Origin of the sequence: Mesotoga sp. Brook.08.105.5.1, from assembly GCF_002752635.1 — a bacterium.
GTDB lineage: Bacteria > Thermotogota > Thermotogae > Petrotogales > Kosmotogaceae > Mesotoga.
Genome location: NZ_AYTW01000011.1, coordinates 57,672 through 108,734 on the forward strand (window position 1 = coordinate 57,672; position 51,063 = coordinate 108,734).

Annotated in this window: 41 protein-coding genes and 1 tRNA gene (1 of these 42 cut by a window edge); 31 read left to right on the plus strand and 11 right to left on the minus strand. The window is 48.1% G+C overall.

What is annotated here, in order from left to right:
• Together V512_RS05220 and V512_RS05225 are read left to right on the plus strand one after the other, a co-directional pair.
• Positions 1–1,181, plus strand: partial view of a hypothetical protein gene (locus tag V512_RS05220; protein ID WP_099829405.1) — the 3' portion only. 388 nt of this gene lie to the left of the window's left edge; 1,181 of the gene's 1,569 nt are visible here — the last part of the coding sequence; the start codon falls outside the window, past its left edge; it ends in the stop codon at positions 1,179–1,181.
• A 21-nt stretch (positions 1,182–1,202) separates the two neighbouring features.
• Positions 1,203–1,874, plus strand: coding sequence for a DUF6062 family protein (locus V512_RS05225; RefSeq protein ID WP_099829406.1), 672 nt, complete (start codon positions 1,203–1,205; stop codon positions 1,872–1,874).
• 921 nt (positions 1,875–2,795) lie between these two features.
• Here V512_RS05225 and V512_RS14560 read toward each other — a convergent pair.
• The gene (locus V512_RS14560) at positions 2,796–2,963 is read right to left on the minus strand and encodes a hypothetical protein (protein ID WP_165775345.1); all 168 of its coding nucleotides are present in this window, start codon (positions 2,961–2,963) and stop codon (positions 2,796–2,798) included.
• A 202-nt stretch (positions 2,964–3,165) separates the two neighbouring features.
• On the opposite strand from V512_RS14560, the gene V512_RS05235 reads away from it, so the two are divergent.
• The 6 genes from V512_RS05235 to pth all read left to right on the plus strand — a co-directional run bounded on the left by V512_RS05235 (position 3,166) and on the right by pth (position 9,212).
• On the plus strand, positions 3,166–4,353 hold the full coding sequence (locus tag V512_RS05235) for a DUF438 domain-containing protein (protein WP_099829408.1): 1,188 nt from the start codon (positions 3,166–3,168) through the stop codon (positions 4,351–4,353).
• Positions 4,354–4,440: 87 nt separating this feature from the next.
• Positions 4,441–5,568, plus strand: coding sequence for an aldo/keto reductase (locus V512_RS05240; protein WP_099829409.1), 1,128 nt, complete (start codon positions 4,441–4,443; stop codon positions 5,566–5,568).
• Positions 5,569–5,684: 116 nt separating this feature from the next.
• Positions 5,685–7,034: a bifunctional UDP-N-acetylglucosamine diphosphorylase/glucosamine-1-phosphate N-acetyltransferase GlmU gene (gene glmU, locus V512_RS05245; RefSeq protein ID WP_099829410.1), complete on the plus strand. Its 1,350-nt coding sequence runs from the start codon at positions 5,685–5,687 to the stop codon at positions 7,032–7,034.
• On the plus strand, positions 7,034–7,981 hold the full coding sequence (locus tag V512_RS05250; protein WP_099829411.1) for a ribose-phosphate pyrophosphokinase: 948 nt from the start codon (positions 7,034–7,036) through the stop codon (positions 7,979–7,981). Before glmU ends, V512_RS05250 begins: the two co-directional genes overlap by 1 nt.
• Positions 7,982–7,994: 13 nt before the next feature.
• The gene (locus V512_RS05255) at positions 7,995–8,639 is read left to right on the plus strand and encodes a 50S ribosomal protein L25 (RefSeq protein ID WP_099829412.1); all 645 of its coding nucleotides are present in this window, start codon (positions 7,995–7,997) and stop codon (positions 8,637–8,639) included.
• Between the two features lie 3 nt (positions 8,640–8,642).
• Positions 8,643–9,212: an aminoacyl-tRNA hydrolase gene (gene pth, locus V512_RS05260; RefSeq protein ID WP_099829413.1), complete on the plus strand. Its 570-nt coding sequence runs from the start codon at positions 8,643–8,645 to the stop codon at positions 9,210–9,212.
• Positions 9,213–11,074: 1,862 nt separating this feature from the next.
• On the opposite strand, the gene uvrB is transcribed toward pth, so the two are convergent.
• The 4 genes from uvrB to V512_RS05280 all read right to left on the minus strand — a co-directional run bounded on the left by uvrB (position 11,075) and on the right by V512_RS05280 (position 17,873).
• Entirely contained in the window at positions 11,075–13,081 is a 2,007-nt protein-coding gene (uvrB, locus tag V512_RS05265; RefSeq protein ID WP_099829414.1) for an excinuclease ABC subunit UvrB, read from the minus strand.
• 295 nt (positions 13,082–13,376) lie between these two features.
• Positions 13,377–13,970 carry a Holliday junction branch migration protein RuvA gene (ruvA, locus tag V512_RS05270; protein ID WP_099829415.1) on the minus strand — a complete coding sequence of 198 codons (594 nt, stop codon included), beginning with the start codon at positions 13,968–13,970 and terminating at the stop codon, positions 13,377–13,379.
• A complete protein-coding gene (locus V512_RS05275; protein WP_099829416.1) occupies positions 13,954–15,273 on the minus strand; it encodes a folylpolyglutamate synthase/dihydrofolate synthase family protein in 1,320 nt (439 codons plus the stop codon). Before V512_RS05275 ends, ruvA begins: the two co-directional genes overlap by 17 nt.
• Entirely contained in the window at positions 15,270–17,873 is a 2,604-nt protein-coding gene (locus V512_RS05280) for a valine--tRNA ligase (RefSeq protein ID WP_099829417.1), read from the minus strand. Before V512_RS05280 ends, V512_RS05275 begins: the two co-directional genes overlap by 4 nt.
• Positions 17,874–18,001: 128 nt before the next feature.
• On the opposite strand from V512_RS05280, the gene V512_RS05285 reads away from it, so the two are divergent.
• The 3 genes from V512_RS05285 to V512_RS15355 all read left to right on the plus strand — a co-directional run bounded on the left by V512_RS05285 (position 18,002) and on the right by V512_RS15355 (position 19,263).
• Positions 18,002–18,313, plus strand: coding sequence for an MGMT family protein (locus V512_RS05285; protein ID WP_099829418.1), 312 nt, complete (start codon positions 18,002–18,004; stop codon positions 18,311–18,313).
• 493 nt (positions 18,314–18,806) lie between these two features.
• Positions 18,807–19,004, plus strand: coding sequence for a hypothetical protein (locus V512_RS05295; RefSeq protein WP_099829420.1), 198 nt, complete (start codon positions 18,807–18,809; stop codon positions 19,002–19,004).
• Complete coding sequence (locus tag V512_RS15355; RefSeq protein WP_099829421.1) at positions 18,997–19,263, plus strand: type II toxin-antitoxin system RelE/ParE family toxin; 267 nt, start codon at positions 18,997–18,999, stop codon at positions 19,261–19,263. Before V512_RS05295 ends, V512_RS15355 begins: the two co-directional genes overlap by 8 nt.
• A gap of 2,576 nt (positions 19,264–21,839) precedes the next feature.
• Here the strand turns inward: V512_RS15355 and V512_RS05315 are convergent.
• The gene (locus tag V512_RS05315; RefSeq protein WP_243392262.1) at positions 21,840–23,090 is read right to left on the minus strand and encodes a hypothetical protein; all 1,251 of its coding nucleotides are present in this window, start codon (positions 23,088–23,090) and stop codon (positions 21,840–21,842) included.
• 178 nt (positions 23,091–23,268) lie between these two features.
• Here V512_RS05315 and V512_RS05320 point away from each other — a divergent pair, with 178 nt between their 5' ends.
• The 4 genes from V512_RS05320 (at position 23,269) to V512_RS05335 (ending at position 27,052) form a co-directional block, all read left to right on the plus strand.
• A complete protein-coding gene (locus V512_RS05320) occupies positions 23,269–24,768 on the plus strand; it encodes a lipid II flippase MurJ (RefSeq protein ID WP_243392263.1) in 1,500 nt (499 codons plus the stop codon).
• 68 nt (positions 24,769–24,836) lie between these two features.
• Positions 24,837–26,069, plus strand: a complete 1,233-nt coding sequence (locus V512_RS05325; protein WP_099829425.1) for an NAD(P)/FAD-dependent oxidoreductase — start codon at positions 24,837–24,839, stop codon at positions 26,067–26,069.
• Positions 26,070–26,260: 191 nt separating this feature from the next.
• Positions 26,261–26,449 (plus strand): hypothetical protein, encoded by a 189-nt coding sequence (locus tag V512_RS05330; RefSeq protein ID WP_099829426.1) that lies wholly within the window; start codon positions 26,261–26,263, stop codon positions 26,447–26,449.
• A gap of 72 nt (positions 26,450–26,521) precedes the next feature.
• A complete protein-coding gene (locus V512_RS05335) occupies positions 26,522–27,052 on the plus strand; it encodes a cob(I)yrinic acid a,c-diamide adenosyltransferase (RefSeq protein ID WP_099829427.1) in 531 nt (176 codons plus the stop codon).
• Positions 27,053–27,056: 4 nt separating this feature from the next.
• On the opposite strand, the gene V512_RS05340 is transcribed toward V512_RS05335, so the two are convergent.
• Both V512_RS05340 and V512_RS05345 read right to left on the minus strand, forming a co-directional pair.
• Positions 27,057–27,329 (minus strand): hypothetical protein, encoded by a 273-nt coding sequence (locus tag V512_RS05340; protein WP_099829428.1) that lies wholly within the window; start codon positions 27,327–27,329, stop codon positions 27,057–27,059.
• 573 nt (positions 27,330–27,902) lie between these two features.
• Positions 27,903–29,282 carry a protein O-GlcNAcase gene (locus V512_RS05345; protein ID WP_099829429.1) on the minus strand — a complete coding sequence of 460 codons (1,380 nt, stop codon included), beginning with the start codon at positions 29,280–29,282 and terminating at the stop codon, positions 27,903–27,905.
• 243 nt (positions 29,283–29,525) lie between these two features.
• Here V512_RS05345 and V512_RS05350 point away from each other — a divergent pair, with 243 nt between their 5' ends.
• From V512_RS05350 to V512_RS05385, 9 genes are all read left to right on the plus strand, one after another.
• Complete coding sequence (locus V512_RS05350; RefSeq protein ID WP_099829430.1) at positions 29,526–30,362, plus strand: DegV family protein; 837 nt, start codon at positions 29,526–29,528, stop codon at positions 30,360–30,362.
• 337 nt (positions 30,363–30,699) lie between these two features.
• Positions 30,700–31,278, plus strand: coding sequence for a hypothetical protein (locus V512_RS05355; RefSeq protein ID WP_165775346.1), 579 nt, complete (start codon positions 30,700–30,702; stop codon positions 31,276–31,278).
• Between the two features lie 87 nt (positions 31,279–31,365).
• The gene (locus V512_RS14565; protein WP_165775347.1) at positions 31,366–31,521 is read left to right on the plus strand and encodes a hypothetical protein; all 156 of its coding nucleotides are present in this window, start codon (positions 31,366–31,368) and stop codon (positions 31,519–31,521) included.
• A gap of 291 nt (positions 31,522–31,812) precedes the next feature.
• A complete protein-coding gene (locus V512_RS05360) occupies positions 31,813–32,916 on the plus strand; it encodes an aldo/keto reductase (RefSeq protein ID WP_099829432.1) in 1,104 nt (367 codons plus the stop codon).
• A 21-nt stretch (positions 32,917–32,937) separates the two neighbouring features.
• The gene (locus V512_RS05365; RefSeq protein WP_099829433.1) at positions 32,938–33,471 is read left to right on the plus strand and encodes a DUF6512 family protein; all 534 of its coding nucleotides are present in this window, start codon (positions 32,938–32,940) and stop codon (positions 33,469–33,471) included.
• Between the two features lie 61 nt (positions 33,472–33,532).
• Positions 33,533–35,560, plus strand: coding sequence for a urocanate hydratase (locus V512_RS05370; RefSeq protein WP_099829434.1), 2,028 nt, complete (start codon positions 33,533–33,535; stop codon positions 35,558–35,560).
• Positions 35,561–35,573: 13 nt separating this feature from the next.
• A complete protein-coding gene (locus V512_RS05375) occupies positions 35,574–36,128 on the plus strand; it encodes a pyruvate kinase alpha/beta domain-containing protein (RefSeq protein WP_243392267.1) in 555 nt (184 codons plus the stop codon).
• 262 nt (positions 36,129–36,390) lie between these two features.
• Positions 36,391–36,466 (plus strand) — tRNA-Ala (locus V512_RS05380).
• A 901-nt stretch (positions 36,467–37,367) separates the two neighbouring features.
• On the plus strand, positions 37,368–39,476 hold the full coding sequence (locus V512_RS05385) for a glycosyltransferase (RefSeq protein WP_243392264.1): 2,109 nt from the start codon (positions 37,368–37,370) through the stop codon (positions 39,474–39,476).
• A 469-nt stretch (positions 39,477–39,945) separates the two neighbouring features.
• On the opposite strand, the gene V512_RS05395 is transcribed toward V512_RS05385, so the two are convergent.
• Together V512_RS05395 and V512_RS05400 are read right to left on the minus strand one after the other, a co-directional pair.
• The gene (locus V512_RS05395; RefSeq protein WP_099829437.1) at positions 39,946–40,308 is read right to left on the minus strand and encodes a DUF5615 family PIN-like protein; all 363 of its coding nucleotides are present in this window, start codon (positions 40,306–40,308) and stop codon (positions 39,946–39,948) included.
• On the minus strand, positions 40,305–40,529 hold the full coding sequence (locus tag V512_RS05400; protein ID WP_099829438.1) for a DUF433 domain-containing protein: 225 nt from the start codon (positions 40,527–40,529) through the stop codon (positions 40,305–40,307). The genes V512_RS05395 and V512_RS05400 overlap by 4 nt, the downstream gene beginning before the upstream one ends.
• Before the next feature lie 937 nt (positions 40,530–41,466).
• On the opposite strand from V512_RS05400, the gene V512_RS14570 reads away from it, so the two are divergent.
• The 3 genes from V512_RS14570 (at position 41,467) to V512_RS05410 (ending at position 42,199) form a co-directional block, all read left to right on the plus strand.
• Complete coding sequence (locus tag V512_RS14570) at positions 41,467–41,634, plus strand: hypothetical protein (RefSeq protein WP_165775348.1); 168 nt, start codon at positions 41,467–41,469, stop codon at positions 41,632–41,634.
• A 65-nt stretch (positions 41,635–41,699) separates the two neighbouring features.
• Complete coding sequence (locus V512_RS05405; protein WP_133117322.1) at positions 41,700–41,933, plus strand: hypothetical protein; 234 nt, start codon at positions 41,700–41,702, stop codon at positions 41,931–41,933.
• Between the two features lie 62 nt (positions 41,934–41,995).
• On the plus strand, positions 41,996–42,199 hold the full coding sequence (locus V512_RS05410; RefSeq protein ID WP_133117323.1) for a hypothetical protein: 204 nt from the start codon (positions 41,996–41,998) through the stop codon (positions 42,197–42,199).
• A 1,566-nt stretch (positions 42,200–43,765) separates the two neighbouring features.
• On the opposite strand, the gene V512_RS05420 is transcribed toward V512_RS05410, so the two are convergent.
• A complete protein-coding gene (locus V512_RS05420) occupies positions 43,766–46,039 on the minus strand; it encodes a DEAD/DEAH box helicase (RefSeq protein WP_099829442.1) in 2,274 nt (757 codons plus the stop codon).
• Positions 46,040–47,395: 1,356 nt separating this feature from the next.
• Here V512_RS05420 and V512_RS05430 point away from each other — a divergent pair.
• From V512_RS05430 to V512_RS05445, 4 genes are all read left to right on the plus strand, one after another.
• Positions 47,396–48,175 (plus strand): type IV toxin-antitoxin system AbiEi family antitoxin, encoded by a 780-nt coding sequence (locus V512_RS05430; protein WP_243392265.1) that lies wholly within the window; start codon positions 47,396–47,398, stop codon positions 48,173–48,175.
• Positions 48,162–48,377, plus strand: coding sequence for a nucleotidyl transferase AbiEii/AbiGii toxin family protein (locus V512_RS05435; protein ID WP_099829445.1), 216 nt, complete (start codon positions 48,162–48,164; stop codon positions 48,375–48,377). The genes V512_RS05430 and V512_RS05435 overlap by 14 nt, the downstream gene beginning before the upstream one ends.
• Before the next feature lie 333 nt (positions 48,378–48,710).
• On the plus strand, positions 48,711–49,358 hold the full coding sequence (locus tag V512_RS05440) for a winged helix-turn-helix transcriptional regulator (protein WP_099829446.1): 648 nt from the start codon (positions 48,711–48,713) through the stop codon (positions 49,356–49,358).
• Positions 49,359–49,530: 172 nt separating this feature from the next.
• Positions 49,531–50,811, plus strand: a complete 1,281-nt coding sequence (locus tag V512_RS05445; protein ID WP_099829447.1) for a DegT/DnrJ/EryC1/StrS family aminotransferase — start codon at positions 49,531–49,533, stop codon at positions 50,809–50,811.
• The last annotated feature ends 252 nt before the right edge of the window (positions 50,812–51,063 follow it).

The window sequence follows — 51,063 nt, forward strand, 5'->3', positions numbered from 1 at the left end:
AGATTGTGATTGGCGTTACTTCAAGTTCAACCCAGAGTAATCTGATACTTGGAAACAACGGAAAGAGCGATTTCTGGGTTCCTTCTCTAGAGTATCTGTCTAGCTCTTACGTCATAGAGCCTCAACTCTGTTATGGAGGAAGCGACGAGGAATTCCTTTCAGATGCAGTTAGAATTACGGGCGGTTACGTGGCTGTAGGCTGGACGGAATCAGATGATATTGAATACACTGGAAGCGGCTATCCGTATCATGGCGGTATAGACGGTTACGTAGTAATGATGAAAAACGACGGTTCGTTGAGGTGGCAGACTTACATTGGCGGTAGTGAAGACGATACAATTCATTCCGTGAACACCACTATAGGTGAGAAACTGTTTTTGACGGGTATGACCACTTCCTCTGACTCCAATTTTTCAGGAAGTGGATATCATGGAGGCAAGGATGGCTGGGTCGCGGTTATGAGCTCTTCCGGCGCGCTGATTGCCGATCTGATCAAAGCCTTTGGTGGCACTCAGGATGACGAGCTGCTTTATGGAATGCAGACCAAAGATGGCGGTTACATCGTGTGCGGATACTCGAAATCCTCTGACGGTGATCTTAAGACATTAAGCAGATCTACCGGAGAAGATCTGTGGATCATTAAGCTGGATCCGCAGCTGAATATCATCTGGCAGAAGCTTCTTGGGGGTCAGAACGATGAACGTGCAAACTCAGTGAAAGAGGTAAGCGACGGCTATGTTGTTGCCGGTTTCACCGAATCTTCCGGCGGAGTCATCAGAGACCAAAAAGGCGGCAGAGATCTATGGGTACTGAAGTTCTCGTTCGATGGTGAGCTTGAATGGAGCAGAACTTACGGAGGCAGCGATGATGATGAAGGATTCGACATTATTCAGACTGCCGATGGCGGATACGCTGTCTGCGGCTATACAGATTCTTCCGACGGAGACATAATGCATGAGAATAGAGGAATGCGTGATGTTTGGATCGTGAAGCTCGGAACCGACGGCTACCTAGAGTGGGAAGCCACTTTTGGGGGATCAAAGAACGACACCGCAGCAAAGATAAGAGAAACGGAGAAGCGCGAGCTGATTGTTATTGGAACGACTTCCTCTTCCGATCGAGATATCAAGCGCCAGATCCAGGGTCCTTCAGATGCCTGGCTATTGAGACTCGGTAGATAAGAAGAATCGTCAGGTGATGGCTTGAGGGCTGACAACGTACTTGAAAGCGAGGTAGTCACTCTTCTTGAGCAAGGTGACAACTGTCCTGTATGTCGCTCCATGGAGAAGTCGGTAGACGGGTGGGTGATAGGGGCCTTTTCGAATCTTCTTCATAATGAAAGCGCTCGAAAACAATTAAGAGAGAACGGGTTATGTAGAGAACACCTAAAAAGAATAGTTGAACTGGCAAGAGAGAAATCCGATGTCGGCTCTCTTGCCGTTTCGATTATCTTTCGGGAGCTTCTTGTTGAGCAGCTCCTGTGGCTGGAGGACAGCAAGGGATCGATTTTGAAGAAAAGAAGAAAACCTGTGGATGGAAGCTGCGTACTATGTTCTGTTGCCGCCCAGAGTGAAAAGATATACCTTTCCGCTTTCTGCAAGTTTCTTGACAGAGATGAAGTTCGTAGGTCGTACGAAGAGTCGTCAGCGGTTTTCTGTCTTGGCCACTCTAAGCATCTTGTGGAGAAGGTCTCGCGACAGACGAGAGAATGGCTGATTACTGTTCAGAAAAACAAGTATGGCGAGGTTGCGAAAGAGATAGACGACTTCGTTTCGAAGCACGACTATAGAAATGAATCACCCATTGGACCGGAACGTAATGCATGGGTAAAAGCCTCTAGAATAATAGGAGAGAAGCACTCTACTGAACAATGAATCAAACCACTTTGGCAGTCAACGGTTCACAGGCCTAGGAGAAGGACCGAGAAGACCCTTTGAGTTTGAGATGAAGCTTGGCGCTAAGAGCCGTTATTGGTGATACGTGGTTGGTAGTTGGCCAAGAACAAAGAGCTAAAGTTCCTATCAAGTAAAGAATAGCAAAATCCGGTTTGTCAAAACCAACTCAGTTTGTCGGCCTGACAATTTCCTGGTAACGGTATGCCATGCTCTGGCAATATGACCTTGACCAAGAACGAAGAACAGATCCTCGCTCCCAAGAACAGATCTTTCCTCTTGGACGGTCAACGGATTACGGCTCTACCCTGCGTACAGCCTTCAGCGGTTTTTGTGACCAGCAAAAACTGAGATCGACTCCTGCTCTTTCGCTTCATCCTGGGGCGCAAGCGCCAGCATCGCTTCCGCCGGTGATCTTTCGGCGCATCACTTCCCCGGACGTTCCTACGGGCATCACTTCCTCGCGCCAGCGAGCATCACTTCCTGGCGAAGCCAGCCTTGCGTCCGCCGATGCTCTTCGGCGCCTTGCGTCTAATTTCAGCAGTGACTGACTTTTCACTCGCCTTTTCGTGAGCGAAGCGAACCTCTCGACAAAGCTCCTTCTCGATTGGTCTTATCGGTGAACGGATCCTCTTGGACAGCCAACGGATTACGGCTCTACCCTGCGTACAGCCTTCAGCGGATCTTTGTGACCAGCAAAAACTGAGATCGACTCCTGCTCTTTCGCTTCATGCTGGGGCGCAAGCGCCAGCATCGCTTCCGCCGGTGATCTTTCGGCGCATCACTTCCCCGGACGTTCCTACGGGCATCACTTCCTCGCGCCAGCGAGCGTCACTTCCTGGCGAAGCCAGCCTTGCGTCCGCCGATGTTCTTTCGACGCCTTGCGTCTAATTTCAGCAGTGACTAACTTTTCACTCGCCTTCTCGTGAGCGCAGCGACCGTCTCTATCAGCTCTTTATCGATGCTTCTTATTGGTCTCGCAAGGCAGAAACTGGTCTGTGCGAACAGACAGGCTTCAAAATCGCCTCCTGCCGAAGGCAGCCTTGCGTCCCCGGATGCTCCTCCGGGCATCACTTCCTCGCGCCAGCGAGCATCACTTCCTGGCGAAGCCAGCCTTGCGTCCGCCGATGCTCTTCGGCGCCTTGCGTCTAATTTCAGCAGTGTCTTTTGAGAGGTTCTTCATGGAGCTTTGTAATCGTGGTATGTAACATATGTTACTGATGAAATCCGTTTCAGAGGATACGATGTATTTATAAGACATGGAGGTGAAGAAGTGAGCGAGCTCTTTAACAAAGAAGAATTCCTGAAAGGATTGATAAAGAGACTGCACGAAAATCCGGATAACATCGAGAGCATAAGGGGAGATTTCATGAAAGTTGTGAGGGAATTAACCCCCTTCGAAATCGCACAGGTAGAGCAGAAGCTCGTAGAAGAGGGGATGCCGCCCGAAAGTATACAGCTTATGTGCAACGTTCATCTCGACGTATTTAAGGAGGCGTTGGACGAAGACGATATCAATGTTGAGCCCTGGCATCCTCTCCACATTCTGATAGAAGAGCATAGAGACATCCTTAACAAGTCTAAGGCGCTGCGGGATGTCGCGTCCAAGATCGGCAGAGGGAAGTATGGAGAAGAAGAGGTCAAGCGACTATCTTCGCTGATTGATTATTTTGAACTTGTTGAATCGTATTTCTCTAAAGAAGAGAATGTCCTTTTCCCGTATCTTGAAAGACACGGCCTCGTTCAACCACCTGCGATAATGTGGAAGGAACACGATGAAGTGAGAGAACTGAGGAGGAAATTAGGAAATGCAATCAGGAATCTGAAGGATGTGCAAAGCAATACAAACGAATTGGCAATAGGTATTGCAGAGATCTTTTCAAACCATATCTATAAGGAACACAAGATACTCTTCCCCTCTTCGCTCAAACTGCTTTCCGAGAAAGAGTGGGAGGAAGTCAGAACTCAGTTCGACGAGATTGGATACTTCGCTTTCGAGCCAATGCCTTTTACTCCATCGGCGGTCGAACCTGAAGAGCAGAGTGTCGAAGGCCTTGTGAACCTGGGAAGCGGTTTCTTGAAAGTCGACCAGCTCAGGATACTTCTTAACAACCTTCCATTCGACATTACTTACGTTGACGAAGACGATGTAGTTCGATATTTCAGCGAAGGAAAGGAAAGAATATTCACAAGGACGAGAGCGATAATCGGCAGAAAGGTTCAGAACTGCCATCCTCAGAAGAGTGCCCATATTGTTGAGAAGATTCTTTCTGACTTCAAGAGTGGAACAAGAGACGTTGCTCAATTCTGGCTTAACCTCGAACCTAAAATGGTTCATATAAGATACTTTGCGTTGAGAGACAACGACGGGAAGTACGCGGGTACGCTCGAGGTCACTCAGGAGATATCTGAAATCAGGGCACTTGAAGGCGAGAAGAGGATCTACGATCCTCTGGACTAGCAAAGGCGAAATTCGAAAACCAGGCGCAGATATTGTAGAATAGAGTGTACCTACAGTAATCTTCAATTTTCTTTCGGAGGTAACGCGATGATTCGCAGAGAGATTGGAAATACGGGAGAGAAAGTATCTGCCCTGGGATTCGGTTGTATGAGACTCCCAACGCTCGACGAGCAGTCTATAGATGTTGAGGAAGCTACGAGAATGCTTAGGTTCGCTGTCGACAATGGTGTTGATTATGTCGACACCGCCTGGGGATATCATAATGGCCAGAGCGAACCCTTTGTCGGACAAGCTCTTCAAAATGGCTACAGAGAGAAGGTTAATCTTGCAACCAAACTTCCGAGTTGGTTGATCAAGAGCAGGGAAGACATGGACTACTATCTCAATGAACAGTTGAAGCGTTTGAGAACTGACGTGATCGACTTCTACCTAATACATTCCCTAAACAAGAGATTCTGGAAGAATCTCACCGAACACGATATCTTCGATTTCATGGATTCCTCCCTTTCCAGCGGAAGAATCAAACATATCGGGTTCTCTTTTCACGACACTATAGATGTTTTCAAGGAGATCATCGATTCCTACGATTGGGAGTTTTGTCAGATTCAGTACAACTTCCTGGATACAGAGCATCAGGCGGGCTTTGAAGGCCTGAAATATGCGGCCGGTAAGGGGATAGGAATCGTTGTTATGGAACCTCTTCGTGGAGGGAAGCTCGCATCAAATGTACGGGAGGATATCCTTTCAATTTGGCGGTCTACAGGGATTGAGAGATCGCCTGCCGCCTGGGCGCTTAGATGGGTCTGGAATGATCCTGCCGTTGGTGTTGTGCTCAGCGGGATGTCGAACATGGATCAGGTTAAGGAGAATATCGCAACGGCCAGAGAGGCTCTTCCCGATTCCTTGTCTGCTTCAGAACTTGCTATCGTCGAAAGGGTCAGCGAAGAATACAAAAAGAGTATAAGAGTGAACTGTACCGGCTGCAATTATTGCATGCCATGCCCTAACGGTGTGGCGATTCCAAGTTGTCTGGAGTTCTTCAATGATGCATACATGTTTGACAGCATCGAGGACCACAAGAATGCCTATTTGAGATTAATCAAGGAAGAGAGTAGAGCCTCGAACTGCATCGAGTGTGGACGTTGCGAAGAGCTCTGTCCTCAGGGAATTCCGATAATCGAGAGTCTCAAGGAAGTTGCTGCGCTCTTCGAATAGAGTTTCCGTTAGAAAAGCCATCTGTTTCTTATAGAGCTGCTATTTTCCTTACGGGTGCTATATAATTGTGCCGTATTCATACATCCAATAGAGACCTCTCGGGGAGGTAGTTGTTTATGACTGGAATAATACTTGCTGCTGGTCAGGGAAAGAGAATGAAGTCAAGACTTCCAAAAGTTATTCACAGGATCATCGATAGACCTATGATCAATTGGGTTGCCGCTTCCCTGAGAAGGGCAGGCGTAGACAGGATAGTTGTCGTAACGGGTTTTGAAGCGGATAGAGTAGAAGCTGTCCTCGATGAAGATGTTCTCTCTGTCAGGCAGATCCCTCAGCTCGGCACCGGGCATGCGGTTATGACGGCGGCCGAATACCTCGATGACGAAGAGGTCGTCGTTTTAGCTGGAGACGAACCTTTGGTGAGAGTTTCCACTCTGGAAAAGCTAATTTTGACTAGAAGAAATGGTGATTATGATGTTGTCTTTCTCACTATGAAACCTGCAGATCCCACCGGCTATGGAAGAGTCGTGAAAACCGGAGACAAGATCAGAATAGTTGAACACAGGGACGCCGATCAAGAGACGAGAAAGATAGATGAAGTGAACACGGCAATTTACGCGTTTAAGGGAAGCTTTCTCAGAGATGCAGTTAAAAGATTGTCTAATGACAATGATCAGAAGGAGTACTATCTTACCGATACGGTGGCGATGGCTGAAAGGGCAGATACTATCGTTGTAGAAGATACGGATGAAGTTCTTGGCGTAAACGACAGAATTCAGTTGGCCGAAATAACCAGAATAGCTAAGAAAAGAATAAACGAAGAACACATGAGAAACGGAGTGACGATGGTTGATCCGGAGACGTGTTATATTGGTCCGGACGTTGAAATCGGTATTGACTCGGTAATTGAGCCTATGGTCTTCATAACCGGAAAGACCCGTATCGGCGATAACTGCTTGATAGGTCCGATGACAAGAATTGAGAATGCGATCGTTGAAGACGACGTAGAGATAATTCGCTCCGAAGTAGACTCCGCAGAGATCCGTTCTGGAGCTAGAGTCGGTCCCTTTTCAAGGTTGAGGCCGGGAGCCGTTGTGATGAACAATGCTCATGTAGGTAATTACGTCGAGCTCAAGAAGACGGTTCTCGGGAAAGGGTCGAAGGCCCAGCATTTGACCTATCTAGGCGACACGAATGTAGGAGAGAATGTCAATATTGGCGCAGGTACGATCACCTGTAACTATGACGGAAAGAACAAGTATAAGACGGAGATTTGTAACGGCGCCTTCATAGGCAGCAACACATCTCTGGTCGCCCCGGTGAAGATAGGCGAACGCTCTGTAACCGCTGCCGGCTCAGCTATTACTGAAGATGTTCCACCTGACTCGCTTGCGTTCGGCAGAGCCAGACAAGTCGTGAAAGAAGGAAGATATCCAAAAAATAGAGGGCAGGAGGAGAAAAACTGATGCCGTACCAGACGAACGAGATGAAGGTTTTCGCCGGTTCTGCGAGTCTTCCGCTAGCCGAAAAAATCGCGAAACACCTTGGAGTCAGGCTTGGAGATTGCAGAACAAAGAGGTTCTCCGACGGGGAGATTAATCTGAAGATCGATGAGACGGTTAGAGGTCATGACATCTTCATTATCCAGTCAACCAGTAGTCCGGCCAACGAGAACCTTATGGAACTCCTTATTATGATCGATGCTTTTAGACGTGCTTCGGCCCATTCAATTGCCGCTGTGATTCCTTACTATGGTTACGCACGACAGGACAGAAAGGCGAGGGGCCGAGACCCGATAACAGCAAAACTTGTCGCGAATCTTCTCACAACGTCTGGGGCGGGAAGACTGATAACTATAGACTTGCATGCAGAGCAGATACAGGGTTTTTTCGATATTCCCGTGGACAATCTCTGGTCATTTCCTGCATTTCTGAAGTTCTTCAGTGAAGGTGCGTTTAATAGAGACGAAATGGCAGTGATCTCGCCTGATATCGGCGGAGTCAAACGTGCCAGCAAGTTCGCTGCGAAACTTGGCGTTCCTATGGCGATTCTCGACAAGAGAAGACCGAGGGACAATGAGGCCGAAATGGTTCACATAATCGGCGATGTCGAGGGAAAGACAGCAATAATCTTTGATGATATAATTGACACCGGTCGTTCACTGGTAGAGGCAGCCAAGATGCTAAAATCCAACGGTGCGGGCAAGATATATGCTTGTGCGACTCACGGAGTTTTCTCCGGCGATGCGAAGAACATAATTGCAGACTCGGAGATCGAGAAGGTCTTCATCACAGATACGATATTCCACGACGATCTTCCCGAAAACATATTGATGCTGTCGATTGCACCGCTTCTGGCAGAAGCGTTGACCCGAGTCAGAAAGAATCTGTCGGTGAGTATTTTGTTCAGATAGAGGAGGGAAACAAATGCACGAAATTAATCTCGTTGCTGAACCCCGCAACGGTGAAGTGAAAGCAAAGAACCTGCTTATTGAGGGCAAGATTCCTGGAGTGATTTACGGGGCAGAAATGGAGACTATTTCCATTAGCCTGGATAAGGTTGAGGTTTTGAGAATCATGAAAAGAGTAGCGGAGACATCTTCGATCGTTCTTACTCTGGATGGAAAGGAATACCATGCCTTCCTGAAGGGAGTGCAGAGAGACAAGGTTACTGACTCGGTTATTCATCTCGACTTCTTTGTTCCTTCCAGCGGTCATAAGATGGAGCTCCGTATTCCGATCAGGTTGGTAGGCACACCGATGGGAGTAGAAAAGGGAGGAATAGTTGATCATATCGTCAACGAGCTTCCGGTTTCCGTTCTTCCGAAAGATATCGTGGAAGAGATTGTCGTTGATGTGAGTTCATTAGACGTTGGTCATGTTCTAAGAGTAAAGGATCTGGACATCCCTGAGGGAATAAAGCCCTTGCTTGACGACGAAGATGCAATTATGCTGATAGCGCTTCCAAGAGTTGCAAAGGAAGTTGAAGAAGAGGAAGCAGAAGAGCTTGAGGAAGGCGTTGAGCCCGAAGTAATCAACAAGGGAAAGAAAGAAGAGGGAAAAGAGGAATAAAGAGTGTTTCTCTTTGTTGGACTGGGAAATCCTGGCCCACGTTATGCGCTCACGAGACATAACGTGGGTTTTCTATTCGTTGATCAAATGATCAAACAAGGGCTTAGAAAGACTATTCAGAAGAGACTCTACGATGCTTATCTTCTTGAGGGGCAGACGAAGGTATATGTAGCGAAACCTCTCACCTTCATGAACCTAAGCGGTGTCGCTGTAAGATTACTCATGAAGGATATCAACTTCAGCGAAGGCGACGCGTTGACTCTTGTGTATGACGATGTGTGGATTCCTCTTGGAAGAATAAGAATTAGAGAGAACGGCTCAGATGGCGGCCACAACGGCGTGAAGTCTGTCATTTCGGAAATTGGGACAAAGGAATTCCCGAGAATCAGAATCGGTGTTGGGCCGCTTCCGGAACATGGAGACATGGTCGACTATGTTCTCGGGAAATTCAGCGATGAAGAGTACGCCAAAGCCAGCAAGGCTGTAGATCTTGCGGTTTCTGCTGCGAAAGACTTGATCGCTGGCGACATACGAAAAGCAATGTCGTACTACAATGGCTTGGAAGCTACTTGACATTAGCAGACACATCATAACCCACATCATCTTTTCTTGAGTTCGATCATCTCATTCCTTAGTTCCAGAATCAGTCATCATTACCAAATTGACTCGATTTAATGCACGTCTGCGTACTTGATCTTTAGTCCCCGCTTGGGCATCGAGGAGTATGCTCTTGCGAGAATAGACACTGACCGGTTCCGTATGAACCGCTGAACGCCTTGAGGAAACGTCCTCCGTAAGCCGTCCAAGAGCGAGGATCCGTTCACCGATAAGACCAATGGAGAAAGAGCATTGTCGAGAGGTTCGCTGCGCTCACGAGAAGGCGAGAGAAAAGTTAGTAACTGCTGAAATTAGACGCAAGGCGCCGAGGAACACCGGCGGACGCAAGGCTGGCTTCGCCAGGTCGCAATGCCCGGAGAAGCATCCGGGGACGCAATGCTGCCTTCGGCAGGAGGGGAGGCCGACTTCGTCGGGAAGTGAGGCTCGCTGGCGCGAGGAAGTGATGCTGGAAAAATCATCCCAGGAAGTGATGCCGCTTTCAGCGGGAGGATTCAGAAGCCAGTGTTTGCTTTGCAGAGGTAAGTTCCGCTTCGTGGGCTAAGAGCCGCTGTATGCTGGAGAGAACCGCTGTACGCCAGAAGTTCGCTGTACGCTTAAGAACAAGGACCCGATGAACGCTCTAAAACATGGTTCGCCGTTGACCGTTCATCATGAACCCGTTCACCGATAAGACCAATGGAGAAAGAGCATTGTCGAGAGGTTCGCTGCGCTCACGAGAAGGCGAGAACTCTCTCCTCTGTCCCTTTCTCTCTCTTCAACTCGTACCTTCCCGCTCTTACTAACCAAGAACAAAGCTCCTAGCTCCGGAACGAGGAACTTGGGCGCAACGCGCCGGAACCGATCTTCCGATACTATCGGAGAACGGCGAACCGATAACGGATAACCGTTTCTTATTCAACTCGCAACTTGTCTCTTGCAACTGTTTCAAAGATCGAGATCCTGGCCTGAACATTGCCAGGATGACGTGAAGTAAGAAAAGACTGTCATCCCCTAGATCCCGCCCTGAAGATCCGCTATACGCTTAAGAACAAGGACCCGATGAGCGCTGGAAAGAACCGCTTGTAAAAAAACGCTGATCGCTGTGGAGAACCGTCCTTCGTGACTCGTCCCAGATCATGGACCCGTCCTTCGCTGAGACCCAAGCCCAGATCCTTAACAGGAGCACTTCAGGATGACGTGAAGGACTGTCATCCCGATATGAAACTGATCGGGATCTCGAATGTAAGAACCGCTGCACGCTTAAGAACGAGAACCCGCTGAGCGCTGATGAACACTACGTTTAAGGTCAACGGTCCGCCGTCCACCGAGAAGAGCTTTTCAAGAGACTTATAGAGTTTATGACTTTTGCTCTACAAGTCGCTACTTGTACTTGAATTGTTTCAAAGAACGAATAGCCTTCCCTGGAATCCACTCACTTTCTCATCCCGTAGTGGTTCTGTTCGGGATCTAATCTCGACCGTCTTGAGCTGCGTCGTCGTCTTCTTACCTCTTACCTCTTGCCTCTTACGTCTTTTTTTTGCGATCTCGATCTTGCGAATTAGTGCACACCCTCCGCCACTTCGTGGCCCTCCTCCTTCAAGGAGGAAATTATACCTAGATAATCAGGATTTAGCTACAGCGTATTTGCTCAAGGGAGAAGAAGCGTCATATGATCTCTTATTATCACCCTGATTTATCGGTAAAGATAAATGTAGCAGGGGAGGATTTAAGATCAGATTCATCAAGAGCCAAACACAGCGTATCTTTCTTGGGAGAAGGAATATCATATCACTTCTCATCAACTCGCTAACTTAAGGGCATGATGAGTTAGAACATGGTCAGATCCTCTGCTTGTTTTTCTTCAGGCTGTGCATCTCATCTCTCAATATGGCTGCGTCTTCAAACCTGAGCTCTCCAGCGGCCCTAATCATCTCCTCGTTCAGAAGAGCGACGTAATCATCGTAATCAAGAGACTCCTTTAGAGCCAGAACACCCTCCAGATAAGTTGCCCTTGCCTTTTCTTCTCTCTCTTTATTCAGATCCTCACCGGCGAACTCTTCAAAGATGTTTTTATAGAGGGGTTTCACTATGCTTTCGGGAGTGATGTTATTCTCTTTGTTGTACACAAGCTGCTTGAGTCTTCTTCTGTTTGTTTCATCTATCGCCCTCTTCATTGAACCGGTGATCGTATCGGCATAAAGAATTACCTGACCGTTCACATTCCTCGCCGCTCTTCCGATGGTCTGAATCAGAGTTGTCTCGGAACGGAGGAAGCCTTCCTTATCTGCATCCATTATCGCGACCAGGGAGACTTCGGGAAGATCGAGTCCTTCCCTCAACAGGTTGACACCTACCACGACCTCTACTGTGCCATCTCGAAGCTTTCTTAAGACCTCGACCCGCTCAATCGCGTCAAGCTCGGAGTGAAGATACTCCGCTCTTATACCGACTTCATTGAGATAGTCTGAAAGCATTTCGGCAGCCTTCTTAGTCAGAACCGTGACCAGAGCTCGTTCACTTCTCTTCTTGACGGTTCTCATCCTCTCGATAAAGTCATCTACCTGACTCTCGGTTGGATGCACAATGACTTCGGGATCTATTAGTCCCGTCGGCCTGATAACCTGATCGACGACTCTGGTAGAGTGTTCGGCCTCGAAATTACCCGGCGTCGCAGAGACAAAGATTATCTGTCCTACAGTCTTGAGGAACTCCTCGAACCTTAGAGGTCTGTTGTCGAAGGCCGCAGGTAATCTGAAGCCGTAGTCGACAAGGTTCTTCTTTCTTGAATAGTCTCCCCTGTACATTGCTCCAAGCTGGGGGACCCCGATATGCGACTCGTCTATGAATGTTATGAACTTCTCCTTATCAAAGTAGTCGAGCAGAGTGTACGGTTTCTCTCCCGGATGACGGCCGTCGAAGAAGCGGGAGTAGTTTTCTATTCCAGAGCAGTATCCAACACTTGAAAGCATCTCCATGTCGTAAGTGGTTCGCTGTCGAAGCCTTTGCGACTCTAGATACTTTCCCTCTCTTTCGAGATGTTTCACTCTCTCCTCAAGCTCTTCTTCTATGTTTCGCATCGCGCCGAGAATCTTCTCCTGAGTCGTGACGAATTCCTTGGCAGGGTAGATGGTGACCATATCCAGCTCTTCGATTGTCTTTCTGTTTATAGGATCGAATGACACGATTCTCTCAATTTCATCATCGAAGAAGTACAACCGAATTCCGTGATCCTCATAAGGAGGAAAGACTTCAAATATCTCTCCCTTCACGTGAAATACGCCCCCTGCAGAGATATCCTCCGAACGGTTATACTGAATGCCTGCGAGCTTCAGGGCAAGCTCCCTTCTGTTGACCGTCTCTCCGCGCTCCAGATGAATGTTCATACTGGCGAAATCTCTCGGATCTCCGCTTGCATAGATCGCAGAAACACTTGCGAGTACGACTGTATCGTTCCTCGTCAGGACGGATTTCAGAGCGGAAATCCTCATCCTCTCCAGTGTTTCGTTTATCTGAGCTTCCTTTTCGATATACAGATCCTTCGATGGAATGTACGATTCAGGCATGTAATAATCGTAGTAACTTATGAAGAGCTCTACTTTATTCTTCGGAAAGAAGGTCTTGAACTCTCTGTATAGCTGTGCCACAAGGGTCTTGTTAGGCGAAATCACTATGGCCGGTCTCTGAAGTGCGGTTATTACGTTCGCCATGGTGAAAGTCTTTCCCGAACCCGTTACCCCTAGAAGGGTCTGGAATCTATCTCCACTCTCAAGTCCTTCGATCAACTTCTCTATAGCCTGCGGTTGGTCTCCCTGAGGATTGTAAGAAGAATCAAGTTCGAAGAGCACCAGATCAACTCCTTTCGATGCTAACTGGTAAACAATTCTACACCATGCGAAGAACAGTTTTCAATGGCCCGCTCTTCTTCGCGTGCATCGATAGAAACAGTCTCACTTACTGGAAACTCTTTCGGGAGAGTAGAGAGGTTAGCAGGAGAAGGTTATTCGTCAAAATGAAGGCCGCGGTTCATTTGAATGATAGGTTTCGTTCGGGTTTCTCTCGATCTTGCAGAACCGCCGGAAGGTGAGCACTAACTCTCTACCCTCTTTCACGGAAGAGTGTTCGAATCTTATGCCGTTTGTTCTACTTACGCATCTCCTTTAGAGCGCCTTTGATCAACTCATGCATGTCGACGTCGGGGCTGTTTCTGAGAATCTTGACGACCGTTCTTCTGGCCTGAGACTCATCGAAACCGAGAGAGGCGAGCGCAACTATGGCCTCTTCGCCTACAGATCGCCGTACATCGGGCATCGTTTCTTCGCTTTCAACGAAAGACGAGTCTATCAAAGATGAAAGCTCCACGATCATTCGCTCTGCAGTCTTCTTCCCGATTCCCGGCAGCGAAGAAAGCTCGGCAACGTTCTTTGAAGAGATTATCTGCTTTATTCTTGAAGGAGAGGCAGACGAGAGAATTTTCATAGCCGATTTCGGACCGATCTTGCTCGCTTTGAGCAAGATGTTGAACAATTCCTCCTCTTCCCTGTCCAAGAATCCATAGAGTTCCGGGGGTCTGTCCTGCGAGTAAGAGACATACGTTAGGAAGAAGAATTCTCTGTCGCCGGAGAGTTTGGCGATTGTGTTAGGCGTGCAATTCAGCCTGAAGAAAAGCCCTCCAACCTTTACGACAACTTCAGACTCTCTAATCTCTCTTACTAGCCCTTCAATGCCTTCCAGCATATTCCTTCACTCCAGTCAATATGTTTCTCGTCTCGCTGACCAGATACAGCGACCCGCAGACAAGAATCTTCTCGGAAGTCTGCAGCACTGTCTCCAAAGCGGCTTCATGAGAATCGACAAAACTAACTTGATCACAGTACCTCCTCCAGGTATTGGCGACTTCTTCCGGATGGAGACTCCTGTGATTCGGAACTCTGCAGACCACTACCCTGTCTGTTATCGATGAAAGCGTTCTTATGTTGCTTTCGTAGTCCTTGTCGTCGAGGCTGCCGAAAAGCAGAGTGAGCTTCTCGCCGGCAAAATACCGTTCGACTGTCTTTCTCAGAATCCTCGAGGCATCGGGATTGTGCGCGCCGTCAAGAATCACTGTCTTTGAGAGCACGGAAAAGACCTCAAATCTTCCGGGCCAAATAACGTTCTTCAAAGCCTTTCTCAAGCGGTTTTCATCTACTGATTTGCCAACCCTATCGAAGGCTGTTTCAACTGTTTTTAGCGCCACTGCTGCATTTGCTACTTGATGCTCGCCGTTGAGGTTGGTGATGAGATCGTAATACACATTCGTTCCTTCATAGTCGAAAACATTGCTGTCTAGCTTGTATTCTCTGCCGTATGCGTTGAAGTCCTTCCCTATGAAGAAAGTCGGAGAACCCATGCTCTTAGCAGTTTCAGAGACAACCCTTCTGATGGCAGGTCTTGTGATTCCCGAAACCACCGGGCTGTTCACCTTGATTATTCCGCACTTCTCTACGGCTATCTTCTCTTCGGAATCGCCGAGAATACCTGTATGATCAAGTCCAATACTTGTTATCACCGAGACTAGAGAAGAGCTGATTACGTTGCTCGCATCGAACCTGCCTCCAAGACCAACTTCAAGAACGACAATATCGCAAGCCAGTTCCTTGAAATACAGGAAGCTCATCGCGGTGACCACCTCAAAGAAGCTTGGAGCATACTCTTCGCCCTTCTCATCCATCTTCTTCAGCGCAGTCTCCATCGACTCCAGGATTCTGCAGACAGCGTCCTCCGAAATGTACTCTCCATCAACCTGGATTCGTTCCCTGAACGTCGTTATGTGAGGCGAGATATTCAGCCCGGCCTTCAAACCGTGAGAAGTGAACAGGGTTCTTACTATAGAAGCTACGCTGCCTTTCCCGTTTGTACCCGTTATATGGACAATAGGGTAGGATTCCTGTGGGTTGCCAAGACGCTCCAGAAGCTCTCTAATCCGGAAGAGACCGTACTTTATCTTTCCATATGGTCTTGAGTTGTAAAGATAGTGGATGGCCTCGGAGTAAGTCTTCATTTCAGGTCTTCAATAATCTTCTCGATCCTGCGGATGTTGTCCTGACTAATGATCAGCCTTTCCTTATTCTCGTTTACTACCTCTTCAGGGGCGTTGTCGACGAAGCTCTTATTCTCGAGTTTCGACTTAGTTCTGGCAAGGTCGCTTCTTTCCTTCTCCAGCTTCCCTTCCAATCTTTCAATTTCAGCAATCGTGTCGATCTCGCCCAGCACTACATACAGAGTGTTTCCTGAATCTCCCCAGGCAGATACGCTTCCCGATGCCTTTTCGCTCCTGGCAATCAGTTCACCCGAATTCGAAAGATTTGAGACGAGTTTGAGAATCTCGGTGTCAATTCTCTCTCCGAGATAATAGACGTCTGTACGTGAAGAGGGAGGTATATTCATTTCTGCCTTCACGTTTCTGATTCCCCTTACCATTTCCATGATCTTTGAGAATTCATTTTCGGAAGAAACATCGAAATCGGATTCATCAAATTCCGGCCATTCGGAGGCGATCAAAAGACCTTTCGAATCGGGCAGTCTCTGCCAGAGTTCTTCCGTGATATACGGCATAAAGGGATGAAGCATTCTCAACGATGAGTCAAGGATTCTTACAAGTACATTCTGCGCTATCGTTCTGTCTCTTCCGCCGCCGTTCAGTCTTGGCTTTATACTCTCTATATACCAGTCACAAAACTCGTTCCAGAAGAAGGAGTAGATCGTCTTTGCCGCGCTGGGGAAGTCATAAGAGTCAATGGACTCTTCCACAGTCTTGACGGATCTTGCCAATCGGGAAAGGATCCACCTATCCTCAATTGCCAGCTTTTCTTTGCGCAGATCGATCTCTTCGAAGCCTTCCATGTTCAGCAGTGCAAATCTGGCTGCATTCCAGATCTTGTTTGCGAATTTCTTGTAAGTGTCAAAGAACTTGACGTCAAGTTTTATGTCGTGATTTTGCGCAGCTAGAATGGCCAATGTGAAGCGCATAGCGTCTGTTCCGTGTTCCTTGATGACATCCAGAGGGTCTATGCCGTTTCCGAGAGACTTCGACATCTTCCTGCCGTTCTTGTCTCTTATCAGCCTGGTTATGTAAACGTGATCGAACGGTCTGTCCCCAATGAAATGGTATCCGGCCATTATCATTCGGGCTACCCAGAAAAAGATGATATCGAAGGCCGTGACCAGTACACTTGTAGGATAGAAAGTCTCTAGATCGGGTGTCGTTTCCGGCCATCCAAGGGTAGTGAAGGGCCATAACTGCGAGGAGAACCATGTGTCAAGAACGTCTTCGTCCTGTCTCAGTTTCCTGGAGCCGCACTTCGGACAAACCGAAGGATCGTTTTCTTCGACAATGACTTCGTTACAGTCATCGCAGTACCATACAGGTACCCTGTGACCCCACCATAGCTGGCGAGAAATGCACCAATCGCGAATCTCCCGCATCCAGTTAAGATATACTTTCTTCCAAGTCTCAGGGAAGAAGACGACTTCACCATTCTCTACGGTAGCGATCGCTCTTTCCGCGAGCGGACCAACCTTGACGTACCATTGATCGGAAAGGGACGGCTCAACAACCGTGTCGCAGCGATAACACCTGCCCACCGCATGAACCATAGGCTCTACCTTGATTAGAAACCCCTGTTCCTCGAGGTCCTTGACTACTTGCTTCCTCGCTTCGTATCTATCTAGACCGCGATACTTCCCCCCGTTCTCGTTAATCTTCGCATCTTTGTCTATGACTTCGATTACCTCCAGACCATGTCTCAACCCTATCTGAAAATCGTTGGGATCATGGGCGGGCGTGACCTTCAGAGCACCTGTGCCAAAGGACGGATCGACATACCTATCCTGAATGATCGGTATCTCCCTTTCCATAAGCGGCAGTATTACAGTCTTACCCGTTAGATCGGAATACCTTTCATCGGAGGGATAGACGGCAACCGCGGTATCGGCGAGCATCGTCTCAGGTCTGGTTGTTGCAATTACTACGAACTCTTCTCCACCCTTGATCGGGTATTTTATATGGTAAAAGGCTCCCTTTTCGTCTTCATGCTCTACTTCCTCATCTGAAAGAACCGTGGAACACCTCGGGCACCAGTTAACAATGTACTTGCCTCTATAGATAAGCCCTTCCTTGTAGAGATCGACGAAGGCCTTTCTCACCGCTTCGCTTAGCCCGTCGTCCATAGTGAATCTCTCTCTTGACCAGTCCACCGAACAACCCATAGCTTCAATCTGCTCGCGAATCCGCTGCCTGTATTCCTTTGCCCAGTCCCATGTTGTTTCAAGGAACTTCTCTCGCCCCATCTCTTTGCGGTTCGTGCCCTTCTTGGCGAGATCCTTCTCAACTGCGTTTTGGGTCGCTATGCCGGCGTGGTCCTCGCCAGGGACCCATAACGCTCTGAATCCTTTCATGCGCTTGAAGCGAATTATGAAATCTTGAATTACTAGATTTAGTGCGTGGCCCATATGGAGAGGCGCAGTAATATTAGGAGGCGGGATCATTATTGTGAATGGTTCACCCGTGCCTCTCGGTTCGAAGTAACCGCCTTCTTTCCAGCGAGAATACCACTTCTTCTCAAGCTCGGAAGGACTGTACCTGGTGCTCAGTTCCTCCATTTTGACTACCTCCTCGTGGTGCCGTCGGCATTTAAATCGAATTATAGCACGAAGTAAAAGGCGGTAATGGGAGATGCCGTTAATATGTAGATCAGCTCCTCATATAGTACAATTCACTCGGTGAGAATATGGATGATGAAAACACTTCAACCTATAAGAAAATCTACTCGATGGTTCGACAAATCCCACGTGGGAAAGTCGCAACTTACGGTCAGATAGCATCTCTTGTTGGCGGTTGTTCCGCAAGGATGGTGGGGTACGCCATGGCCGGTATCTCCGATGCGACCATACCCTGGCAGAGAGTAATCAATGCACGAGGAAGAATAAGCATTAGAGACCCAAATGGCTATTCGCTTCAAAAGGCGATTCTCGAAAGAGAGGGAGTTGTCTTCGACGAAAGCGATACAATCGATCTCGAGGTCTTCGGTTGGCAACCCTAGTGGATGTTAAGGAGCTGCAGTACGTTGCAAAGATCCGCTGAGCGCTGGTAAGACCCGCTTGTAAAAAAACGCTGATCGCTGTACTCTGGAGAGAACCGCTGTTCGCATAATAGCAAAAGAACCGTTGATCGCTGTGGAGAACCGTCCTTCGTGACTCGTCCCAGATCATGGACCCGTTCTTCGATGAGACCCAAGCCCAGATCCTGAACAGGAGCACTTCAGGATGACGTCAAGGACTGTCATCCCGTGATGCACCTGCACGGGATCTCGCCCTGAGAGCTGCTGTGCGCTTAAGAACAAGAACCCGCTGAACGCTGACGAAGACAACGTTGTCCGTCAACGGTTCACCAGGTTCTCTTGCTCTTTCCTACCACGAACCCGCTACCCCCAACCCCGGCCTTTTGCTTTCCCTCTGACCCCCAAAGGTTGGACGCGAAGTGTCGCAACAAGGAAGCGCTTCTCAAAATGCTATAATTCCATATGAGGTGATTTAATGAAAGAACCCCGCATGATTGTCAATGAAGATGGGAAACCAGTTAGCGTGATTCTTAGTATTTCTACATATAAGAAGATTCTCGATGAGTTGGAAGAATTGGAAGAGATTCGAGCATACGACAAAGCTAAGAAGTCAACCGACAAGATTCTTCCGTTTGAAGAAGCTCTAGACAAATTCAAGCGTGAAGATGTCTGACTCATACAAACTTCTTATTCTCAGCAAAGCCGCAAGAGAGCTTCAGTCACTTCGAGAGCCGAACTATAGCAGAATCAAGCAAAGGATATTGTTGCTCGCGTCGAATCCGCGTCCAAGAGGTTCTAGTAAGTTGACCGGAAGAGAGGGATGGCGGATAAGAGCTGGTGACTATCGGATTATCTATGAGATTAGTGATCAAGATAAGTCAGTTACTATTCTGCATATCGGCCATCGTAGAAATGTATACAAGAATCTTTGAGACATATTCTTGATGTTGTAATCAGATAGAAGGAACACCATCTTCTCAAAAGTCGACTTCTGATTGCGCTCCTGAGCTTAAGAATAAAGAACCGCTCTTCCAAGAACGGGGCCGTGCTCTTCTCGGAGAACAGTGGACCGATAACGGATAACCGTTTCTTTTTCAACCTGCATCTTGTCACTTGCAACTGTTTGCGTTTTTCGCACCCAAAAAGAACGAGATCCTGGCCTGAACATTGCCAGGATGACCTGAAGCAAGAAAAGACAGTCATCCCGTGATGCCTTTGCACGGGATCTCGCCCTGAAGATCCGTTATACGCCAGAAGTTCCGCTGAACGCTTAAGAGCAAGGACCCGCTGAACGCTGACGAAGACAACGTTGTCCGTCAACGGTCCACCGTCCACCGATAAGAGAGCAGCTCTACGCTGGAAGAGCGGTCCTCCGTCAGCCGTCCAAGAACAAGTACCCGTTCACTGATAAGACCGTCGAGAAAGAGCACTGTCGAGACGTTCGCTGCGCTCACGAGAAGACGAGAAGCGGTGCCCTTCGACCCGTCAACCTGTAATGCTTTTGCACGGGATCTCGCCCTGAAGATCCGTTATACGCTTAAGAACAAGGACCCGCTGAACGCTGACGAAGACAACGTTGTCCGTCAACGGTCCGCCGTCCTCCGACCAAGAAGAGCATTTCAAGAGACTTATAGAGTTTATTGGCTCTTGTTCTTATAACTCACAACTTGCATCTTGGAACTTGCAACTGTTTCAAAGATCGAGATCCTGGCCTGAACATTGCCAGGATGACCTGAAGCAAGAAAAGACAGTCATCCCGTGATGCACCTGCACGGGATCTTGCCCTTAAGATCCGCTGAACGCTTAAAAACGGTGAACCCGCTGATCGCTGGAAGTTCCGCTGTACGCTTAAAAGCGGAGAACCCGCTGTACGCTGGCGAAGACAACGTTGTCCGTCCACGGTCCGCCGTCTACCGAGAAGAGCGTTTCAAGAGACTTAGAGAGTTTCTTAACTCTTGTTCTTATAACTCACAACTTGCATCTTGGAACTTGCAACTCTCGGTCTTGGAGAATGGAGAACCGATAACGGACAACCATTTTCTTATTCAACCTGCATCTTGGAACTTGCAACTGTTTGCGTTTTTCGCACCCAAAAAGAACGAGATCCTGGCCTGAAGCACGCCAGGATGACGCGAAGGAGTGCCATCCCTTGAGGTTGCCCAGCTGAGCGCCTCTTTGGTCATCTCGTGATGCGCCTGCACGGGATCTGCTCTTCCTAACCAAGTCTCGATAACCCGCTTCTATCAACCCGATCTTTCTAACCCGCACTATGTAACCCGCACTATGCAACCCGTTACTAGACTAGGCTCTTCCGCCCGGCGCAAGCCGGACTGGCCTTTGCTCTCAATACACCCGATTTTCATAACCCGCTCTTTCAAACCCGAAGTGCTTAACCCGTACCTAATAACCCACTCTCTATTCTCCTGTCTGAGAACCGACAACGACCACCTGATTTTGGTCTTCCCAGCGTTCAGCGCTCAGCGAAAAGCGGGCTTTGTTGCCTCCTGCCGAAGGCAGCCTTGCGTCTGATCTTAGAGCGGTTTTTCATCCCCGCGAAGCGGGCATTGCGTCCCGGCATGATCTTTGCCAGCCTTGCGTCCCGGCATGATCTTCGCCGGCATTGCGTCTCATTTGACCAATGACTGGTTCTTCTCTCTTCTCTCGTGAGCGTAGCGAACCTCTCGACAACGCTCTTTCTCGATTGATCTTATCGGAGGACGGGTTTACTCGGAGAACGGTGGACCGTTGACGGTTGACCTGAGAGGCTTCCTGCGAAGCAGCATCACTTCCTGGCGAAGCCAGCCTTGCGTCCCGGCATGATCCTTTGCCGGCATTGCGTCTCATTTCACCAATGAGTGGTTCTTCTCTCTTCTCTCGTGAGCGCAGCGAACCTCTCGGCAACGCTCTTTCTCGATTGATCTTATCGGAGGACGGGTTTACTCGGAGAACGGTGGACCGTTGACGGTTGACCTGAGAGGCTTCCTGCGAAGCAGCATCACTTCCGCCGATGTTCTTCGGCGCATCACTTCCTGGCGAAGCCAGCCTTGCGTCCCGGTACGATATTTGCCGGCATAGCGTCCACTGATGCTCCTCAGTGCAATGCGTCCCACCGAAGGTGGCATCACTTCCCCGGATGCTCTTCCGGGCATCACTTCCTCGCGCCAGCGAGCATCACTTCCTGGCGAAGCCAGCCTTGCGTCCCGGCACAATATTTGCCGGCATTGCGTCGACTGATGCTCCTCAGTGCAATGCGTCCCACCGAAGGTGGCATCACTTCCCCGGACGTTCCTCCGGGCATCACTTCCTCGCGCCAGCGAGCATCACTTCCTGGCGAAGCCAGCCTTGCGTCTGATCTTAGAGCGGTTTTTCATCCCCGCGAAGCGGGCATTGCGACCTGGCATGATCTTTGCCAGCCTTGCGTCCCGGCACGATATTTGCCGGCATTGCGTCCCACCGAAGGTGGCATCACTTCCTGGCGAAGCCAGCCTTGCGTCTGCAGAAACGTCTATCACTCGCCAACTACATGAATCGTGAGTGTGTGGACCTTTTCGATCGTCTTTTCTCCAAATTCGCCGAAGAATCTGAAGGGAATCTCATAATCGCCCACTTCTTGTGGAGTCCAGCGGAAGATGCAGTGATCGTGCTTGTCGAGGAGAGTGCCTGCTTCTGACTGAAGCTCGACTCCGTTCGTCGATCTCCAGATCCATGCGTGATCGGAGAAGGACCATTTGTCATATCCCACGAATCGCCACTCTGCGATCAGTGCATTTACCCTAAACTCAATCAATTCACCAACAGGAGATGTGATTTCCGGCACGGGAATGGTTCTCGAGAACTGCTCAAATGAGTTTAAGTAAAACAAGTCTTCCCATAATGGAACGATGTTTCTTCCTGCACTTTCGTAGGCCTTTTCAACTAGGCCGACGCATGAATAGATATCTTGTTTTGTGAAGGGAAGATTCAAGTAGCCAGACCAGGCGAGGCCTACAGACCACATCGCCCCATGGTTGGCCGCCTCAAATATGTATCTGGATATTTGTCTCCGTTCGAGCGGGGTTATATCTTCGGAGTATCTCATCGCCCCTGTAAAACCGGAAGACCAGTATTTAAGCCATCGCGATTCGTACGTGTCGTAGTTGAAGAGATTCACAAAAGAGTGGTTTTCAATATCGTTGGGGAAGACAAAGACACCCTCCTCGACGAGATTGTATCCGTGTGTCAAAAACGGGTAGGATTCTCCAAATGTCTTTCCGTTGTTTAGACCCAGACATTCATCTGTCATTGCCGTGGCATAGTCGACACCGAGATATACTGCCGAGTGTGAAGGGATCCAGTTCGGTCCGATATGATAGAGTAGATCGCCTTCGAGCAGGTACTTTCCGGGCAGATGTTGTGCTGTGTAGAGGGCATCTGCCTTTGATATCAACAGGCAGTACGGCAGTTTTGTGAATCGAACGAACGTGGAGAAGGAATCTATGCTGCACTGTACCTGAAACTCCTCTCCTGCCGGGGCGAAGGAAGTCGCGCTGAGGAGCGGCTGGATCATCAAGATCTGATCATCGTCCAGGTCGAGTTCGTCGTGAGAAAGTTCGAATACCGGCCCGGGAATTGAACCGCTGCTTTCGTGGAAGACAACCTGGATCGTTCGTTCCGATATGCTCTGCACTTCGTAAACGATGGTCTCCTTCTCACTGACTCCATAGAAGAATACTGTCACTCCTCTGGAGACGATGAAGGAGTTGTCGCCAGGATGCAGCAACAAAACCTTATGCCCAGGTTTGGTGGGAATCAGCCTGGTACATCCCACTGTGAACAAGATACACGAAGCGACTAAAAGAACCAATCTCCGAATTTGGATACTCATCATTAAGTTTACCATCGCAGAAGGGAAAGACAGATAACACCTATGGTAAATTATACAGTGTAAGACAGGAGGCATGATGAGAAGAATTTCCAGGTCAACATCGGTTGCCGTAGGCACTATAGCGATCCTTACCTTTTCTATAATCTCGAAGGGCATGGGTTTTTTCAGGGAAATGCTTGTCGCCGGTCTCTTCGGGACGTCCGCAAATCTCGATGCGGTCTTTGTTGCAATGACGCCTGCAACGACCCTTTCAGGGATAATTGCCGGAGCTTTTGCCGCCATTTTCGTGCCTGTATACCACTCTATAAGGAATGAAGACCTTGAGAGATCAAAGAGATACGCCGGAGCGGTTCTTATATCGGGTTCTCTGGTCTTTCTCTCTATGGGGATAGTCTTTCTGGTGATTCCGGACCTTGTTATAAGACTTTTCGCTCCGGGTTTTTCGGGTGAAGTCGTCGCTTATGCCGCAAGAAAGTTGAGATATCTATCAATATACCCGTTGATCGGCGGACTAGAAAGCATACTAGGCGCCGTGCTGAAGTCAAACAGGAGGTTCATCCAGTTCGGCTTCTCGCAGCTCTTTTTCAACATTATCGCGATTCCAGTGATATTCTTGACCGCTCCCTTTCTCTCGGAAGCCTCCTACATACTGGCCTGGATTCTCGGCAACACCTTCACCGTGATAGCGTATCTGGTCCAATCAAGAGACCTGTTCTCTCTGAGAATCGGAAAGGGAACGTCTATAGTAGAGACGCTATACCTGAGTTTGCCTCTGATCTTTTCGGGGAGTCTCGGAGTCATCAACAACATGGTTGACAAAGCCTTTGTTTCGCTCCTTCCGCCCGGACGTGTCGCTTCGCTGCAATATGCTCACACTCTTCTGGGCCTGATTACTTTCATGATCGCCGCCTTCCAGATGACAGCCTATACGGAGCTTTCCGAATTTGTCGTTTCCGGTGACAAGAAGAAGGTGCAGGAACGATTGAGAAAGACAGTCACAACGTCATTGAACATCTCGCTGCCTCTGGCGGCATGGATCATCATGATGGCGGAACCCCTAGTGAGGATAATCTATCAGCGCGGACAGTTCGACGCCGACTCGACAAGTCTTGTAAGCATGGCGCTTATTGGGTATGGGGCTTTGATAATCCTCTCACCGATTTCGCATACGTGCACAAGTTATTTCACTGCAAGAAAGAAACTGAAGGCCATAACGATCGTATCCGTCTTTTCGATCTTTCTGAACGCGTTGTTTGACTGGCTTATGCTCAAGCCGCTTGAACATGCGGGAATAGCAGCGAGTACGTCGCTCGTCGTACTCAACGCTACCATAATATATGTTTGGCTAATAGGAAGAGAGGGCGTCAAATTCATGCCGGTGAAGAGGATACTGAGGCTATTGGGCCTTTCGGTGGCTGTTTTCATTGTCGTCGCCTTTCTCAGGCTGAATACCAGTACCTTGATCTGGCTGGTTTTCGGAAACGCGCTCTTCTCCTGCCTGTTCTTTTTCAGTGCCAGGAGCGAACTTAAGGCGATATTTACGAGAATGAAGATGCTTTTTAAGAGAAGGTGATCTGCAGTATTTCTCGAAATGGGTTTCGATTTTGAGATAGGGCTGCTTGCAAAGCGGGAGGAAATCTCATGAGAGATATTGTGATAGTAGGAGCCGGTCCTGCCGGACTCTTCGCAGCCATAAACTGCACAACAATGGGTAGGAATGTAACGGTGATTGAGAAAACGAATACCCCCGGAAAGAAGCTGTTGATTTCCGGCGGAGGCCAATGCAATCTTACTAACGCCGAGCCGACAAGGGCAATGCTCGACAGATACTTTGGCTCGGGAAGATTTCTTAAACCGGCATTGATGTCCTTTGACTCGAGCAAGCTGATGAACTTCTTTGAAGAGAGAGGACTTAAGCTGTTTGTAAGAGAGGATGGCAAGGTCTTTCCCTCAACTTACTCTGCAAGAGATGTTCTGGAAGTGTTGCTTGCCGAGTGTGAAAAGCAAGGGATACGGATACTTTACAATTGCCGCGTCAAAGGAATAGCTGCGCGAACACCGAGGGGATTTGTTGTCTCTTCTCACAAAGGAGAGATAGGTGCCGACTATCTGGTGCTTGCTACTGGAGGCAGAAGCTACGAGAGCACAGGCTCATCGGGGGATGGATACTCTATCGCCTCGGCGCTCGGTCATAGCATAGTCGAGCCAAGACCTGCATTGACATCAGTTTCTATAAAGGATTTCGAGTTTGGGGACCTTGCCGGCGTCTCTCTGAAAGCGGTCGATGTCTCCCTGTGGAGGGATTCAAAGAAAACGAGTAGCCGGACTGAGGACTTATTGATCACTCACGAAGGGCTTTCTGGACCTGCCATTCTGCACCTTTCAAGAGAGGCCGGGCGAGGAGATGAAATTCGAGTCAACTTCAGTGGAATAGCCCGCGAAGAGCTCGAAAGGAGAATCTTAAAATTGGCGGCTGAAGAGGGAAAGAAGCTCTTGAAGACATCGCTCCATGACCTGGGTCTTCCCGAAAGATTGCTGGATAAGATCCTGGAGATGAATGGAATAACCGAGCGATTGTGTTCCGAATTGAAGAAAGAGGAAAGAAAGAAGCTGATATCCAGTCTCTTTGAAATGAGTTTTGAGATCGAAAGCGTAGGCGGGTTTTCGCAGGCCATGGTCACAAGAGGGGGGGTTCAGTTATCCGAAGTGAACCCGAAGACAATGGAATCAAGAATCGTTCCGAATCTCTTCTTTGCGGGAGAAATTCTCGACTTCGATGGAGAGACGGGGGGTTACAATCTCCAGGCAGCCTTCTCGACCGGTTACGTAGCGGGAACCACAATAAACAAAAGAACATCACGAGAAGACCAGTAGTTTTGAGTATTAGTCTAGTTATCATCTAATAGGGAAACTATATGTTAATATAACAAGAGAACGATTGATAAGATATTTATGATCCATTCAGAGCCCGATTCAAGATAGACGATCTCTTGGAATTGGAACCTTCGAGCAATTCTCTTTGAGCAATTTGCTAATAGTTTTTTGTAGCACAGAGGAGGTGCGCCTTGGAGGTAAAGAAACCAAAGTGGTTTGACGACTGGGTCGAGATCGACGAGAATTATCTGCAAGAAGCTGGAACCAGCTGGAAACTCAAGGCTAATGCCCCCAAAAGAGTTAGAAAGGAGTACGAGAAGCTGATGGACCAGATCACGGTGAAGGGTCCGTACTCATACTCATGGAAGCATGAACGCTAGATCGAGCTCAGTTGAAGGTGCTTCATAGAGGCATAGGCTCAAGAGCGTTGTCTTGAAATGGAGGTTTGTGAGTTGAGTATAAGCACTGGAAGCGGTGATGGAGGAGAAACAAGCCTCTGGAGCGGCGAGAGAATAGAGAAAGATAGTCACCGCGTCGAAGCATACGGAACAATAGATGAACTCAGTTCCTTTCTAGGCGAAGCGAAACACCATGTCAGCGAAGAGGTTGCTGACCAAATCGTTTCGATTCAAAGGTTCCTCTTCAGAGTTACCGGTCACTTGGCTTCAAGAGATGTCAAATATGTTGAGCCCGTTGAAGAGAGTGATGTTCAGAAACTCACCGAAATGATTCACAAATATGAATCAGTGGTGAGACTTGATGGTTTCGTTATCCCCGGAAGCACCATTGCGTCATCCAAACTTGACATCTGCAGGACTGTGGCAAGAAGGGCCGAAAGAAGAATACTGACGCTTTCTAAAAACGAGCATGTTGACAGCGTGATTGTGAAGTACGTTAACAGACTTTCAGATCTTCTTTTCATTCTTGCGAGATATGAGGAGTATAGGGCAGGGAAGATAGTTTACAAGCGAGACGTAGAGTAACGATCTACCGATAGCTGATTTTCGCTACTCCGTCCTTCATACAGGAGCCGAAGCTGTATGCTACGGAGCTCGTATCCATCCCGGGCAAGTAGAAGACAGTAATCATCTCGTCGACATCCTGCCCCGAAGACTCCCACATATCGCGAGTGATGCTTTCTAGCTCCATCTCGCTAACCACAGATTTCTTAAGCAGAATCCGCGCAGTACGTCTTCGCCAGGCCTTTCCAAAATCCCTGACGGTCACCACCGAATATGTGCCTTCAACATTCGACGCCAATCCCTAACTCTCCCCTCTGATAGATAAAATATTATACATCATGTTACGGATAAATGCCAACTGATGCAAACACCTCTCTCAGAAATAAAGTTTATACAATTCGCAAAGTAAACTATCAGAGATTGTTTCGCAAAACGGAATAAAAGATACATTAAATCCAGATGATAAATCTGGCGCAGATTTCTATGTAGACAAATCTCCGGAAGAGTCTTCTGAGAAATTCCTGGCGATTCAAAGAGCAAGAGAACTCTCTTCTAGAAGGTTTTTCTCTTCCGCCTACTTCTTCAGAGCCCGGCCATCAAAAGCACTAGCCGATGTTGCTTCTTCCTATGCCCAAGACCTTGTGGCAGTAAGGACAGAAATAGACCACAGTCTTACTCAACAAGAGTCCAGATCCCTTTTGTTTGAAGAATTTCTCAGGAAGTTCCGATTCGCAGTGGGGACACTTCGGGTTCAACTCTTCCTTTCTTACTGATCTCAATCTAAGCTCAATTCGCTCAGCTCCTTATCTCAAGATGAACTATCTCGGTAATCAATATGTCTTCATTCAGCGAACTTTTGGTGTGGTGAACACTAGCCGATCAGCAGTGTCAGATAACCCTTTGTTCTGATAAGAATCTCCTGAGCTAGATCTCTGAAGAGTACACCTGCCGTAATTGTTTCGGCTCTTACAAGTTCAACTAGTATCGACTCCACTTCGCCACAGAGGTCTCTAACTTCCTCAATCGTTTCAAAAGTAATGTCGGCAGAGAAGATCAGTCTTCTCGAGGAGATCACCTCAGCAATCTTTCCCATCAGTCTTCCCCAAAGAGAGAACTCCTTCAGCCACGGACCGACCTCTCTAGACAACTCTTCTGAAAGCTTTTCTTTCAAGGTCTCTGCAGATTGAATGATCATTTCGGCTTCATCTGAAAGAAGCTCTTGAACTTCGGCCCATCTCTTTTCACCGACTAGTCGATTCAGTTTGTGGTGAAGCTCCACGATTCTTCTGGAATGATCTCTGTGTATCGGACTGAGAAGATTGTACTCGCAGAACAGCTCCATCTCCTTCGAACATCCAGGGGCGACTTCCGAAATGGCGCTAACCCAAGACCTTTCTACATCGTATTCAGTGGGATTATTGAGGAATTCTGCAGCCGATGCAAGCGCGATTTTCGATGCAATAGGTTGATTCATCGGGTTTAAGACGATCCCTTCCGAGTGTTCAACGATGCCGGGGTCTCTTCCCTCATAGGGCCCCACATGCAGTTCGGGGACCATAGAGGCGTCGTTCACAGGGTAGTTGTCCCAGTATAATGGTTTTCTCTGGAAGGCCTCTTCGGCAAGCATGGAATCCTCAAGCGAGAGCCTCTCCGAACACACCTCCGGTCCGGTCCACATAATAGATATGTCGCCATCCAGAGCTTTTCCAAAAGTCTTCATGTAATCTGTTGCTTTGCGCCCTTGATATTGAGTAGGACAGACAATGAACCTTGAGAGGTTTTCGACTTTCGCCTTAAGGATAGAGTAGACTGTGTTTGCGAAATGGGCCTGAGCTTCAGCAAGAGAACCGAATGCCTCTTCATCTTCTTCGTGTACGAGGGTTTCCGGAATATCATCGTAGAAGATTGCAAATGATCTAACTCCTGTGCCTGCTATATCTTCCAGTTTTGCGACCAAGGTTTCGATGTCTGAATCGCTGGAATACCTCACTCCAAGACCCGGACTGATAGCAAAGACAACCGAAACACCGCATGACAACCCCTCGGCAACCAACTCCGCAAAGTCTTTCTTGAACTCCTCGCTGTATTGCTCTCGCCACCTTCTTCTATGGAGTTCATCGTCTTTTGGAGCGTAAATGTATAAATTGTAACGATGCTCTCCTAGAAACCTCAGCATCGCCTTTCTCGCCTTCATAGACCAAGGAACACCATAGAATCCTTCTACCACGCCTCTGATCTCGAATTTTGACATGTTGAACTCCCTTCATCAAATCATTTTCAATCAGTTTATAATAATCCAAACTCTCGCGCGAATTACTTCGTTTCCCGTTTACTTGGCAAATGTTACGGTTGCTTCATGCGGAAGCTAACGTTTAGTCCTATTGACTTCCGATTTCCGTAATGCATCATAACTAAATCTACTCAAGAGATTTCTCGCTAGGTTTAGTCAGAAAAGCTATAATTGTAGCATAATCCGGTAAAGGAGGTTGGCGATATGAAAATAGGTTTGGTAACCGACAACACCTGCAACTTGTCAGATGAAGACATCAAGGCACTAGACGTTAGAATCGTGTCTCTTTATATCAACAGAAGCGGAAAGTACACAAAAGCGACTGATCTGAACCTTGAGGAGTATTACGAGGAGTTAGGATCGGCTGCGGAGTTGCCGAGTACCTCTCAGCCTTCTCCGCAAGACTTCATTGTTGCTTTCGAAGACGCTCTCAAGACATACGACGCTTTGATTGTACCTGTTCTGTCCGGGAAGCTTAGCGGAACGAGCGTCTCGGCGAATATCGCTGCAAGGGACTTCGATCAGCCGATTCACGTAATTGATTCCCTGTTGGTTGCGGATGGCCCTGGAATGCTGGTGAAGAACCTGGGGGACATGATAAAGAACGGAGCATCGATCCAGGAGCTGGTCGAATATGCTTCATACTTTCACAAGAAGACGAGAACCTTCTTTTCGACAGATGATCTGAGTTATTTGCAGAAAGGCGGACGAATAGGGAAAGCGAAGGCTCTAGTGGGCAATCTGCTTAAGATGAAGCCGGTAATCAAGGTGGACGAAGGCGAACTCAAGCCCGTCGAAAACGTCAGGGGGAACAAGAAACTACTTGAAAGTTTGGTTAGTCACACCTTCAAGGAGATCCAGCCCGAGAATCTCCGAAGAGCGAGAGTGCTGACGATCTGGAGAAAGGAAGATGCCGCAACTTTGGAGAAGATGCTCCGTGTCGAGGCTCCCGAAGCAGAAATCGAAAGTGGAATTATTGAGCCGATAATCGGTACTCATCTGGGACCTCAGGGAATTGGCATAATCAGCGAAATGAAGTAAAGACGTTCACCGACCTTTTCGGGACTAGAAAGGGGCGTCTTAGGATAAAAGGTCATGTAAGATTCATCTTCTGGGGAGGTGAAAAGGCTTTGAATGCGCTTGAGAGAGTCAAGACACGCTTCGGAAGGGCCTTTGATTTCTTGCCGAGCATATATCGTCTAACAAATAACTAGAGACTGGCAAAGCACTTTGCGGAACTGCCTCCGGGCTATCGCCCTGTGGGAGAGCTTGTCGAATGGCTAAGGACTACCAAGAAGAAGCTGCCGGAGACGATTTTCGAGAAGATGAGTCTTTACTTTGACTGGAAGGCACCGCTTGGAATGAGGATAAGCCCATTATGTCTGAAGAGAGTTTTGAAAGTGTGCAAGTTCTGTTGCAGCGAATCGCCTCCATCTCTCCAAAAGACATGATAAAAAATTTCTTGTTGATTGGCTTAGGACCGAGCTCTGTCGGGTACGATGAAGGAATTGTAGACAGAATACTGGAAAACCAAAAGAGATCTCTCGTCCTCCTTGCTGAAAAGGTTGTTCTTACACCTCAACAGAAAGCGGTCATGCTCGACTTCATATCGGATCCGGAAAAGATGAAGGAAGACTACCTTCACCTGTTGCAGTGGTACGAAGAACACATGTATTCAAGCTCCCCCTACGATGAGAAGAGGTTGAAGGAAAGTCGGGAGAATCTCCAAAGGAATCTCTCTACCTTCGGAAACGATTATCTCTTGAAACTGACAGACATCATGCACAATGAAGAACTTGAAGAGGAAAGGAAGATGGTTCTCGTTCTCTCTTACTTTATAAAGAACGCGCAGAGACGAATCCTTCACCCCCGTGCTAAGAACGATGTCTTCTTGATCGGTTACAATTCTGTGAGTTCCCTTCTCGAGAGTGATCCAGTTGCCAATGCTTCGAGATGATACAGGGCCCTTTCAAACTCCAATCGAATAAGATTGCTGAACTCTCTCTTCGGGGAACGCCTCACAGGCTAAGAGCTTTCTCGCAAGATGAAACTCTCGAACGCCGAGTTGACGGAGACCTTTTCTGCTCTGGTTGCATGGGGTCTCGTCAAGACTGTACGAGAGAGCGATCGGATAATCTTTACAGCCGGCAGAGATGAAGTAATCGATATGCTCACAGGCGAAATCAAGGGAAAAAAGTAAGTGTACTCGCTTCTACTGATGTGATAAGGTTCAAATTTCTTGGTTGATTAATAAACTCGAGCAAAAAGCGAAAAAAAGCCCGGAGAATATCCGGGCCGGGTGGTAAAGAAGAAGTCTTGTTCGTGTTGTTATGACAGAAATTCTCTATTGTGAGTTCACTTCTGTTGTCGATTTAGACGAGCTTTTTTTCTGTGTTTCATTTATCTAAAATAGATGATCCCCTAAAGTGAGAATGTACAAGAAGTCGGGAATCGGGTAAGTGCGTAGTAACATGGAATCGGGGGTGTGATTATGGAGTATCGAAGACTTGGCAAGACAGATTTACAGATCTCCCTTCTGGGGTTGGGAGGCTTCCATCTTCTCGAGATTGAACTGAAAGAAGTGAGAAAGATAGTGGATCGCTATCTCGAGGCCGGAGGAAATTACTTTGAAACAGCAAGATCGTACGGCGATGGGGTCTCCGAGCGCAAGCTATCGGAAGCATTGCCCAAGGACGGGGTGATCGTGGCTTCCAAGACGGGCGGCAGAGATGAGGAGTCTTCAAGAAGCGATCTTCTTGCGACACTCAAAGCTCTTGGAAGGGATCATATAGATATCCTGTTTCTTCACGCAGTAACGAAAAGCCGCGACTGGGAGGCGATCACTTCGCCGAACGGCGCACTCAAGACCGTGGAGTGGGCAAAGAGCGAAGGGCTTGTGCGGTACGCAGGAATTACGAGCCACGGTTACGGCGGTACGCTTTTGAAGGCACTAAAAGAATATCCTTTCGATCTATTCATGACTCAAATGAACTACTACGATAGGTTCAACTTTCCCGAGATTGAAACGAAGGTAATCCCTTTCTCCGTTTGCAACAATATAGGAATAATCGCGATGAAGGCGCTGGCCGACGGGTATCTCTGGAAAAGCGTTGAGGACGCCTTCAGGTACACAATGACGCTCCCCGTTTCTTGCATTGTGAGCGGAATTAACACCCTCGAGCAGCTGGAAGAGGATCTCACGCTGATTGAGAAAAGGCCGTTCACTGCGGCCGAACTCGACCATCTCTTTGCAGAGGCGCCCGAACTAGGGAATTACATTTGTAGACAGTGCATGAAGTGTCTGCCCTGCCCTGAGGGGATCAACATTCCCGGGTTCTTCCTCGCCGAAGGACGTTACGATAGACAGATGCTGGATGGCAAGATCATAAGTGCCGCGGATTACGCTTTGAGAGACAGACTAGCTCACTGGTTTGGAAGCGAGGAGCAGGGGATCGCTGAGTATAAGTCTCTCGTTCCCGGCGTTGACAGTTGCAACGATTGCGGCATCTGTGTCGAGCGTTGTCCATATGGAATAGATATTCCCAGGAAACTCAGGATTGCCAGATCGAAGATAACGGAGGGCTATGTCTGGTAGTCGATTAAAGAGGTGATTCAAGTGGGCAGAATCAGCTTTTTTCCTTTGGAAGTACTGGGTTTCTTCTTCGTATTCTTTTTTGGGGCGCTCCTCCATATGGTCTACGGATGTAGCGAAGGTAATGCAATCGTAGGCTTGATCTCTCCGGTTAATGAGAGCATTTGGGAGCACCTAAAAATGGTCTTCGTGCCGGGGCTTATTCTGCTGGCGGTGGAGCTGTTCTTTTGCAAGGAGGTGCCAGTACCCGCGCTGATTGTGGGAAAGACACTCGGCATCTACGTGATGTACGCCACAATCCTCGGGGGTTTCTACTTCTACACGCTCTTCATCCACCACAATCTCATTGTTGATATACTATTAATGGCCCTTGCTGTGGCTCTCGGTCAGATCATATCCTATAACGTAGTCTCAAAGCTCAATGTAAGCAGGGCTGCAGAGTGGATTCCTCTGGTCATACTGATTTTCTTAGGTGCTGCCTTTGTGCTGTTCAGATTCATACCGGCGCGTTGGGAGCCTTTCAGAGACTCAGTCGCTGGGGGATACGGAACCAATTAGCGTGTAGAAGTGATGATCGAGAAGTGAGCAACTGAATACATGAAGAGAAGGAGGTTTCATTGTGCTTTCCGAAAGAGACATCTACGAATCAATGGAAATCAAACTAGATGAGGCTTTGCCGCCCGATCCAGTCTTCCAGCCGGGGATCAGGAGAGCGCCCAAGAGAGAGCTGAACCTCTCGCCTAACGAGATCGAACTGGCCCTCAGAAACGCGCTGCGTTACATTCCAACAAGACTTCACGAAAGGCTTGCGCCCGAGTTCCTCGAAGAGCTGCGCTCAACGGGGAGAATTTACGGATACAGGTATCGGCCTCAAGGCGAAATAAAAGGCAGACCGATCGACCAATACAGAGGAAAGTGCATTGAAGGAAGGGCCTTTCAGGTAATGATCGACAACAACCTCGACTTCGATGTGGCTCTCTATCCCTACGAGTTGGTGACTTACGGGGAGACCGGACAGGTATGCCAGAACTGGATGCAGTACAGGCTCATAAAGAGATATCTAGAAGAGTTAAGCGACGAACAGACAGTCGTCGTTATGTCCGGCCATCCACTTGGTCTATTCAGGTCAATGAAGACCAGTCCCAGGGTGATAATCACCAATGCGCTCATGATCGGGATGTTCGACGACCAGGAGCAATGGATAAGAGCCCAGGCGCTGGGTGTAGCCAACTATGGACAGATGACGGCTGGAGGCTGGATGTACATAGGGCCACAGGGAATAGTTCACGGAACCTTCAATACAATCCTTAACGCGGGAAGGCAGAAGCTTGGTATCCCGGATGACGGCGATCTCCGCGGACACCTTTTCGTCTCCTCGGGGCTCGGCGGAATGAGCGGTGCTCAGGGAAAGGCAGTGAAGATAGCCGGCGGAGTGGGAATAATCGCCGAAGTAGATCGATCGAGGATTCAGACTAGACTTGATCAGGGCTGGATCGACGAAATAGTCGATGATCCATCGAGCGCCTTCGCCCTGGCAAAGGAAAAGGCTGAGAAGAAAGAGAGCCTTGCGATCGCCTTCTTCGGAAACATTGTTGATCTGCTTGAATATGCGGTCAAGAACAACATTCACATAGAATTGCTTTCCGATCAGACGTCCTGCCACGCTCCGTACGATGGGGGTTACTGCCCCCAGGGTCTGACCTTTGAAGAGAGGACAGAGCTACTCAGTAACGACAAGAAGAGATTCGGGGAGCTGGTCGACAAATCACTGATCAGGCATTTTGATTACATAAAGCTGCTCGTCGAAAGGGGAACGTACTTCTTCGATTATGGTAACTCGTTCATGAAGGCAGTATACGATGCCGGAGCCAAAGAGATTTCTAGGAACGGTAACGATACCTCGGAGGGATTCATCTTCCCCTCCTACGTTGAGGATATAATGGGGCCCATGCTTTTCGACTACGGATACGGCCCGTTTCGATGGGTCTGCCTGAGCGGAAAGAAAGAGGATCTGCTCAAGACCGATGCGGCCGCAATGAGCTGCATAGATCCAGATCGTCGTGGTCAGGACAGAGACAATTACATCTGGATTAGAGATGCCGACAGAAACAAGCTGGTCGTCGGTACTCAGGCAAGAATACTTTATCAAGATGCCAAGGGCAGACGCGATATCGCTTTGAAGTTCAATGAAATGGTAAGGGGCGGAGAGATAGGACCGGTAATGATTGGCAGAGACCATCACGACACCGGAGGGACAGACTCCCCTTTCAGAGAGACATCTAATATCAAAGACGGAAGCAATATAATGGCGGATATGGCTACCCAATGCTTCGCAGGAAACGCCGCAAGAGGCATGAGCCTGGTCGCACTTCACAACGGAGGTGGAGTGGGAATTGGAAAGGCCATAAACGGAGGATTCGGACTCGTTCTCGACGGAAGCGAGAGAGTGGACGAAATTATTAAGACGTCGATACCCTGGGATGTGATGAGCGGAGTTGCCAGAAGAGCCTGGGCGAGAAACGAAAACGCTCTTTCCGTGGCTGCGGATTTCAACAGAGAGAGAGTGGGGAATGAGCAGATCACTCTCCCCTATCTAGTAGATGACGACATCATTCGTAGGGCCGTGAAAACAGTGATAAAGGAGTGATACACCCTTGACCATGTATTTCGCAAAGAGTGACGAAGAGACGACAAGAACTCTTCTCAAAAGGATTTTCGAGCGATCGGCAGAAGCCGGTATAAAGGACGTTGTTTTGCCGTCGACCAGCGGGCGGGTTGCAAAGCTGGCTTATGAGACCGTCCCCGATCCCATCAAGCTGACAATTGTTACTCATAGTGTCGGTTTTAGAGAACCAGATGGAGACGAATTCGACCAAGAAGTAAAAAAACTGTATACCGGAACGAGGCACTCTATTCTGACCGCTACCCACCTTTTCAGAGGGATCGACGGAGCATTCGTGAAGTCTGCAGGAGGTGCCTATCCGCCTCAAGTATTTGCTACGGCGCTCCGCCTTTTCGGCCAGGGAACGAAGGTCGCAGTTGAGATAGCGATCATGGCTGCAGATGCGGGAATGATCAGAACCGACCAGTGGGTAGTCACAGCCGGAGGAACGAGCCATGGAATCGATACGGCCTATATAATCAAGGCATGCCACTCAAATGATCTTAGCCTCTTCAAGTTCGGTGAGCTCATAGCTATTCCGTCGAGCCTATAAGCAGCTAACACAAAATGCACGGCGCGTTGATTCTCTCGAAATCAATCGCTCATCAGAAGTGAAACTGCTCGAGCGTGAGTTCCGAAGTTTCGGAATCTCCTAATTTGACTTAGGCTCTCGGTTTTCAGCCAGTTGTTGCGGAGAGTATGGCTGTTCATGTCTTGGAGGGGAATAGTAGGGGCTTCATGAACCTTGCGTAGCCCTTTTTGTCTTCCCGACTGATTGAATTCCTGGATGATTCAGGCTATAATCATTCTTATGTGGGGCCGTAGCACAGCTGGGAGCGCGCCGCCTTCGCAAGGCGGAGGCCGGGGGTTCGAATCCCCTCGGCTCCACCAGAGGGGAGATCACTCCCCTTTTTTGTTTGCTGTTCAGCTTCATACTTCCTAAGAAGCAGTTCCAAGTTTCATATTGTCAGTTGCAAGCAGAAGAAATAGTTGTCCGTTCTCGGTTCACCGTTCTCTGAAAGAGCCGCTGTGCGCCAGAAGTTCCGCTGTACGTTTAAAAGCGATGAACCCGCTGAGCGCTGTGGAGAACCGTCCTTCGTGACTCGTCCCAGATCATGGACCCGTCCTTCGCTGAGACCCAAGCCCAGATCCTGAACAGGAGCACGAGGATGACGTGAAGGACTGTCATCCCGTGATGCACCTGCACGGGATCTTGCCCTGAAGTTCCGCTACACGCCTGAAGTTCCGTTGTACGCTTAAGAACATGAACCCGCTGATCGCTGCTAAAGACACGTTGAACCAACAAAAGCTTCCCCGCGAAGCGGGCATTGCGACCTGGCGTGGTCTTCGCCAGCCTTGCGTCCCGGCATGTTCTTCGCCGGCATTGCGTCCGCCGATGCTTTTCGGCGCTTTGCGTCAATCAATTAGCATCACTTCCCGACGAAGTCGGCATTGCGTCTCATTTTACCAATGACTGGTTTCTTCTCTCTCTCTCTCTCTTCCCTCGTGAGCGCAGCGAACGTCTCGACAGCGCTCTTTCTCGATTGATCTTATCGGAGGACGGAGGACCGTTGACGGTTGACCTGAGAGGCTTCCTTCGAAGCAGCCTCACTTCCCGACGAAGTCGATCTTGCATCCCCAGGCGCTTTCTAGGCATTGGCTCTTCCACCCGTCTGAGCCGACTTTCTGGGGTATGATTGAGGGCAATTGTCATTCAAGATGATTGTACAGAGTCTCTCTGAGCTGTGATTGCTGATTTGGCTGCTGTTATGATCGATCAAGAGGTGAAAAAGTGAAAGATGACAATGGAAGGCTGCTTGATCTAGCTAAGGAAATGGCGGAGAAGATCGACAAAGGAAAAGTCTCTGTTGAAGCGGCAGTGGGTCAGCTGAGAAATAATAGAGCAACAGCTGATGAATTCTCTGCTCTTCAGTTATTGATCGGTGCTCTGAACAACAGAGACAGACTTGCTGAATTGACAGATAGCGGAAACAGTATTATGAGAATATTGTCGGCAATAAGAATTGGTGAGCTGATTTCTCCTAACGAATTTGGCAGACAGTCTCAGGAATGGAAAAACGATGAGCTTCTGATCACATCTCTATTAAGAGGAATGGTTCGAAAGAGGAAAAGGATTTGTACAGAAACAATCTCACCTCTTGCCGGAAGCTCAGACGAAGTCAACTTTCTTCTTGCACGTCTTGTTGAATATGAAAAACCGGAGTCAATAACATCTGATAATCTAATTTCGGTGGTCGCCGAAGCCGCCCTTGAAAGGGGAAGCTTCTTCTTTGATCCCGATTTTCTAGTTAATCTTTGGCGCAGAGATGAGACGGCGCATTGCAGTCTGCTCTGTATGGCCGATGGAGATGGCGATCTCATAAGATATATGATAGGTAACATTGATAAGTCTAACCGGTCTCTCGTTTTGATGGCGTTGCTGAAAGCCGCGAAGCATGGAATCGATCTTTCTCATCTCAGTCCTCTTCTCATTTCTGACCCGTATTTGAAGCAAGTCTATGGACTGCTTAAGGATCTGAAAAACGGCACGGCGATTGAAGATCCGCTCGTGCAATTCAGTTTCTACGGTGATCCGCTTCAGTCCGGGAAAGGCTCCAGTGGTGGTATGGGAACATTTCTTAGAACATTGGGGAATGGACTGGCCGAAAGCCTTCCGGGAGTTATCACGATCGTCCCTATAGATGTGAAAGAACTCCTCGAGAAAAGAAGCCTACTGAGCACTGAAAATGATCGACATTTCTTCATGTATGTTCCTTTCTTTGAGCTAGATAGGATGATTCCAGACAGCTTCCTTCGCGATCGCCTGATGGTCGAGTCGAACGTTAGAGATATTCTCGCAATGGCCAAAATCAGGCCAGCTTTTTTTCACATGCGCTTCTCCGACTTTGCATCTTATTCGATGCTTCGATTGGCGAAAAAACTTGGAGCCAGATCCTTCTTCACGATCACTCCCGACCCACAGCGTCGTTTCTCCAACCAGAATGGCGATCTGATAGATCTTGAGCCCTCAAGGGCCCTTAGAGAAACTTCTAGAGTTGAGATTGCCTGGACAATGCTCGATGAATGTGACCGGCTGTTCGGAATAGGGGCAGAAGACAGTCGTAATCAGCTCTTTTCCTACTATCCGCAGCTGCACCGGCATAACTTTTCCAAGAAGCTCCAAATGATGCCCGAGGGGATATCTTTGCGCAACGAATGCCCTTTCAGGACTAAAGGTCCGCTTTACTCACTCTTCTTTGATCAAAGCAAGGAGTTCTTTCTGGAGAGATCCTTCAGCAAGAAGCCCCTTCTTCTAAGTGTCGGCAGGTTAGATACTACAAAGGGGCAGATCAAGCTCTTGAAGGCATGGGGTGACTCGAACTTATGTACTTCATTCAATCTAGTAATAATCGGAGGAGATGTCAACAGCCCGAATGAAACTGAAGCCGGAGAACTTGCTAGGATGAGGGACTATTTGAGGATGAACGACAGAATTCGGGGAAGGTTCTGCCATCTTCCTGCGATGAGCAATGATGAGATTAGATGCCTTGAAAACAGTATCTCGCAAGTCAAAACAATCCCCTGGCCGCCGATATACATTGCACCTTCGTTCAAAGAGGAGTTCGGTATTGCGATACTTGAAGCAATGGCGGCAGGTTTTGTTGCGATAGGACCAAAACGCGGCGGCGTTAAAAGCTACATAAGACACGCGCAAAACGGCTTCCTGATTGATACAACCAGCGAGGAAACGATCAGGAAAGAGCTTCAAGAGATCCTGCTTGATAAAGAGCTTTCAGCCAGGAAACTTAAGATGATCGCCGAAAACGGAAGTAGAACTGTATACAAGAGATACTCAATCTCTGTAGTCTCAAGAATGTTTGCAGCCGCCTATTTAGATTAGCAATACGTTTTCCTGCAGTTCAAGGTCTTCTGCTCAGATCAACACACTCCCTCGAAGGATTCTGAATCAGCGTTGTTGCTTTGAAGAGACGTCAGTTGTTAACCATAGAATAACAAGGGCACGTTCACCGATATGATCGAGATAAGACGAGAACGATCTTTCGAGACGTTCGCAGCGCTCACGAGAAGGCGAGAACTCTCCCCTCTGTCTCTTTCTCTCTCTTCATCTCGTACCTTCCCGCTCTTACGAACCAAGAACAAAGCTCCTAGCTCCGGAACGAGGAACTTGGGCGCACGCGCCGGAACCGATCTTCCGATACTATCGGAGAACGGTGAACCGAGAACGGACAACCATTTTCTTATTCAACTTGCATCTTGACACTGCAACTCTCTATTTCGGAGGGCCGTTGACGGTTAACACATTTTGCTCTTCCCAAGGTTGGGTTAATCCTCCATTCGTGTGAGGACTCCTATACTTCTCTAATTCTTATTCTACTTTCGCTTACAATCACTATCTTACCCGTTACGAAGCTTCTTTTGAGAACTGGGATTAGTCTTCCTAGCGCTTCGAAAACGCTTTCTCTTGACTGGCTTCTGAGACGAAGTATAATTATTCCTGGAACTTCGGTGCGACTAAGAAGAGTAATGTCTGAGAAGCCAAGATCCTGAGTCACGAGAACTCTGTTCTCATATCCGCAAACAGCAAGAATACGATCATCAGTTGCGCCTTCAAGCTGTTCTTCTGTTACGTTCGTGGCATCGAAGTGGTTCTCACGAAAGAGCACAACAGAAGCTTTGGGAAGGTTTTCATCAAGCTTGAATTTCTCTTTCAAGGCAGAATTTCAACTCGCTCTTTCGTAAGCAGAGATGCATATTCGATAGCGGAAATGATGTCCTCACGAGCTAGTGAGGGGTATTGATCGATAATTTCCTCGAAACTATGTCCGGCTGCAAGCTCATCTAGAATGAGAGAAACAGGAATTCTCGTTCCCTTTATACAGGCTCTGCCATGGCATATATGAGGATCAAGGACAATCCTATCAAAACTTGTCATGAGAATCCTCCATTTGATCTGTCTGAACAAATTATAGCATCACTGCAACTATCGGCGATGACTGGCGAAGACCTGCTCTTGGCAGCCTTCTAACTCTTGCTCATAAATCTTCTCTTGAGCGGAGCGGACCGCTTACGCTGAAAGATCGGCTCGTCAGGAAACGCTGATCGCTGCTCAAAACAACGTTGTCCGTCAACGGTCCGCCGTCCACCGAGAAGAGCGTTTCAAGAGACTTAGAGAGTTTCTTGGCTCTTGTTCTTATAACTCACAACTTGCATCTTGGAACTTGCAACAGTTTCAAGAATGAGATACTGGCCTGAACAATGCCAGGATGACGTGAAGCAAGAAAAGACAGTCATCCCGTGATGCACCTGCACGGGATCTCGCCCTGAAGATCCGCTGTACGCTTAAGAGCAAGGACCCGCTGAGCGCTGGTAAGACCCGCTTGTAAAAAAACGCTGATCGCTGTACGCTGGAGAGAACCGCTGTACGCTTAAAAACGGTGAACCCGCTGAGCGCTGCTAAAGACAACGTTGAACCAACAAAAGCTTCCCCGCGAAGCGGGCCTTGCGACCTGGCGTGGTCTTCGCCAGCCTTGCGTCCCGGCATGTTCTTCGCCGGCATTGCGTCCGCCGATGCTTTTCGGCGCCTTGCGTCTAATCAATTAGCATCACTTCCTGGCGAAGCCAGCCTTGCGTCCGCCGATGTTCTTCGGCGCATTGCGTCTCATTTGACCAATGACTGGTTCTTCTCTCTTCTCTCGTGAGCGTAGCGAACGTCTCGATAACGCTCTTTCTCGATTGATCTTATCGGAGGACGGGTTTATTCCGAGAACGGTGGACCGTTGACGGTTGACCTGAGAGGCTTCCTGCGAAACAGCATCACTTCCCAATCACTGACTTCGTGATAGAATAATCGGAGAAAGGAGAGATCGGTTGTGAGAAAGACTTTGATAGATGAAGAAGTTCGTAGTTTGTCTTGTAACGTAAGAGTGAGTGGAATCTATGCAAAGCGAATTGTTGAGGCACTTAAGAAGCCTGCTTCTTCTGATTCAATAGAGAAGAACAGAGCCGCCTCGGATCTTGTTAGAAAACTGCGGAAATAATGGGCTCCGGAAAGCCTCATATAAGAGATTTTCAAGAAAACCTTCAACTTGTAAGGTTCAACGCCGTGTACAGAATTGACTTGTTTTCATGCGGGATCGGAGAATACGATACTTTTTTTACTGAGTTTGCGCAAGACTATGAAAACAGGATGATTAGTGCAACTCACTTACTCGTGAACAGGAGCAATGCGGACATAGTTGCTTACATGACATTATCGATGGCTTCCATAACCATATCTGAAGATGAAAGAGAGGACGCTGATATTGGGATATCTTGTTTAACTCCATACCATCAATGAAAATCGGCAAGCTTGCTGTCTCGTTAGATTATAGGAAGAAATACTCGGGAATAGGTTCTCTGATGATTCAGATTGCAAGAGGTATTGCAAATGATGCTATCACCGACGGAGTTGCAACACGATTCATTGTAATTGACGCCGATGTTGGAAACGACCCTGAACTGGTCACTTTCTATTCCAAAAACGGGTTCAAGAGGAATGAAAGATACTCAGCCAAGAAAAACAAACGAACTCTGAGCATGCGGCTTGATATTCTTCTAGATTGAAAGCCTCATAGTCATCATTTTGTTCTCCTTTCATCTTGTCGCTAGTAAAGAGAGTTTCTTTGCTCTTACTACACCCGATCTTCTTAACCCGTTCTTTCTAACCCACCCCAATAACCCGAATTTCTTAACCCGTAATTACCAAGCCGCTTTTTCTCGATCTCGCCTTCCGGATAACAAACAACCGATAACGGCCAACGGTCTTTCGAAGCGAAGCTTCATTTCAAACTCAAAGCGTCTTCTCGCTCAAAGATCCGCTGCACGCTTAAGAACAAGGACCCGCTGGTCGCTGGAAGAACCGCTTGTAAAAAAACGCTGATCGCTGTACGCTGGAGAGCGCTGCGCGCTTAAAATCAAGAACCCGCTGTACGCTTTAAAACATGGTTTGGCGTTGACCGTTCAAGATCATGAACCCGTTCACTGATAAGACCGTCGAGAAAGAGCACTGTCGAGACGTTCGCTGCGCTCACGAGAAGACGAGAACTCTCTCCTCTGTCTCTTTCTCTCTCTTCAACTCGTACCTTCCCGCTCTTACTAACCAAGAACAAAGCTCCTAGCTCCGGAACGAGGAACTTGGGCGCAACGCGCCGGAACCGATCTTCCGATACTATCGGAGAACGGTGAACCGATAACGGACAACCATTTTCTTATTCAACTCGCAACTTGTCACTTGCAACTGTTTCAAAGATCGAGATCCTGGCCTGAACATTGCCAGGATGACGTGAAGCAAGGAAAGACAGTCATCCCGTGATGCACCTGCACGGGATCTGCTCTTCCTAACCAAGTCTCGATAACCCGCTTGTATCAACCCGATCTTTCTAACGCGCACTATGTAACCCGTTCCTAAACTAGGCTCTTCCGCCCGGCGCAGCCGGTACTGGCCTTTGCTCTTACTACACCCGATCTTCATAACCCGCTCTTTCAAACCCGAAGTGCTTAACCCGTACCTAATAACCCACTCTCTATTCTCCTGTCTGAGAACCGACAACGACCACCTGATTTTGGTCTTCCAGCGTTCAGCGCTCAGCGAAAAGCGGGCTTTGTCGCCTCCTTCGAAGCACCATCACTTCCGCCGATGTTCTTCGGCGCATCACGTCCCTCCGAAGGTGGCATCACGTCCCTCCGAAGGTGGCATCACTTCCCGACGAAGTCGGCCTTGCGTCTCATTTGACCAATGACTGGTTCTTCTCTCTCTCTCTCTTCTCTCGTGAGCGTAGCGAACCACTCCACAACGCTCTTTCTCAATGGTCTTTGTTTGCCCGCATAGCGTAACTGGCCATAGCGAAGCAAAGACTGGCCACCGAAGGTCACTGGCTCCTGAAAATCCGTTGTACGCATAAGAACAAGGACCCGCTGATCGCTGCTAAAGACAACGTTGAACCAACAAAAGCTTCCCCGCGAAGCGGGCCTTGCGACCTGGCGTGGTCTTCGCCAGCCTTGCGTCTTTCAACTGCTGCTATGCTCTTCTCGGAGAACGGAGAACCGTTGACGGCCAACGGCGCTTTTCAGCGCATCACTTCCCGACGAAGTCGGCCTCGCCTCTCGCATTTATCTCTTCCTAACTTGATCTCACAGGACATCGATGAATTCTTTATATCCCAGAGCTTTATAGCCCTTCTTGCGGTTTTCAAACATCTTCTTCAGCATAGGGACATTCTCATCTACGTAGTCGTATATTCTGACCTCATGTTTCCCGAAGTTTTCTCTGTGCAGTCTTCCTGCATATTGCTGAAGAACACCCTTCCAGGAAATCGGAAAGGTGAGGAAGAGAGTGTCAAGTCTTGGGTCATCGAATCCCTCCCCTAGATATCTTCCTGTTGAAAGCAGCGCGAGACCGTTGTCAGCGTTTCTGAAACTGTTGAGATTCTCGCTCTGTATCTTCTTTGACTGCTTCCCGTGTAAGAGAAAGATTTTGTTCTCCAAACCACCCAGCATCTCGTAAAGAGTCTCGATATGAAGAACCCTCTCAGAGAAGACTAGGCAATACCTTCCTGCTTCTATGGCCTTCCTAATGTCGTTGCATATTAGGACATTTCTATCCCTATCGGTTTCGATCGCTTTGTAGATCTCTTTGGGTTTGGAATCTGGTTGTGTTTCAAGACCGGTCTGCCTAGGCACATACGTTCGTTCGAAGAAGAACTTCCCCTTTCTAGTTATCCTGTGCCTGATAGGGCCGCACTGCATGAACATTATTGGGTCGTGACCATCTCTTCTCTTTGGCGAGGCCGTCAGACCTGTCACATACTGCGCCGGAATGCTCCTGATAACTCTTTCAAGTGTGAAGGCGGGAATGTGCTGGCATTCATCGACGATAACATGCCCATAATCCGGAAGATTCTTCAGAGAATCCTCATTTCGGCTAAGTGTCTGTATTAGAGCAATGTCAAGAATCCCCTTTGCCGTATTCTTTCCTTGACCAATCTGTCCTATCTCATCAGGAGCGACCTGCAGGAACTCTTGCACGCTTTCCTCCCACTGTCTCAGAAGCTCTCTTCGATGAACGAGAATGAGTGTGTTTCTCTTTCGCTGCGCGATCAAGTTCAAGGCGATTACGGTCTTTCCCGAACCCGTAGGAGCGCAGAGAATCCCGAAGTCATGCTCCAACATCTCACTGACAGCCATATCCTGTTCCTTTGTCAGATTCCCGCAGAAGGCGACATTGACATGACTTCCGCTGCAGCGTTTATCTTCAAGCTTCACATCGATTCCGTTGCTTTTCAGAAGGTCAATTGAATCGTCCAGACAGCCTCTCGGCAAGAGAAAGTCGATCTCATCTTCTTCTGCGCAGTTGATTCGTCTTGGTTTGTTGTAAGTGGGAAGCCTCATAGCCTGAGCCCTGAAAAACTCAGGATTGTCGAATGTGGCAAGCTTCAGCAACTCACCCATAATCGAGGGCGGCAAAGAATCCTTCTCAATCCTTATAACGCTGTCAAGCTTTAGAGTGACCTCTTCAGGGATCGGCTTAGTATTTGCAACGGTCACAGAAAATCTGTTCCCGTCACTGTCATCAGAAATGTCTCGCAGAATACGCGCAACTTCCTTGTGGCTGATGCGTTTTATAGATGAGAGAAAGGCCCATTGATCATCATAGGGTTCGAAATCTTTATCCAGGAAAACTGTGTTTTCAGCTTTGCGCAACATTCCCTGCAGAGGGAGAGCGATCAGATTACCCAGTCCGCCCTTTGGCATAGTATCCTGGTTCGGAAAGAACCTGTCATAAGAGCTCAATGAGAGCCTCGGTCGATGTTCCAGGACCTTCGCGAGCAAAGAAAAGCCCATCTTTCTAGCGAGCGATGCCCTAATCGGCTCGCTAAAGAAGAACCAGAGATGACAACCCTTACCGGATCTCGATCTCTCCAAATACACCGGAACGGAAAAAGCCGCACATGCGTTCATGAAGGCACGTGCATCATCCATCCAGCTTTCTCCATCTAGATCGGCGGCAAAGAACCTGCACGTTTCGTCTTCAATGAGCGGATAAATACCTATCGAGATCTTTCCTGAAAGATGATTGTAGATCACCCGATCAGTAAGCGGCGCGAATTCTCTCGAATAGCACTGAGTGCACTTGATCTGAGGTTTCCTGCAAATGCCCTTCTTCCAGATGTTCTTGCAAACTGGCTGGTACCCGGAAGAACCATCTGCTCCTTCCCATCGAAGTGCATACAAATCCTGCCTGCCAAAGAAAAGAGATCTGTAGAGGGCAATCTTCTCATCAGGCGATGAATAGTGTGATACCTTCGAACTGCCGCTTGTTTGCGCTTCCGTGTTCTGTCTCAAACATTCATTAACGGCTTCAAGCTCCTCTATTCGTTTTTTCAGTCTCTGGAGATCATTGTCCATAAAGCAACTCCCTCATTTATAGTATACAAAAGATGACCGAAAAGTGCATTAGCCTACTCGTGTGGTTGTCAGGAATCAACTCCACTGATTGATGATGTTGAAGCAGAGGTTCTTGACGGCTTTTGTTCTGAATTCCAGTTACTGCATAGCAAATCAGCAACGCTGAGATGTTCCTGAAGAATCAACAACGCTCAGGAATTACTTTACATTTACGATCCAAATATATGAACTGTCTATATTGTGTGTAATTAAGAGTCAAGGAAGCAGAGGAGATGAAGAAAGGTTAGTATCGTTTTTTGAAGATTCATCCGTTTCCATTGAGGAGGATTTCTGCGGTACGCTTTGAAGAGATCAGTCCTCCGTCATCAGTCCAAGAACAAGGACCTGTTCACCGCTAAGACCATTCGATCGAGAAAGAGCAATGTCGAGACGTTCGCTTCGCTCACGAGAAGACGAGAATCAGAACCCTTCGACCCGTCATCCCGTAGAGCCCGCCCCAGAATCCACTCACTTTGTCATCCCGCAGTGCTCCTGTGCGGGATCTCCCTCAAAGAACCGCTGTACGCTTAAAAGCGGTGAACCCGCTGAGCGCTGGTAAGACCCGCTTGCAAAAAAACGCTGATCGCTGTGGAGAACCGTCCTTCGTGACTCGTCCCAGATATGGACCCGTCCTTCGCTGAGACCCAAGCCCAGATCCTGAACAGGAGCACTTCAGGATGACGTGAAGGACTGTCATCCCGATATGAAACTGATCGGGATCTCGAATGTAAGAGCCGCTGTACGCTGGAAGAGCGGTCCTCCGTCAGCCGTCCAAGAACAAGTATCCGTTCACCGATAATACCGTCGAGAAAGAGCAATGTCGAGACGTTCGCTTCGCTCACGAGAAGACGAGAACTCTCTCCTCTGTCTCTTTCTTTCTCTTCAGCTCGTACCTTCCCGCTCTTACTAACCAAGAAGAAAGCTCCTAGCTCCGGAACGAGGAACTTGGGCGCAACGCGCCGGAACCGATCTTCCGATACTATCGGAGAACGGCGAACCGATAACGGATAACCTTCCTTATTCAACTTGCAACTGTTTCAAAGATCGATATTCTGACCAGGAACTTCGAGAATGACGGAAAGTAAGAAAAGACTGGATCTTGTCTCTTCTGTCGTTTCGAAGCGGAACTCTAAAAAGAGCGCTTTCTAGGTAGGTCTTGTCGGATAGACATCAAACAGAAGAGAGGCAACGACTAGTTCCTTGCCTCTGGATTTTTGGTCGTGCAACCTAAGAGCGGAAGACTAATCATGTTTCATTTGATGCTTGCAAGTGTCAATGGAATGCCAGTAATATGCTAGAATTAAAACACTGTAGGTGATGAACGTGAAATACTACGAGCAACTTGCAAGGTTGGGGGTTTTCACAAAGAGCGACGTGGAAAAACTTGTCGGAAAAAGCGAGACAGCTGATTCTCTACTGCAAAACTACAAGAAGCGTGGCTTAATTGAGCAGGTGAAGCGAAACCTATATGTGACAAGAAGCCTAGAGACCGGGCAGGCGATAGCTGGCCGATATAGAATCGCATCGAAGATCAAGCCACAATCTTATATTACGCATCACTCTGCTTATGAGTACTACGGATATGCCAACCAAGTCTATTATGAGGTATATGTGAGCGCAAAGACGAAGTTCTCTGAGTTTACCTTTGATGATGTGAGATATCGTTTTATATCCCCACGAATACTTGATGGAGTTGTCATGAATCCAGATGGTGTGAGAACAACAGACATGGAGAGGACCACACTTGACAGCATCAATGACTTTGAGAGGATAGGAGGTCTTGAAGAACTGCTTCGCTGCTTGGACGCTGTTCCCTCACTCAGTGAAAGCAAATTGGTATCTTATCTTGGTCAATATAGCAAGAGATTTCTTTATCAAAAGACTGGATACATACTGGGGCATTTTCAGAGCAAATTTCGCCTATCTGAAGGGTTCTTCGAGCTATGTGAACTGGCGAATGGCAAGAGTGTCAGGTACTTCTATAACGCAATACGCTTTGAATCACCAACTTACGATTCCAGATGGAACCTCTTCGTTCCGGAAGATCTCATGGCGATAATCTCGAAAGGAGTAAGAGACACAGGTGAAATACGATAAACGAACCATCGGGCAACTCGCGTCAGAATTGGGTTTTGTCCGTGATACATACGAGAAAACACTGAGATTAGTCGAGGTACTTCAATTCATAGACTCGGATACCCTTTTATCGGAATCTCTGGCTCTGAAGGGCGGAACGGCAATCAACCTAATGATTACGCAGCTTCCGCGACTATCGGTTGATATTGACCTTGACTACTGAAGAAGCCTATCCAGGGATACCATGAGGGGCTGTCATTCTGTAAAGCCTACGCTTATGAGCCTCCCCTGGAATCCACTCACTTAGCCTGCCCTGGAAATGTTCTGTTCAGGGTCATCCCGTAGTGGTTCTGTACGGGATCTCGCTCTTGCCAAACCGAGACCCCAGACCCGAAACCCGCTCCTCGTAATGCTTCTTCTCGTTATCTCGCAATTGCCCGTTCTCATCCTCTCACGAGCGAAGCGAGTTCTCTCTTGTTCTCAGTACCTACCACTTGACTTATGAACAATCGAGTTGCTATAATTCTGTCAGTGAATGAATAATAAAGGAGCGACTATGGATCTTTCCGAGTTTTCATTTTTCAATCCGTCTCCGAATTTCAGAGAGATGAGTATTCTGAAGGCCCTGATTGAGAGTTCTTCCGTCTCTCAGGAGAGGCTCGCGCGAATTGCCGGTATCGTTCCCAGTATGGTCAACAAGTATATAAGAGACTTTGAAGATTCCCGTCTCATTCAGAAAGAGGGCGAAAACCGAAGGAATATGCGATACGTACTGACTGAAGCGGGTAAATTCAGGCTGCAGTATCTGACTATTCTTTATCTAAAAGAGGCGGCAAAGCTCTACACGGAATCGAGAGAGATATTTGGAGAGGTTCTCGATACGATCAAAGAGAGTGAACACGAGAGCTTCTATCTTTACGGCGCCGGGATTATCGGAGGGATTCTTGCGGACGTCCTCAGAACCGAAGGAGTCAAGATAATCGGTTTCATAGACGATTCGCAATCGAAGCAAAATGGAACATTTCACGATCTTCATGTGTCTTCACCCGAAGAAGTGAAAAGCGATGTTGAAACCGCGGTGATCGTCGCGTCGTTCAGACATGCAAACAACATAGTCAAGAACGCAAAAGAAAAGGGAATGAAAAACGTAATGGTATTCACAATATCCAAATTAGGCAAAGTTGAACTAGAAGAGCTTGTGTAACGAGAAAAACCATTTTCGAGAGGGCGAGATGACGAGAGTTACGTTCCTGAGGCAAATTATCGGCACAAATCTTCAATAAGGAGAATGTGATTCTAATCTCCTCGTCCGTTTGAAATCTCGGCTCCGTCTTCTCCAAGTACAGGCGTCCTCTCGACAGAAACATGGAGGTTCTATGCATATACCACTATTCGATCTGACAAGGCAATACAACGAGTTAAGAGAAGAGGTTCTCCAGGAGATAGACGAGGCACTGCTAGGCGGAAGGGTGATTCTGGGTGAAGCTGTAAGAGAGCTGGAACAAAGCGTAGCCGATCTAATTGGAGCAAAGCATGCGATTGGAGTTGCAAATGGATCAGATGCTCTTCTAATTGCCGTGGCCGCTCTGGGAATAGGCCCAGGAGACTATGTGATTACAACTCCCTATACCTTCTTCGCTACAGTCAGCTGCATTACCAGAAACGGCGCTACCCCCCTTTTCACGGATATCGACCCGGTAACTTACAACATCGACCTTGACAAGGTCGAAGAACTGCTCCAAACCCATCCGGAAAGAGAAAAGATCAAAGCGATAATCCCGGTTCATCTCTTCGGTCAGTCTATGAATCTTGAGAGACTCCAGAACATAAGAGAGATATACGGAGTTAAGATAATCGAAGACTGCGCACAGTCAATTGGCTCGAGATGGAACCATCCAGATGGATCGACTATTATGACAGGCTCGATCGGAGATTTGTCGACTTTCTCTTTCTTCCCGACGAAGAACCTGGGTGCCTATGGCGACGGCGGAATGATAACAACAGATGACGACGAACTCGCAGCATTCTGCAAAAGTTACAGAGTCCACGGCTCACCCGTGAAATATGTTCACAAAATGATAGGCATAAACTCTAGACTTGACGAACTCCAGGCAATAGTTCTGAATATAAAACTTAAACACCTGGAAGAATACGAAAGAAGAAGAATTGAAATAGCCGAGAAGTATCAAGCCGAGATGATAAAGAACGGCTTGAACGTTGTATGTTGTAGGTTGTCGGTTGTGGGTAAAGATAAGTCTCTTTCGAACAACGCACAACCCACAACCCACAACGATGTCGTAATTCACTGCCCCTCTGTTCCTTATTCGGCGGACGGTGAACAGGCGACGGCTAACGATTATCGCTTCTCTCACGTCTTCCATCAGTACGTGGTGAGATTAGAAGGCTTCAGCAGAGAAGAGAGAGACAGACTGAGAGATTATCTCGCCAGTAACGGTATCGGCACATCGATCTACTATCCCATGGGCCTTCACCAGCAGAAGTGCTTTGAGTACCTCGGTTATAGGACGGGGGGATTTCCCGTGACCGAGAAGGCCTGTGAAGAGACACTTGCCCTGCCGATATTCCCTGAAATGAGAGATGAAGAAATCAAATACGTGGTCGAAAGAATTGCTGAATTTGTCTCGAACGAGAGATAAGAGAGAAAGACCATTGACGAGAGTGCGCTTCGCGCAGGAGAAATGATCTTCAGAAAAGAAGACTGACAACAAAAATACTCTGAAAACATGACCGAGGTGTTGTGGCTTGTTGGGGAACGAGAAGGCACTGGGTATTTGGGAGAAGAAACTTGGAACGTCTGCACTTGCCAGTTTTTGCAGATTCTTGTTCTTGCATTTATTTCTAGAAGGTGCAAACGGAATTCTATATAGGGCTTCCTGAAAAAGCACACA

Excerpts from the sequence above, each read along its gene's own strand:
- V512_RS14560 (WP_165775345.1), bottom strand. The coding sequence starts at position 2,963 with ATGCCCGGAGGAGCATCCGGGGACGCAAGGCTGCCTTCGGCAGGAGGC.
- V512_RS05240 (WP_099829409.1), top strand. The coding sequence starts at position 4,441 with ATGATTCGCAGAGAGATTGGAAATACGGGAGAGAAAGTATCTGCCCTG.
- glmU (WP_099829410.1), top strand. The coding sequence starts at position 5,685 with ATGACTGGAATAATACTTGCTGCTGGTCAGGGAAAGAGAATGAAGTCA.
- V512_RS05250 (WP_099829411.1), top strand. The coding sequence starts at position 7,034 with ATGCCGTACCAGACGAACGAGATGAAGGTTTTCGCCGGTTCTGCGAGT.
- V512_RS05255 (WP_099829412.1), top strand. The coding sequence starts at position 7,995 with ATGCACGAAATTAATCTCGTTGCTGAACCCCGCAACGGTGAAGTGAAA.
- ruvA (WP_099829415.1), bottom strand. The coding sequence starts at position 13,970 with ATGCTGGAAGGCATTGAAGGGCTAGTAAGAGAGATTAGAGAGTCTGAA.
- V512_RS05275 (WP_099829416.1), bottom strand. The coding sequence starts at position 15,273 with ATGAAGACTTACTCCGAGGCCATCCACTATCTTTACAACTCAAGACCA.
- V512_RS05280 (WP_099829417.1), bottom strand. The coding sequence starts at position 17,873 with ATGGAGGAACTGAGCACCAGGTACAGTCCTTCCGAGCTTGAGAAGAAG.
- V512_RS05285 (WP_099829418.1), top strand. The coding sequence starts at position 18,002 with ATGGATGATGAAAACACTTCAACCTATAAGAAAATCTACTCGATGGTT.
- V512_RS05295 (WP_099829420.1), top strand. The coding sequence starts at position 18,807 with ATGAAAGAACCCCGCATGATTGTCAATGAAGATGGGAAACCAGTTAGC.
- V512_RS15355 (WP_099829421.1), top strand. The coding sequence starts at position 18,997 with ATGTCTGACTCATACAAACTTCTTATTCTCAGCAAAGCCGCAAGAGAG.
- V512_RS05320 (WP_243392263.1), top strand. The coding sequence starts at position 23,269 with ATGATGAGAAGAATTTCCAGGTCAACATCGGTTGCCGTAGGCACTATA.
- V512_RS05325 (WP_099829425.1), top strand. The coding sequence starts at position 24,837 with ATGAGAGATATTGTGATAGTAGGAGCCGGTCCTGCCGGACTCTTCGCA.
- V512_RS05345 (WP_099829429.1), bottom strand. The coding sequence starts at position 29,282 with ATGTCAAAATTCGAGATCAGAGGCGTGGTAGAAGGATTCTATGGTGTT.
- V512_RS05350 (WP_099829430.1), top strand. The coding sequence starts at position 29,526 with ATGAAAATAGGTTTGGTAACCGACAACACCTGCAACTTGTCAGATGAA.
- V512_RS05355 (WP_165775346.1), top strand. The coding sequence starts at position 30,700 with ATGTCTGAAGAGAGTTTTGAAAGTGTGCAAGTTCTGTTGCAGCGAATC.
- V512_RS14565 (WP_165775347.1), top strand. The coding sequence starts at position 31,366 with ATGAAACTCTCGAACGCCGAGTTGACGGAGACCTTTTCTGCTCTGGTT.
- V512_RS05360 (WP_099829432.1), top strand. The coding sequence starts at position 31,813 with ATGGAGTATCGAAGACTTGGCAAGACAGATTTACAGATCTCCCTTCTG.
- V512_RS05375 (WP_243392267.1), top strand. The coding sequence starts at position 35,574 with ATGTATTTCGCAAAGAGTGACGAAGAGACGACAAGAACTCTTCTCAAA.
- V512_RS05400 (WP_099829438.1), bottom strand. The coding sequence starts at position 40,529 with ATGACAAGTTTTGATAGGATTGTCCTTGATCCTCATATATGCCATGGC.
- V512_RS05410 (WP_133117323.1), top strand. The coding sequence starts at position 41,996 with ATGATTCAGATTGCAAGAGGTATTGCAAATGATGCTATCACCGACGGA.
- V512_RS05420 (WP_099829442.1), bottom strand. The coding sequence starts at position 46,039 with ATGGACAATGATCTCCAGAGACTGAAAAAACGAATAGAGGAGCTTGAA.
- V512_RS05430 (WP_243392265.1), top strand. The coding sequence starts at position 47,396 with ATGAACGTGAAATACTACGAGCAACTTGCAAGGTTGGGGGTTTTCACA.
- V512_RS05440 (WP_099829446.1), top strand. The coding sequence starts at position 48,711 with ATGGATCTTTCCGAGTTTTCATTTTTCAATCCGTCTCCGAATTTCAGA.
- V512_RS05445 (WP_099829447.1), top strand. The coding sequence starts at position 49,531 with ATGCATATACCACTATTCGATCTGACAAGGCAATACAACGAGTTAAGA.